The 57,671-nt window shown below is 42.2% G+C and carries 57 protein-coding genes and 1 pseudogene (1 of these 58 running past the window's edge); 34 read left to right on the top strand and 24 right to left on the bottom strand.

Annotated features, from left to right (window positions below):
- From HWQ41_RS16445 to HWQ41_RS16405, 9 genes are all read left to right on the top strand, one after another.
- Window positions 1–969, top strand: the 3' portion of a protein-coding gene (locus HWQ41_RS16445) for a family 10 glycosylhydrolase (protein WP_292764748.1). The gene continues 1,116 nt to the left of window position 1, outside the view; the window shows 969 of its 2,085 coding nt (coding positions 1,117–2,085); its start codon lies beyond the left edge, outside the window; it ends in the stop codon at window positions 967–969.
- Window positions 970–1,053: 84 nt separating this feature from the next.
- Window positions 1,054–2,328, top strand: a complete 1,275-nt coding sequence (locus HWQ41_RS16440; protein WP_292764746.1) for a hypothetical protein — start codon at window positions 1,054–1,056, stop codon at window positions 2,326–2,328.
- Window positions 2,329–2,341: 13 nt separating this feature from the next.
- Window positions 2,342–3,421 (top strand): DNA (cytosine-5-)-methyltransferase, encoded by a 1,080-nt coding sequence (gene dcm, locus HWQ41_RS16435; RefSeq protein ID WP_292764743.1) that lies wholly within the window; start codon window positions 2,342–2,344, stop codon window positions 3,419–3,421.
- Between the two features lie 498 nt (window positions 3,422–3,919).
- Window positions 3,920–5,230: an efflux RND transporter periplasmic adaptor subunit gene (locus HWQ41_RS16430; RefSeq protein WP_292764740.1), complete on the top strand. Its 1,311-nt coding sequence runs from the start codon at window positions 3,920–3,922 to the stop codon at window positions 5,228–5,230.
- 662 nt (window positions 5,231–5,892) lie between these two features.
- Entirely contained in the window at window positions 5,893–6,360 is a 468-nt protein-coding gene (locus tag HWQ41_RS16425) for a hypothetical protein (RefSeq protein ID WP_292764737.1), read from the top strand.
- Window positions 6,361–6,439: 79 nt separating this feature from the next.
- Window positions 6,440–7,180 (top strand): SDR family oxidoreductase, encoded by a 741-nt coding sequence (locus tag HWQ41_RS16420; RefSeq protein WP_292764734.1) that lies wholly within the window; start codon window positions 6,440–6,442, stop codon window positions 7,178–7,180.
- A gap of 700 nt (window positions 7,181–7,880) precedes the next feature.
- Complete coding sequence (locus tag HWQ41_RS16415) at window positions 7,881–8,108, top strand: DUF1003 domain-containing protein (protein WP_292764731.1); 228 nt, start codon at window positions 7,881–7,883, stop codon at window positions 8,106–8,108.
- A 26-nt stretch (window positions 8,109–8,134) separates the two neighbouring features.
- Window positions 8,135–8,392: a hypothetical protein gene (locus tag HWQ41_RS16410; protein WP_292764728.1), complete on the top strand. Its 258-nt coding sequence runs from the start codon at window positions 8,135–8,137 to the stop codon at window positions 8,390–8,392.
- 54 nt (window positions 8,393–8,446) lie between these two features.
- Window positions 8,447–8,761, top strand: coding sequence for a hypothetical protein (locus HWQ41_RS16405; RefSeq protein WP_292764726.1), 315 nt, complete (start codon window positions 8,447–8,449; stop codon window positions 8,759–8,761).
- 29 nt (window positions 8,762–8,790) lie between these two features.
- On the opposite strand, the gene HWQ41_RS16400 is transcribed toward HWQ41_RS16405, so the two are convergent.
- Together HWQ41_RS16400 and HWQ41_RS16395 are read right to left on the bottom strand one after the other, a co-directional pair.
- Window positions 8,791–9,717, bottom strand: a complete 927-nt coding sequence (locus HWQ41_RS16400; RefSeq protein ID WP_292764723.1) for a phosphodiester glycosidase family protein — start codon at window positions 9,715–9,717, stop codon at window positions 8,791–8,793.
- Between the two features lie 85 nt (window positions 9,718–9,802).
- Window positions 9,803–11,065, bottom strand: a complete 1,263-nt coding sequence (locus HWQ41_RS16395; protein ID WP_292764720.1) for a DUF4912 domain-containing protein — start codon at window positions 11,063–11,065, stop codon at window positions 9,803–9,805.
- 547 nt (window positions 11,066–11,612) lie between these two features.
- Between HWQ41_RS16395 and HWQ41_RS16390 the strand changes: the two genes are divergently transcribed.
- Complete coding sequence (locus tag HWQ41_RS16390) at window positions 11,613–11,996, top strand: nuclear transport factor 2 family protein (protein ID WP_292764717.1); 384 nt, start codon at window positions 11,613–11,615, stop codon at window positions 11,994–11,996.
- 143 nt (window positions 11,997–12,139) lie between these two features.
- Here HWQ41_RS16390 and HWQ41_RS16385 read toward each other — a convergent pair whose 3' ends face one another.
- The 6 genes from HWQ41_RS16385 to HWQ41_RS16360 form a co-directional block, all read right to left on the bottom strand.
- Window positions 12,140–13,213 carry a tetratricopeptide repeat protein gene (locus tag HWQ41_RS16385; RefSeq protein ID WP_292764714.1) on the bottom strand — a complete coding sequence of 358 codons (1,074 nt, stop codon included), beginning with the start codon at window positions 13,211–13,213 and terminating at the stop codon, window positions 12,140–12,142.
- Between the two features lie 103 nt (window positions 13,214–13,316).
- On the bottom strand, window positions 13,317–13,502 hold the full coding sequence (locus HWQ41_RS16380) for a hypothetical protein (protein ID WP_292764712.1): 186 nt from the start codon (window positions 13,500–13,502) through the stop codon (window positions 13,317–13,319).
- Window positions 13,503–13,576: 74 nt separating this feature from the next.
- The gene (pyrR, locus tag HWQ41_RS16375; protein WP_292764709.1) at window positions 13,577–14,113 is read right to left on the bottom strand and encodes a bifunctional pyr operon transcriptional regulator/uracil phosphoribosyltransferase PyrR; all 537 of its coding nucleotides are present in this window, start codon (window positions 14,111–14,113) and stop codon (window positions 13,577–13,579) included.
- 104 nt (window positions 14,114–14,217) lie between these two features.
- On the bottom strand, window positions 14,218–15,189 hold the full coding sequence (cbiB, locus tag HWQ41_RS16370; protein ID WP_292764706.1) for an adenosylcobinamide-phosphate synthase CbiB: 972 nt from the start codon (window positions 15,187–15,189) through the stop codon (window positions 14,218–14,220).
- A 185-nt stretch (window positions 15,190–15,374) separates the two neighbouring features.
- Window positions 15,375–15,695 carry a hypothetical protein gene (locus HWQ41_RS16365; RefSeq protein WP_292764703.1) on the bottom strand — a complete coding sequence of 107 codons (321 nt, stop codon included), beginning with the start codon at window positions 15,693–15,695 and terminating at the stop codon, window positions 15,375–15,377.
- 99 nt (window positions 15,696–15,794) lie between these two features.
- Window positions 15,795–16,235, bottom strand: coding sequence for an Rrf2 family transcriptional regulator (locus tag HWQ41_RS16360; protein WP_292764701.1), 441 nt, complete (start codon window positions 16,233–16,235; stop codon window positions 15,795–15,797).
- Between the two features lie 389 nt (window positions 16,236–16,624).
- Here HWQ41_RS16360 and HWQ41_RS16355 point away from each other — a divergent pair, with 389 nt between their 5' ends.
- On the top strand, window positions 16,625–17,038 hold the full coding sequence (locus HWQ41_RS16355) for an AbrB family transcriptional regulator (RefSeq protein ID WP_292764699.1): 414 nt from the start codon (window positions 16,625–16,627) through the stop codon (window positions 17,036–17,038).
- Window positions 17,039–17,367: 329 nt separating this feature from the next.
- Here HWQ41_RS16355 and HWQ41_RS16350 read toward each other — a convergent pair whose 3' ends face one another.
- The gene (locus HWQ41_RS16350; protein ID WP_292764696.1) at window positions 17,368–19,272 is read right to left on the bottom strand and encodes a chloride channel protein; all 1,905 of its coding nucleotides are present in this window, start codon (window positions 19,270–19,272) and stop codon (window positions 17,368–17,370) included.
- A 473-nt stretch (window positions 19,273–19,745) separates the two neighbouring features.
- On the opposite strand from HWQ41_RS16350, the gene HWQ41_RS16345 reads away from it, so the two are divergent.
- The 4 genes from HWQ41_RS16345 (at window position 19,746) to HWQ41_RS16330 (ending at window position 24,356) form a co-directional block, all read left to right on the top strand.
- Complete coding sequence (locus HWQ41_RS16345) at window positions 19,746–20,129, top strand: hypothetical protein (protein WP_292764694.1); 384 nt, start codon at window positions 19,746–19,748, stop codon at window positions 20,127–20,129.
- A gap of 571 nt (window positions 20,130–20,700) precedes the next feature.
- Window positions 20,701–21,861, top strand: a complete 1,161-nt coding sequence (gene ldpA, locus HWQ41_RS16340) for a circadian clock protein LdpA (protein WP_292764691.1) — start codon at window positions 20,701–20,703, stop codon at window positions 21,859–21,861.
- Between the two features lie 84 nt (window positions 21,862–21,945).
- Window positions 21,946–23,688, top strand: coding sequence for a R3H domain-containing nucleic acid-binding protein (locus HWQ41_RS16335; protein ID WP_292764688.1), 1,743 nt, complete (start codon window positions 21,946–21,948; stop codon window positions 23,686–23,688).
- A gap of 59 nt (window positions 23,689–23,747) precedes the next feature.
- The gene (locus tag HWQ41_RS16330; RefSeq protein ID WP_292764685.1) at window positions 23,748–24,356 is read left to right on the top strand and encodes a hypothetical protein; all 609 of its coding nucleotides are present in this window, start codon (window positions 23,748–23,750) and stop codon (window positions 24,354–24,356) included.
- Window positions 24,357–24,598: 242 nt separating this feature from the next.
- Here the strand turns inward: HWQ41_RS16330 and HWQ41_RS16325 are convergent, their stop codons facing one another.
- Window positions 24,599–24,973 carry a DUF5615 family PIN-like protein gene (locus HWQ41_RS16325; RefSeq protein ID WP_292764683.1) on the bottom strand — a complete coding sequence of 125 codons (375 nt, stop codon included), beginning with the start codon at window positions 24,971–24,973 and terminating at the stop codon, window positions 24,599–24,601.
- Window positions 24,974–24,982: 9 nt separating this feature from the next.
- The gene (locus HWQ41_RS16320) at window positions 24,983–25,213 is read right to left on the bottom strand and encodes a DUF433 domain-containing protein (RefSeq protein WP_229501250.1); all 231 of its coding nucleotides are present in this window, start codon (window positions 25,211–25,213) and stop codon (window positions 24,983–24,985) included.
- Window positions 25,214–25,429: 216 nt separating this feature from the next.
- Here HWQ41_RS16320 and HWQ41_RS16315 point away from each other — a divergent pair, with 216 nt between their 5' ends.
- Complete coding sequence (locus HWQ41_RS16315; RefSeq protein ID WP_292764678.1) at window positions 25,430–27,388, top strand: ABC transporter ATP-binding protein; 1,959 nt, start codon at window positions 25,430–25,432, stop codon at window positions 27,386–27,388.
- Window positions 27,389–27,653: 265 nt separating this feature from the next.
- Entirely contained in the window at window positions 27,654–28,022 is a 369-nt protein-coding gene (locus HWQ41_RS16310) for a hypothetical protein (protein ID WP_292764676.1), read from the top strand.
- A gap of 135 nt (window positions 28,023–28,157) precedes the next feature.
- Here HWQ41_RS16310 and HWQ41_RS16305 read toward each other — a convergent pair whose 3' ends face one another.
- Window positions 28,158–29,357, bottom strand: a complete 1,200-nt coding sequence (locus HWQ41_RS16305) for a Coenzyme F420 hydrogenase/dehydrogenase, beta subunit C-terminal domain (protein WP_292764674.1) — start codon at window positions 29,355–29,357, stop codon at window positions 28,158–28,160.
- A 55-nt stretch (window positions 29,358–29,412) separates the two neighbouring features.
- Between HWQ41_RS16305 and HWQ41_RS16300 the strand changes: the two genes are divergently transcribed.
- The 8 genes from HWQ41_RS16300 to HWQ41_RS16265 all read left to right on the top strand — a co-directional run bounded on the left by HWQ41_RS16300 (window position 29,413) and on the right by HWQ41_RS16265 (window position 37,422).
- Complete coding sequence (locus HWQ41_RS16300) at window positions 29,413–29,619, top strand: type II toxin-antitoxin system HicB family antitoxin (protein WP_292764672.1); 207 nt, start codon at window positions 29,413–29,415, stop codon at window positions 29,617–29,619.
- Window positions 29,616–29,828, top strand: a complete 213-nt coding sequence (locus tag HWQ41_RS16295) for a type II toxin-antitoxin system HicA family toxin (protein WP_190911600.1) — start codon at window positions 29,616–29,618, stop codon at window positions 29,826–29,828. Before HWQ41_RS16300 ends, HWQ41_RS16295 begins: the two co-directional genes overlap by 4 nt.
- Window positions 29,829–29,865: 37 nt before the next feature.
- Window positions 29,866–30,108 (top strand): hypothetical protein, encoded by a 243-nt coding sequence (locus HWQ41_RS16290; protein ID WP_292764667.1) that lies wholly within the window; start codon window positions 29,866–29,868, stop codon window positions 30,106–30,108.
- Between the two features lie 526 nt (window positions 30,109–30,634).
- The gene (locus HWQ41_RS16285) at window positions 30,635–31,498 is read left to right on the top strand and encodes an alpha/beta fold hydrolase (RefSeq protein ID WP_292764665.1); all 864 of its coding nucleotides are present in this window, start codon (window positions 30,635–30,637) and stop codon (window positions 31,496–31,498) included.
- A gap of 177 nt (window positions 31,499–31,675) precedes the next feature.
- On the top strand, window positions 31,676–33,460 hold the full coding sequence (locus HWQ41_RS16280; protein WP_292764663.1) for a DnaJ domain-containing protein: 1,785 nt from the start codon (window positions 31,676–31,678) through the stop codon (window positions 33,458–33,460).
- A 583-nt stretch (window positions 33,461–34,043) separates the two neighbouring features.
- Window positions 34,044–35,498, top strand: a complete 1,455-nt coding sequence (locus HWQ41_RS16275) for a glycoside hydrolase 100 family protein (RefSeq protein WP_292764762.1) — start codon at window positions 34,044–34,046, stop codon at window positions 35,496–35,498.
- Window positions 35,499–35,586: 88 nt separating this feature from the next.
- Entirely contained in the window at window positions 35,587–36,942 is a 1,356-nt protein-coding gene (locus HWQ41_RS16270) for a 16S rRNA (cytosine(967)-C(5))-methyltransferase (protein WP_292764661.1), read from the top strand.
- A 57-nt stretch (window positions 36,943–36,999) separates the two neighbouring features.
- Entirely contained in the window at window positions 37,000–37,422 is a 423-nt protein-coding gene (locus tag HWQ41_RS16265; protein WP_292764659.1) for a TerB family tellurite resistance protein, read from the top strand.
- Between the two features lie 90 nt (window positions 37,423–37,512).
- Here the strand turns inward: HWQ41_RS16265 and HWQ41_RS16260 are convergent, their stop codons facing one another.
- Complete coding sequence (locus tag HWQ41_RS16260) at window positions 37,513–37,743, bottom strand: hypothetical protein (protein ID WP_292764657.1); 231 nt, start codon at window positions 37,741–37,743, stop codon at window positions 37,513–37,515.
- 267 nt (window positions 37,744–38,010) lie between these two features.
- On the opposite strand from HWQ41_RS16260, the gene HWQ41_RS16255 reads away from it, so the two are divergent.
- Together HWQ41_RS16255 and HWQ41_RS16245 are read left to right on the top strand one after the other, a co-directional pair.
- Window positions 38,011–38,196 carry a ribbon-helix-helix protein, CopG family gene (locus HWQ41_RS16255; RefSeq protein WP_292764655.1) on the top strand — a complete coding sequence of 62 codons (186 nt, stop codon included), beginning with the start codon at window positions 38,011–38,013 and terminating at the stop codon, window positions 38,194–38,196.
- 178 nt (window positions 38,197–38,374) lie between these two features.
- A complete protein-coding gene (locus HWQ41_RS16245) occupies window positions 38,375–38,572 on the top strand; it encodes a hypothetical protein (RefSeq protein ID WP_292764651.1) in 198 nt (65 codons plus the stop codon).
- Window positions 38,573–38,911: 339 nt separating this feature from the next.
- On the opposite strand, the gene HWQ41_RS16240 is transcribed toward HWQ41_RS16245, so the two are convergent.
- Window positions 38,912–41,287, bottom strand: coding sequence for a transglycosylase domain-containing protein (locus tag HWQ41_RS16240; RefSeq protein ID WP_292764649.1), 2,376 nt, complete (start codon window positions 41,285–41,287; stop codon window positions 38,912–38,914).
- Window positions 41,288–41,558: 271 nt separating this feature from the next.
- Here HWQ41_RS16240 and folK point away from each other — a divergent pair, with 271 nt between their 5' ends.
- From folK to HWQ41_RS16215, 5 genes are all read left to right on the top strand, one after another.
- Window positions 41,559–42,074: a 2-amino-4-hydroxy-6-hydroxymethyldihydropteridine diphosphokinase gene (gene folK / locus HWQ41_RS16235; RefSeq protein WP_292764760.1), complete on the top strand. Its 516-nt coding sequence runs from the start codon at window positions 41,559–41,561 to the stop codon at window positions 42,072–42,074.
- 68 nt (window positions 42,075–42,142) lie between these two features.
- On the top strand, window positions 42,143–42,691 hold the full coding sequence (locus HWQ41_RS16230) for an NUDIX hydrolase (RefSeq protein ID WP_292764647.1): 549 nt from the start codon (window positions 42,143–42,145) through the stop codon (window positions 42,689–42,691).
- Between the two features lie 464 nt (window positions 42,692–43,155).
- Window positions 43,156–43,830: a hypothetical protein gene (locus tag HWQ41_RS16225; protein WP_292764645.1), complete on the top strand. Its 675-nt coding sequence runs from the start codon at window positions 43,156–43,158 to the stop codon at window positions 43,828–43,830.
- Between the two features lie 86 nt (window positions 43,831–43,916).
- Complete coding sequence (locus HWQ41_RS16220; RefSeq protein ID WP_292764644.1) at window positions 43,917–44,927, top strand: TauD/TfdA family dioxygenase; 1,011 nt, start codon at window positions 43,917–43,919, stop codon at window positions 44,925–44,927.
- 181 nt (window positions 44,928–45,108) lie between these two features.
- On the top strand, window positions 45,109–45,918 hold the full coding sequence (locus HWQ41_RS16215; protein ID WP_292764642.1) for a prohibitin family protein: 810 nt from the start codon (window positions 45,109–45,111) through the stop codon (window positions 45,916–45,918).
- Window positions 45,919–46,215: 297 nt separating this feature from the next.
- Here the strand turns inward: HWQ41_RS16215 and HWQ41_RS16210 are convergent, their stop codons facing one another.
- The gene (locus tag HWQ41_RS16210) at window positions 46,216–46,677 is read right to left on the bottom strand and encodes a hypothetical protein (protein ID WP_292764640.1); all 462 of its coding nucleotides are present in this window, start codon (window positions 46,675–46,677) and stop codon (window positions 46,216–46,218) included.
- Between the two features lie 500 nt (window positions 46,678–47,177).
- Between HWQ41_RS16210 and HWQ41_RS16205 the strand changes: the two genes are divergently transcribed.
- Window positions 47,178–47,450 (top strand): hypothetical protein, encoded by a 273-nt coding sequence (locus HWQ41_RS16205; RefSeq protein WP_292764638.1) that lies wholly within the window; start codon window positions 47,178–47,180, stop codon window positions 47,448–47,450.
- Between the two features lie 280 nt (window positions 47,451–47,730).
- Here HWQ41_RS16205 and HWQ41_RS16200 read toward each other — a convergent pair whose 3' ends face one another.
- The 7 genes from HWQ41_RS16200 to HWQ41_RS16170 form a co-directional block, all read right to left on the bottom strand.
- Window positions 47,731–48,225: a DUF6174 domain-containing protein gene (locus HWQ41_RS16200; protein WP_292764636.1), complete on the bottom strand. Its 495-nt coding sequence runs from the start codon at window positions 48,223–48,225 to the stop codon at window positions 47,731–47,733.
- A gap of 276 nt (window positions 48,226–48,501) precedes the next feature.
- Window positions 48,502–49,269 carry a phosphatase PAP2 family protein gene (locus HWQ41_RS16195; protein ID WP_292764633.1) on the bottom strand — a complete coding sequence of 256 codons (768 nt, stop codon included), beginning with the start codon at window positions 49,267–49,269 and terminating at the stop codon, window positions 48,502–48,504.
- A 36-nt stretch (window positions 49,270–49,305) separates the two neighbouring features.
- Window positions 49,306–50,547, bottom strand: coding sequence for a hypothetical protein (locus HWQ41_RS16190; protein ID WP_292764631.1), 1,242 nt, complete (start codon window positions 50,545–50,547; stop codon window positions 49,306–49,308).
- Window positions 50,548–50,780: 233 nt separating this feature from the next.
- Window positions 50,781–51,515, bottom strand: a complete 735-nt coding sequence (locus tag HWQ41_RS16185) for a glutathione peroxidase (protein ID WP_292764628.1) — start codon at window positions 51,513–51,515, stop codon at window positions 50,781–50,783.
- 77 nt (window positions 51,516–51,592) lie between these two features.
- A complete protein-coding gene (locus tag HWQ41_RS16180; RefSeq protein ID WP_292764626.1) occupies window positions 51,593–52,522 on the bottom strand; it encodes an alpha/beta hydrolase in 930 nt (309 codons plus the stop codon).
- Window positions 52,523–52,544: 22 nt separating this feature from the next.
- The gene (locus HWQ41_RS16175; RefSeq protein WP_292764624.1) at window positions 52,545–53,369 is read right to left on the bottom strand and encodes an SDR family oxidoreductase; all 825 of its coding nucleotides are present in this window, start codon (window positions 53,367–53,369) and stop codon (window positions 52,545–52,547) included.
- A 132-nt stretch (window positions 53,370–53,501) separates the two neighbouring features.
- Complete coding sequence (locus HWQ41_RS16170) at window positions 53,502–53,987, bottom strand: glutathione peroxidase (protein ID WP_292764621.1); 486 nt, start codon at window positions 53,985–53,987, stop codon at window positions 53,502–53,504.
- A gap of 576 nt (window positions 53,988–54,563) precedes the next feature.
- Here HWQ41_RS16170 and HWQ41_RS16165 point away from each other — a divergent pair.
- The gene (locus HWQ41_RS16165) at window positions 54,564–55,019 is read left to right on the top strand and encodes a DUF2141 domain-containing protein (protein ID WP_292764619.1); all 456 of its coding nucleotides are present in this window, start codon (window positions 54,564–54,566) and stop codon (window positions 55,017–55,019) included.
- 2 nt (window positions 55,020–55,021) lie between these two features.
- Here HWQ41_RS16165 and HWQ41_RS16160 read toward each other — a convergent pair whose 3' ends face one another.
- A complete protein-coding gene (locus HWQ41_RS16160) occupies window positions 55,022–56,191 on the bottom strand; it encodes a peptidoglycan-binding protein (protein WP_292764616.1) in 1,170 nt (389 codons plus the stop codon).
- A gap of 99 nt (window positions 56,192–56,290) precedes the next feature.
- A pseudogene (locus HWQ41_RS16155) lies at window positions 56,291–57,359 on the bottom strand (EamA family transporter).
- Window positions 57,360–57,671 lie beyond the last annotated feature (312 nt).

The following is a 57,671-nucleotide window of genomic DNA, read 5'->3' as shown; positions in this document are numbered from 1 at the left end:
ACTCAACGCTGGATGGACCCAGGACTAAAAATAGTTCAGGACAGAGCTTACAACGTAATTATTGACGTAGTGAAGCGCTACGATGTTGATGGCATTCACTTAGATGATTATTTCTATCCATATCCCATCGAGGGGCAGTCTTTCCCCGATGACAAAACCTACGCTGCATATAAGTCAGCCGGTGGTACACTCAGCCTTGGCGACTGGCGACGCGACAATGTTAACAAAATGGTACAGCGTCTCTACCAGGGAATTAAAGCAACCAAACCCGACGTTAAATTTGGTATTAGTCCCTTTGGGATTTATCGCCCCGGACAACCTGCTGGGATTACTGGGTTGGATGCTTACAACGTGCTGTATGCTGACTCGAAGAAATGGTTAGAACAAGGCTGGATTGATTATATCGCTCCTCAACTTTACTGGCGCACAGATCAACCACAACAAAGTTATCCGGCGTTGCTAAAGTGGTGGACAGAGGTAAATACGAAGCAAAGACACGTTTATGCTGGTAACAATCTGACAGAACCAAGCAACAAGAGTCGGGAGAGTGATGAAATTGAAAAGCAGGTGAAAATTAGTCGTAGCCAAGCTGGACAGTTATCACTGGGGAATATCTTCTTTAATCTCAGTGTTTTGACGGAAAATAGTCAGGGCATTGCTGATAAATTCCAAAGTCTGCTTTATAACAAACCCGCGCTACCGCCAACTTTGCCTTGGGAGGATACAACACCACCCCCTCCACCCATTGGACTACAAGTTAATAACCGCAAACTGAGTTGGCAGCCCGGAGATAATCAGCCAGTTCGTTCTTGGACACTTTATCGGCAAAGTGGCGATACTTGGACGATTCAGCGAATTTTGTCTGCTGGCACAACCTTCGCTACTGTCCAACTAGCGGGAACCTATGCCGTGTGTGCGGTGGATAGATTGGCTAATGAGAGTGTGGGAACAGTTATTACAGTTAGTTGAAGCAGAGTGCTGTTTATGAGTGCGTAGGCGCGATCGCTGTTATACTGTTGTGTAATATGAGTGCAATTGCATCTTTGAATACTTGTGCAAAGTAATCAACCTGAAGCAGTTAAGTCCGATTGGATAGTCAGCCTTTTAGGAAGAGTGAAAGCTCTGGAAGTAAATCCTCATGAAGAAGCATTAACTTCGATTCTGGTTGAGCAAGCTTTGGAAAATGCCAAACGCACTGCTACCAATCCTGGTATATCACTGGCAGCAGCTTTTGACCTGATTGTAGCTGCTGAGTATTATACAAAACTAACCAATAAAGGATGGCTTTATTGTCCAGTAAATAATATTCCTCTATTAATTTACCCATACACTAATACTTGCCCAAGATGTGTTTTACAAGGTAATTTTTACTATCATCAGGCAAACAAATTACCATCTGGAACTATTGGCAAAACTACAAGTCATTTGCTCTGTGTATTCCTCAATCATTTATTTAAAATTAATTCCAGGAATTTAAAAATTTATCATGGTGCTGAACCCGTTGACGTAATAATTCATGATGAAAAGGAGAGTGTAGTCTTACTTGCAGAAGTAAAAGCCGCACCATTGACAACACTTGCTCTAGCAGCGAAGGTTGAGGTACAAACCGAGATGGGAGAAGATGGAGAACCAATACCTTGTTTGCACTCTCCTACAGACAATTCATTTCTGGCATCATCTAACTTGCATATAATTCTGCCCAAGTTAGAAGAAGATGACTGGAACTATGAACTTGTGGATTTAGGAGTAAAAGCAAGCCATAGTTCTCCGACATGGGCATACGAAGAAATTGGCAGAAGTTTTGGCCGGGATAATCAACTATTTTATCGATATTTTCAGTTTTGGAATATTGCCTATTCTGCGTATAATAAAGCAGCACGGGGTAGGGGATCTATACCTGAAGCTGTTTATTGGTTGACAAATGCTTGTGGACAACCTACTCCTAGACCTTTGACTTGGCCAGTGAGAAAGAGTGGTGATGGGTACGAATCCGTCTCTGATGGTAAATCTAGCGTAGGAATGGACAGAACTGATGATATTAAAAAAGGAATTTATCAAGTCTTAAAAATTGCTGCTACAGGAAAGCCAAAACATAGTCAAATGGCAGTAAAAACTGCTTTGCTGTCTAACATTCATGCTGTGCGTCACTATAATGATTATCTGCTCGAACTTCAGGATGTTATATGGACGCTAGATGAAACAGGAAAAGCGAAAAAAGTTGCAGACTTGCCACCTGAGAAAGAGATGTACAATCTTTTCGATGGTATAATTACCTTCACCCAAAGCCATGTGAGAGATGACTGGATTTCCGAAAATTTCCAATTTTAATAGTCCGTGCAAATTGGTTGCAAATCACATTGCTAGACGGGTTGGTTCCGATGTCCAAAAGCGTATCGATGCCTTAAAAATTGGGCAAAAAATGCAGGACTTGCCTGAAGAACTTTGGCACGATAGCTTTAAATTTTATCTCAAGCACGATCCAAATCGTCAAGGTGGGCCAAATTTAAGAATAATTCGTCTTGATCCAGATAAACCCTCATTAACAGTGACGGGTTACATTTTCAATAAATTCGTCCATCCCGATGAAAACCGATTTATTACTGTGCGAGAGGCAGCTCGTTTACAAGGGTTCCCTGATGATATGAAGTTTGAGGGAACGCTAACAAGTACTCAGCTTCAGGTAGGTAATGCTGTACCTGTACCCCTTGCAGAAGCTGTGTTTAAATCTTTAGTTCAGCAAGCAAAGTCGCTAGGATTTGAAAATCGTTCTCTCAAAGCTTTCAGCCTATTTAGCGGCGCAGGAGGCATGGACATTGGTGCTGATCTTACAGGTAGTATAGAAACTAAGGTAGCTCTCGATAATTGGTCAGATGCTTGTGCAACACTGCGCGGTTTTTTTGGTAGCCATATTTGTGTTTTGGAAAATGATATCTCCACTGTAGAAAACCCGTTAAGTCTATGGCAAAAGTTTTCCGGTGAGGTTGAGAAACCAGATATTGTCTTTGGAGGGCCACCCTGCCAAGCCTTCAGTCAGGCAGGTAAACAAAAAGGCTTTCAGGATGATCGAGGTGGTATGATTTATGAATTTTTACGTTTTGTTGAGGACTTGTACCCGCCCTTTTTTGTTATGGAAAACGTATCTAATCTCAAAGGGATTGCAGGTGGCACATTCTACCAGCAAATTTGTGACAAGATGGCGAATTTGGGTTACAACATCTCAGTCGGTGTACTTTTAGCTGCTGATTTCGGTACTCCCCAGTTAAGGCGACGATTATTTTTTCTTGGTTGCCGAAAGGATATTGGTAGTATTCGCTTACCTTTATCTACTCATAGTCCTGAACTTGAATTATTTGGGCTACTACCCTACGCAACTGTTGGTAAGGCTTTTGTTGACTTGCCAGAAGCAGAGTTCAGCCGTTAATTCTCCAATCGTCAGCCTGACAAGAAAGACTCGAAAGATATTGAGCTAAGTAAGTAGGTGAGAATAAATCAAAGTAGATTAAGTAATGTAAAAGATCTTGAGATGAGTTCGTAGTGTTCGCGTAGCGTCTCGTAGATAGGATTTCAGCCCTCAAATTAGGACTTTAGTCCTTACTACAAACCTCTTCATTATTCACGCCGCTCTACTTACGGTCAACTAGCCGGATGATTAATTTACATATTGACTCAGGAATATCACCGACTTTGTCCGGTGGAATTATGGGTATGCCGGAATCACCAAACCTTGTCTCTAATAACAGGATGGGAAATTAGGGATTCACCTTTCGGTAGATTTAGACAGAATCATCAAAACTGTATATTTGGAGGGGGTAACACATAATTTGCCCCAAAACCTCGTGCCAAATCAGTAATTTCAATATCTACAGATAAAATTTTAATAGAATTCTAGTTAATTTGTTCCTTAAGTTCCTCATCAGCCATGACATCCCCTGAGCCTCAAACTGATTTTGGAGACAAACCTCCACAAACCTCATTTGAGCCACCTTCTAGAAAACGGCGGTGGCTTTGGCTGTTTTTACCTGCACTACTATTATTAGGGGGCGCAGCAGCTGTAGTTTGGCGTTTACTAACTCCCCAAAATTCAGCACCTTCAACTGCTAACGCTCAACCTTTAGGGGTAAGAGTCAAAATATCGACAGTACAAAGCGGCATAATTGAGGAAAGTTCAGATTTTATTGCTAGCCTAAAGTCCCAGCGCTCAGTCACGCTCCAGCCGAGGATTCAAGGCCAAGTTACCCAGATACTTGTAAAATCGGGAGATTCAGTCTCAGCAGGAGCGGCAATTCTCCAAGTAGATTCTACGCCACAAGCTGCGATCGCTCTTAACAATCCTGTGCCTCAAGCATTTTTAATGCAACTGGCAAATGCCCGCGCTACACTCAAATCTCTAGAAGCAGAACGACCATCCTACCTTGCAAATGTGCAATTGTACCAGCAGAACTACGAAAAGTTTGTCACCCTAGCTGAGGAAGGAGCCGTGTCTCGACAGACTAGCAATCAGTCTGCTGATCGGCTCGCTACTGCTAAGACTAGTCTTGATGCAATTGATTCCAGGATTCAAGCACAACGAGCTACGATATTGCAAGCTGAAAAAACCTTGCAGCAAGATAATGTAAATACTCAAAAACAACAGATTCAGTACGACAAAATTACCGCTCCCTTTAGTGGCACAGTTGGCAACATCGCGGTGAAAGTCGGTGATTTAGTTAATACTTCCACACAATTAGTTAATCTCACCCAAAATCGACCTTTAGAAGTCAATATCTCTGTGCCACTACAGCAAGGGCCCCAATTGCGTAAGGGAATGCCTGTGGAGGTGATGAACACACAAGGTCAGAAGCTTGGTAGAAGTAGGGTATTTTTCATTGCACCTAATGCCAGTAATGAAACACAAGGGATACTGATCAAAGCACTTTTTAACAACCCTAATGGTCAGCTACGTGCAAATCAATTGGTAAGGGCTAGAGTCTTCTGGAATCAGCGCCCCGGAGTTTTAATCCCCACAACAGCAATGACTCGTATAGCTGGGGACACTTTTGTTTATGTAGTTGAAACCGAAAAATCTCCCCAAGGTGTATCCCAACAAGTAGCTCGGCAAAGGCGAGTGAGGCTAGGCGAGATCAAAGGTAATAATTACCAAGTTATTGATGGATTACAGCCAGAAGATAAAGTTATTATCTCAGGGTTGCTCAATCTCAGGGATGGTGTTGCGATCGTTCCAGAATCTTAATTAAGGGGAGCAGTCTTCAATCTTGTCTCCTACCAATGCCCACCTCAGAGCGTTAACTATAGCGAAGCGATCGTTTATATGCAATACACTCTGACCTCTCTGTTATAGCAGGGAACTCTTAATAGGGAACAGGCTTGAAAGTCTCTTAGTGTCAGTGTTTTATGATTAGCTCATGGCAACTGCTATAAAAGGAGAGCATTCGTGACAGCTTAAGCTATAACCCATATTCCGCACTGTAAGATATAATACATCGAGCTTCAAGAATATTCCTAATAAAAGTTAATCATTAAGTATTAATACTGATAATTAGTGGTGGTTTGTGATTACTATCTAACCACCATTAGCCAGATATTGGAAATCTTCGTATATTACAAAATGAAGTGCAGAAGTGGGGTATAATTCGTTTTGTCAGTAGTGATTACGCTGTAAATTATCCAGGCTATCGAGGATCTATCTAATTAAGCTTTGTACTAAGCTGATTTTCAAGATGATGCTTCGGCGTAGCCCAACCTAAGCATCGCAGGTTGAAAATTTGTGTTTCCGACCTCGATTTGACTAAAATTTAAGTATAATTACTTATTGATAAATGGATAATGACCTTAACCTGTCACCAACGGGTAAAGGTAAGGAATTACTTGATTACATAAGTGAAATAAAAAATTATGTCAGTGCAAATCATCCAATCTAAATATGGTTTAATTTTAACTTGTTTACTTGGACAGATAATGTTGTTTGCTGCGCCAGTACAAGCTGGAGTGCAGGGCAAAAGCTACAATGTCAATGTTAATTCGAGTCTGGGAGATAATTTTACTGCTTGTTTTGAATTTGACCCCAACGGTATCCTACAGTTTCTTGGACAAAACGCTACTTATAACGTTAGTAGCGATCAGACAAGTTGGCAAGCAGTCACAAAACCAGTTTCACCATTAGTAAGTATTTCACTTCAGGGTGTAGTACAAGGAGACTTTGTTCCAGATCGGACGATAAGTGGTACTGCTCTTAATTCTAACGGCACTACTTTTACATTTAATGGAACACTGTTATCTCAGTCAACATGTCCGACTCAATTGCCGATAAGTCCATCAGACCTTCAATTCGGGAGAAGTCCAGAAAATCCCTTCTTAAAATAATTTAATCTACGCAGATATGATAAACCAGATGAGCTTTTGGTTAAGGAAGACAGACAACTTACAAAAACCAGATTAATTTATGGCATCAATAGCCGGAAAAGTTGCAATTATCACAGGTGCATCGCGGGGAATTGGACGAGCGATCGCACTCAAATTAGCAGGTAACGGCGCATCTATTGTCGTTAACTATGCGGGTAATGCAGGCAAAGCACAGGAAGTTGTTGCGGAAATTGAAAAGTTGGGAGTACAAGCGATCGCCCTCCAAGCTGATATTAGCAAAGTACACGACATCCAACGGTTATTTGAGCAAACACTTGAACGCTTCGGTAAAGTCGATATTTTGGTCAACAATGCCGGAATCGCCTTCTATAAACCAATTACTCAGGTGACAGAAGAAGAGTTTGACAAGATTTATGCCATTAATGTCAAAGGCACCTATTTTGCTTGCCAACAAGCCGCGCAACACATGGCAGATGGGGGACGGATTATCAACTTTTCCTCATCAACTACGGTGATGATGCTGCCAACTTATAGTGCCTATGTAGCAACCAAGGGTGCTGTTGAACAAATCACGCGGGTACTAGCTAAAGAATTGGGTGCAAAGGCGATCGCAGTTAATGTTGTTTCTCCTGGCCCCACCGATACAGAACTATTCCGAGAAGGCAAAACACAAGAACAGATAGACCATTTAGCCCAAATGGCTGCTTTTGGTAAACTGGGAGAGGTGCAAGAAATCGCCGACGTAGTAGCGTTTCTCGCTAGCGACGAAGCCAGGTGGATCACTGGGCAAAACATCCGTGTAAACGGTGGAATCGCGTGAGATGATCAAAGCTCCCTTATACAGCAGTTTGCAAGTAAGTGAGGTACACAATGCAGGACAGAAAATCAGATACAAAGAGTTTCTGCCTGCTGCCTCCTGCCTCAAAACCCATAGCTTTGTACTTCAGGGACTGACAAGAAATAAATTATCCATCTTGTGGGGTGGGCCGGAAAGCCCGCCCTGAATATGGGACGGGTGTTCGCGTAGCGGCACGTAGTGCGGACACCCATCCCACAAGAAAATTTGGGATGTTTTTTTATTAAGAAGTCCCTCATGCAAAAGAAAACTGCTGTATCTCGCCACTGATTCTGAATACAGAATGAGCGTGGGACACTTACGGCGTGATAGTTAAGAGCCGTTAATAAATCGGTGATCTCAAGTTAGAGCATCACAAATTTTATCATAATTCTAATTTATCGTTTTAACAAACAAGAATATTTGATTTTATTCTGCAAGTCGCTTTATCCTGAAATCAGTAGAGATTTGAACTTTGAACAAATACAAACTTGGCTTGCGATTAATACAGCTAAAAGCTGAGTAATTAATTCCCCAAATCTCTAGTGCTATCAAATTTTAGGTGAAAAAGAGGTGCAACATGAATCCGGCAAAATTATCAACCAGCAACGTCAACACCCAAAAACAACTGTTAGAAAAAGCTGAAGCCAACAAATCACCACTTGGTCAGTGAGTAGCTGATGCGATGGCAGCAAAAATGGGATCTTGGTCATTTTTAATTGGGCAGAGTACTGTTTTAGCAGCGTGGGTAGGATTGAACCTCACACCTGGGGTGCCTCACTGGGATCAATCTCCCTTCATTTTGCTCAACTTGGTGTTTTCCTTTGCCTCGGCTTACACTGCACCCATTGTTTTGATGAGTCAAAATCGTCAGTCTGATATAGAGCGAGAAAAGAATATGACCACCTGGTAAATTGTCAAGCTACACAAAATATTGAATTGCTACATGAAAAACTTGACACATTACAAGCTCAAAAAATACAAGAACTGACTCAAATTGTCAAACAGCAGCAGCAAGCGCTCAATGAGATTAAAGCAAGTGTTTTGCCGACAATGAAAGAGCAACAGCAATTTATGAGTGAGATAAAAGTAGGTGTCTTGCCAGGATTCAAAGAGCAAACTAATGAGAAATTGCCCAAAGAAGTTTTAGTATACCTACCTTTCAACTTTGAGAAAGCAAAGAAGGACAATAGCTAAATGCTAGAACAGCAGATTGATTGCCCCGCCAGACCCAAGACAAGTGCAATGATCATGAAACTTTTCCAAATCACTTTAGTGGTCTTAGTACTTTTGATCAACTTAGCAATTGCTTTCCCCTCTTGGGCAGAAAGTGCGCCTTCTTTAACTAGCAATCCTAACTACTTTGAAGTAGGGCAAAAAGTCATTTGGCTTTACAAGCCTCGCGCCGATTCTAGCGATGTTCAAAGAATTGCCGCCGAAGTTGTCAAGTTAAGTTCCAAGCAAGTGCAAATCAAGGTGTACAAACATAACAAGGAATTCGTTAATCGTTGGGTGAATCCAAACAAGCTTGAGAATTCGCAAAAAGTTAAAGAGTCAGTACTCTAAAATTTAGCCAGATGGAAGTAAATCTAGTTTTATTTTTTGTAAATCAAAAAAACTGAACCAATCGGCCCAAGGTTTTCTACATAAGTTTTCTGGTTATAATACAATCCTGGAGACATACCTCCATCAAATAATATTCCTTCTTGAATCTTACCTAAACAGTTATTGCTAGCAATGCCTTCCAGGACATTATCAAACATATTTGGCAGTAACTCTTGATTAAGTTGAGATAATTCAATATTTGAATTAGCTTTCAAGTCATTAACTAATAGTATTACATAGCCTTGATTAGTGATAGCTGCCAGAGAGCGATTAGTCGCATTTTTACAGGCAAATTCTCCCAAATCTTGACAAATATCTTTAAACTTACCCTGACGATAGAATCTGCCATTACCGCCCACTAAATTGTAATTGAGAATATCGCTTTTTCTTCTGCCAGCTTGGATAGTAGCCTGTCGCTGGTTGGGTGTACCTCCTGATATCCCAAAGGAAGAACGTTTATTTTTAAATGCTCCTGAATACTCTACGCCACGAGAAACATTTAAGCCTTGTGGTTTATCATCAGTACCTATATAGTCAGCATTAATTGCGGCAATGGGTAGCTGTCCGTTTAATTTGGCATTCTCATCGCCGATGAGTTCATGAAACTTTTTTGCTACATATTCTTTACGCAGTTTCCCCCTAGCATCTTTGGCGTAGAGTTTATGAGATAGACCAACATTAACTTTGAAATCTAATTCTGCTGATTTGGGATTAAAAATAATCACATTGTTAATACCTCTTTGATTTCTTTTACCTTGATTATTGGTTTTAAAAAAATCAATACTGAACTTGGCATCTTTACCAGGGCAAGTTTTAGATGCTTTTGCGACTGAATTTGCTTCAATCTTTTGACAACCTGATAATAAGCTCGCTGCAATTATCAAGCTAAATAACAAAAATAATTTTTTTGTATACATACTAATGCAAAAAAAACCGCTACAGAATTACTATAGCGGGGAATAATTTAAAATTTCAGTCTGGAGTTAATCTCAGAGCCAAAACTTAAGGGAACCATTCTAAAACAGCTTCTTCTTTGGTGTTAGTATTTCGGGATGGTGTCTCACGATTAAATTTCATCTGAATTGACCGGGTTTGCTCACCATTAGCAGCTACAGCCAAAATCGGATAGTCAATTAAACCATCCTGGAAGGACATCTGGAAGCGGAATGTTCCATCTGGATTTAGCTTAATTGGACGGCCGCCAATGGTTACGGTAGCATCGGGTTCGGTTGCACCGTAGACTATCAACTCAGCATCGGCAATTAACCAGAACTGGCGTGGACGCACTGGTACGGCGGAAGCCGAGAAGCCAACACCTGACATTCCGACACCGGAAGCGGTTAAGCCAGACGCGGTGGGAACTGCCCACATACCCACACCAGATGGGAAAATGTAAGAGCTGATGGCTTGTTCAGGACGCGCTGAAACTTGCTGCGAGCCGAAGATAGAACCAGCAACCCGTAGTACTTCGGCAGATTCTGCTAAACCAAATATTTGGTCGTAGATGGGGTTGCCATTCACAGCATTACCAGCATTACCAGCATTACCATTGGCGGTAACTGCAATCTTCTTGGCAGGGGGAACCAGTTCGTACTGAGTCTGTCCACGCAAATCTTCTTCAAAGTTGACAGTGATGAAGACATCCTCTATCCAGTCAGAAGGATAGACGGGAGGAATGTGTACTTTAGTAGAACGAGCTAGTACTAACCAGCGACCATCAGCAGCACGATAGCCGATATCGATCACATAATCGCGATCGCTAACTGGAACTGGTATATACCATTCTCTGGCTAGTTCATCAGCAGGATATTCTTGAATGCTGTGGGGGCTTTGGTATTCAATATTGATGTCGGTGACATCATAAATCCGTAGTGCCAGTTGTTGTCCCCCTTGTCGGCGCAGTTCCTCTTTGTGTTCATTCGGAACATCCCAGTAAGTGTAAGCCCACTGAGGATCGCGTGGTAAGAGTACAATCCGGCTGTCACCATAGCCAGAGGGCAAATCTGCGAGTCCTTCATCAACATCAGCCAAAGATCCACCTGTACGATCTTCCTGACCTAATTCAAACTTTGCAGCTTCCACGGTTTCCTGTGCCTCCAATGAACGAGATGGACTGAGTAAAGTTTTGCTGCGCTGGACTTCTTGTATTGATGCCAGAAGTTGTGATTTACGCATTCGGCTATAGCGAGAGATGCTATATTCGCTAGCAACTTTGCGTAGTTGGCGTAAGGTCATCTCCTCTAGTGGCGGGCGTTCTTTTACCATTAATTTGGCCTCCAGTAGTTTAAGCGGTAAATGATTTCCCCTGGTTAAAGAATGCTATGTAAAATCTCATCCACTCCAGATGAATTTCTTATCCTGACTCCTGGTTTTGCCCAGTTTTTAAGTTTTTTAGTCTGTTTTTAAATTGAGGCCACTTCCTTTCAATTCCTGGTTATGCCAAAATCAGCATTTCTTTGGGATCGGCGGAGTTCTAGTTTCTTAAGTCAATATTAACCACTAAGCATATCTAGGGATCAAGTGGTTTAAATAGGTTTTTTGCCTGTTTCACGAATTTATCAGCCTTTCTGGGATCATATTGTCATGCTTTCATAACATTAGCAACTAGTTCGATGTTGAGCGATCGCCACAATGTCAAATTTTCATGACATCATGCTATGGATTAGCCACAAACCGCAATCCACTCAAAGGGATTTGGGCATTGGGCATTGGGCATGGGTAATTACTAATTTGTCAAACTTGAGAGTTATAATTTATTAACTCCTAACTAACTCGTAACTCCTAACTCCTAACTTTTAATATTTGATTACCCATGACGAAGGATGAAGTCTTAGCAGCTAATGCAGCTTTTTATCGAGCTTTTGAAAGAAAAGATATTGAGACAATGAGTGCAGTTTGGTCACAAGGAACTGGTAGTTTTTGTATTCATCCTGGAAGTAATATACTGCGAGGCTGGAAAGAGATTCGCACTTCTTGGGAACAGATATTTACAAATACCGCTTATATTGAAATTAACACAGATATAATTGCTACAGAAGTAAGTGATAATATCGCCTACGTTGTGTTGAGAGAAAATGTGTTTCAAGTGGTAGGTGGGAGAAGACTAGAAGCACAATCAACAGCTACAAATGTATTTCAGTTTCTCGGTGGTAAGTGGTATTTAGTTCATCATCATGGTAGCCCAATTTTGCGGTAGATTATAGTGGTTCTCGGCCCTTGTGAGGTACAAGAACCCCACCCCCAACCCCCTCCCCGCAAGCGAGGAGGGGGCTAAGATATACCTCATGTGATTAGGAAACGCTATAACTACTAACCAAACTACTAACCAATGCCCAATGACTAACGACTAATCAAATCTTGAAACCTCTGATCTTCTTGAATATTATCAAAATCAGTATCAGTTTTTGCCATCTCTCGCCATTCAAGATTTAGGTTGATAGCTTGTTGCAAATTCTCTATTGCCAAATTGACATTCCCTAGCAAACCATAACAGCAAGCTTTGTTATACCAAGCTTGGTCTTTGTCGGGTTTGATTTTGGTGGCTTGGTCAAAAGAGGCGATCGCTTCTTCAAATCTTCCCAAATTTCCTAGCGCAACGCCCTGGCTGTACCAAGCTTCGTGTTTGTCGGGTTTGATTTTGAGGGCTTGGTCATAAGAGGCGATCGCTTCTTCTAATCTTCCCAAATTAAATAGCGCATAGCCCCGGTTGTAGCAAGCATCGTGGTAGTCGGATTTGATTTTGAGGGCTTGGTCATAAGAGGCGATCGCTTCTTCTAATCTTCCCAAATTAAATAGCGCATAGCCCCGGTTGTAGCAAGCATCGTGGTCGTCGGGTTTGATTTTGATGGCTTGCTCGTAAGAGGCGATCGCTTCTTCTAATCTTCCCAAATTAAATAGCGCAAAGCCCCGGTTGTTCCAAGCTTCCTCGTAGTCGGGTTTAATTTTGAGAGCTTGGTCATAAGAGACGATCGCTTCTTCTAATCTTCCCAGATTTCGCAGTGCAATACCCCGGTTGTACCAAGCTTGGTGGTCGTCGGGTTTGATTTTGAGGGCTTGGTCATAAGAGACGATCGCTTCTTCTAATCTTCCCAAATTTCCTAACACATAGCCCCGGTTGTTCCAAGCTTCGTGATAGTCGGGTTTAATTTTGAGGGCTTGATCATAAGAGGTGATCGCTTCTTCTAATTTTCCCAAATTAACTAGCGCATTGCCCTGGTTGTTCCAAGCTTCGTAGTCGTCGGGTTTAATTTTGAGGGCTTGGTAACTTTTCTCTGGAATGCGTCGCTGGCGGTGTCGCCAGATGAACCACCATAAAACACCGACGATCGCAGGGAACGCACCTGAGAGCAGGTTATTAATAAACTCTTTGTTGTTGGTGTAGAATTCTACAATTGGCTGAAGAAGGTTAAACACGCAGTTTATTTTGAGCGATCGCTACCTAATTGCTCCTTAATCACAGTGTAGTTCTTCTTAGCATTTGGTATTAAGCCCTTAGCTTGTAAAAATAACTGCTGATTCAGCCGTATTTTCGTATTAGTGTAGCGATCGTAGCTAAGTTTTTGAGCAGAGAACTCGGAACTTGGTGTTCAGAACTCGGAACTTGGTGTTCAGAACTCGGAACTTGGTGTTCAGAACTCGGAACCTTGTGTTCAGAACTCGAAACCTCGTGTTCAGAACTCGGAACTTCGTGTTCATAACTCAAAACTTCGTGTTCATAACTCGAAACCCAAACCAGAAGCGCTATAGTTCTGCCTCCCAACTCCAAAGGACTAATGACTAATGACTAATCAACTCCACTGCATCTCGTCCATCGCAATTTTGTAAGTAAACTTTGACAATTTCTTCTTTAGCAGTAGGCAACTGCTTGCCAATAAAATCTGGGTGAATTGGTAATTCCCGATGACCTCTGTCTACTAACACAGCTAAACGAATCACTTCCGGTCTACCGTACTCGTTTACGGCATTCAAAGCAGCGCGAATCGTCCGTCCTTTGAAAATCACATCATCCACGAGTACAACCGTTTTCCCCGTCAGGTCAAAAGGAATGTTGGTTTTCGCCGGAGTCCGCAAGCCAATTTTGTCGAGGTCATCTCGATAAAATGTAATGTCCAAAGCGCCGACTGACACGGCTACACCTTCCAGCGTCTCAATCTGACGTGCCAACAATTCGGCTAATAACGCACCCCTGGTATAAATACCAAGAAGCACCAGTTGGGACAAATCACGCGTCCTTTCCACAATTTGAGAGGCAAGGCGAGTCAAGGTACGACGGATTTCTTCGGATGAGAGAATTTCAACTACTTTTGCAGACATAGCGAGTGATAAGTTAGGAGTGATGAGTTAAGAGTTAGGAGTTTTTATTCTTAACTCCTGTACAGACGCGATTAATCGCGTCTCTCCTAAATTTATATTTATGATTACCTATTTGGAAGTATTAAGAATATAGCGATCGCTATTCCTAACCATAGCAAAAAACAATATCGAGTCAGCTGCAAAGCATTCTGTATAGAAGTTGCAGTAATGGGATAAATAGCATCTCCTAGCAGTGGTTTGTACTTAGCTACCCCGCGATACCAATTTGTACCCCCCATCTGCACATCCAAAAAAGCAGCATAGGCGCACTCACTCCAGCCAGAATTGGGACTAGGATCGTTAATTGCATCCCGACGGCAAATTCGCCAAACATGCATCGGTTTACCCGATAACAGCGCCAGAGTCACGACTGTTAACCGACAAGGTAGCCAAGTCAAACAATCTTCCAACCGCGCACAAAACCATCCCAAATAAGTATAGGGTGCTTCTCGGTAGCCCACCATTGAATCAAGGGTACTGCTGGCTTTATATGCTAAAGCCAAGGGAGTTGGCCCCACAACTGGCACAAACACACCAACAATTGCATAAAAAAGCGGAGCCATTACCCCATCGGTGGCATTTTCTGCAACCGTTTCTAAAACGGCTCGCAAAATTTCTGCTTGTGAGAGGTTTTGTGTATCTCGACCAACGTAATTACTTAAAATCTTCCGAGCCTTCTCCAAATCTCCCGCTATTAAAGGTTGTAAAACAGCCACTGCTGCTGCTCGCAAACTTCTGCCAGCAAAACAACTAGCCAAAATAATGCTTTCTATTGCAATTCCCAACAACGGATGAACCCATCTGGCACTTTGAATAATCAAAAAGCCAACAAGACCGCTACCAATTATTAGGATAATGCCTAATACTATTCCAGCTAGGCGTTGTGTTAGAGAATTTTGACACAATTGGAGAGAAAATTTGGTCAGACGAGAAATTACCCACCCCATAACTTGCACTGGATGAGGCCAATCCCAAGGATCGCCAATTAAGTAATCTAAAAATGCAGCAATTATTAAGATATAGATATTATTAGTCATAAATTCTACCATTTATTTGTGAGGCTGCGCCAAACCTTCTAACTTCTTATTACTTTGTGTCCTTCTCTACGAGACGCTACGCGAATGCGTCCTTCTCTAACGAGACGCTACGCGAATGCGCTTCGTTTTTGTTTCTTGTACTTAAGTCCTGATATAATTTGGCGCATCTTCATACAGAATTGGTATTACGAGTCAAGGGTCAAGAGGTTGTTTGAAAAGCCTTGGCAACTGGAAGTCGCGGCTACACGAGACTTTACCCACCTTTCCTTGCGGAACGCTACGCCCAAAGCATGAAAAATCAAGGGTTTTTCATGCTTTGGGCGTAGGCGGACGAAAGTTTGTGTAGTAGCGAATTCTATTCGCCCAATACTTTTCAAATATCCTCTAACCTCGACTTTATCCATTTTTTTCGCAATGCGATCGCTATCGCTGAAACCTTTCTGGGACGGTAGTTTTACTTTTTTAACTTCATCGATAATCTGTGACGTGGAAAAAGTATTTGCCAAAAAGCCAGGGTTTTTGCCGGATAAAGAAAACCGAGTTCTTAATTTTGGATAAAGTCGAGCTAACAGTCAAGGGTCAATATTTGGACTATTGACTATTGACTAAACCACAAAACTAGCTTCTTCCCCAAGGGAAGCTTGCCAGCTACGAGCATCATAATAAAGGTCTGCCAGAGTAATACCGTACAAAGCTTCTTTGAGCTTTTGGTTGAGTCTCTGCCAGAGGCTAAATGTTACCCAATCTTCAGCTTGTGCAGGTGCTGGGGTGTGATGGGGTAAATGGCTAGTCTCGCCAACTGCTTCTAAAATTTGTCCTATAGATATTTGTGCAGGCTCTTTTGCCAATTGGTATCCGCCGATGCTACCACGAATTGATTTCACTAACCCAGCACGACGCATTTCTATTAGTAGTTTTTCGAGGTAAGGAGCTGGGATATCTTGGCGTTTGGCGATCGCTCTCACAGATACAGGGCCATATCTTGGCTGTAAACTTAAATCTAGCAACGCCTTTACACTATAGTGTCCTCTGGTAGTTAGTTTCATTTTGGCAAGTTTTGTTGTTTGTCCTTTGTCTTTTGTAAATAACCAATGACTAATGACCAATGACTAAGGATCAGTTTTGCTTATCATTCGGTGACTCAGTTATCATCCTCAGCAACGAGACAACCTTTTGAGCGTTAGTTTAGAAAACTTAAAACTTGTTATAGTCTAGCAGTGATTCACAAACTATATATATAGTTATCAGCATTGCCAGCATTCTCTAAAATAGATTGTCTTGGAAATATTGTTAATCACATAACAATTGTGCCGATGAGTGTAATATACTTGGCTAGGTTGAGATAAAAACTAAAGGATTATGTTCCTATTAGCTCAACGTCAGCTAAAATAAAATCGATTCCAACACTTCAAACATTCGTTTTCGACCTAAGTTGATGCCTAAACTGAAAAAAATTGAACCCCTACTCGGTGATGAACTGCTCAAAAAAGTTAAAGAGCTAGAGAGTGAGAGCAAGGAAGACAAAGCCAAAAAATGCGGCTACTATACCATTACCAAAAATGGTATAGAGCGCGTCAATATGATGAAGTTCTTAAATGCCCTAATTGATGCCGAAGGCATTCAGTTGGACAGTACACCCAGTGCTAATGGGCGTGGTGGACGTAGTGCTAGCTATAGAATTAGTGTGCAATCGAATGGTAACTTACTTATAGGTTCAGCTTACACAAAACAGATGAATCTTAAACCTGGAGATGAGTTTCTGATCACTTTAGGCAAAAAGCACATTCGTCTGAGACAGGTAGATCCAGAAGATCGGGAAGGTGATGAAGCCATAGAAGCCACCGCTTAATAAATGGTCATTAGTCAATTGTCCTTTGTCATTCGTGAAAACCAATGACTATAGATAGTCATTGGTCAATTGTCATTTGTCCTTTGTGAAAACCAATGACTATAAATGGTCATTAGTCAATTGTCATTTGTCCTTTGTGAAAACCAATGACTAATGACCAATACTTCTCTACGAGAGGCTGCGCCAACGGCAACCCTACTTTGACCCTTCTTTACGAGACGCTGCGCGAACGGCGCAGGCTCAGGGCAACGCGTCGCTCAGTACAAGTCAGTACAAGTGACCAATGACCAATGACCAATGACCAATGACCAATGACCAATGACCAATGACTAATGACTAATAACTATATCTGTGGTGGGTAAGACTGGTAAATAGTGGCGAAGTGCCTTCCGCGTAACTGCTAAATTGCAGGTGAATGCAATTTGCTCCCTTTCTAGTAAACCCAAAATGCGATCGGGTTTGTCTCGTGCTACCACTGGTAATTGATGCAAACCTCGAAGATTCATGCGGTCTAAAGCCTCAGATAATAGTTCATCCTGCCATGCGTAGAGGATTTCAGTAGTACAAATATCTATCAGGGTTTGACTGGATAAATCATCTGGAATTTCAGTTAGCGAATTTGGGTAAGTTTGCCAAAGAGCAAGGGCACGGTTAATATCTTCCAGAGAAAGTATACCAACTAATTGCTCTACTTCATCAATTACTAAAGCACTGCGGGCGCGATCGCGTGTCATTTCCACAGCTGCATCTAACACCCCAAGGGTTGCAGGTAACTTTTTTGGACAGGGGTACATGGCATCTTCTACCAAAATTTGCTGCACAATTTCCGCTTGTTCATCTTTCAATTCCGAAAGACCAATTTGTTGTAGGTTAGAGTTAGAGTTAAAAGTTGGTTTAATCATTTCTACTAGCCAAACACTCAAACCCACAGCTGCCATTAACGGTAAAACAATCCGATAGTCGCGGGTTAATTCAAACAGCATTAAAATAGCCGTTAACGGCGCTCTGACACTAGCAGCTAGTACTGCTGCCATTCCTACCATTGCGTAAGCTGGGGGAGCCGCCATTTGATCGCAAATAGCCGGGAATGCCACAGCCAAAATTTTGGCGTAAGCTGAACCAAAAGAAGCACCTAAAAACATTGCTGGTGCAAACAAACCGCCGATGAAACCACTACCTGCACTAATTGCAGTTATCAGTAGCTTCACCACCAACAGCACCACCAACAGGTAGAGGGGAAACTCCACATCCTGAAGCATCGCTTCAACAGTTTCATAACCCACGCCCAGAATTTGCGGGAAGTGCAAAGCAACTGCACCAATTATTACACCGCCAATAATTGGATGAATCGGCTGAGGAATTCGTCCCAAAAAGTCAAAACCTGGAACCTTCCCAGCAAAGCAAGCTTTTGCTAAACGAATTGATTGAGTATAAGCCAGAGAAACTAGGCTGGCCCCTAAACCTAAGCCAAGGTAAAGGGGTAATTCCAAAGGACTACGGACTTGGTAAGCAGGTAAATCAAAAGCAGGTTGTGTCCCCAAACCAATTTGGGCAATTAATGCTGCTACCACCGCCGCTAGCAGCACCACACTCACAGCAGAGGTAGCGAAAGATGTCGCTCCCATCACCACCTCTAGGGCAAAAAACACTCCAGCGATGGGAGCATTAAATCCAGCCGCAAGTCCAGCCGCCGCGCCAGCACCCAACAGCAAACGTTGTCGTTCTTGAGATACATTTAAGATCACAGAAAACAACATCCCAAAATTTGCACCAATTTCCACACTCGGCCCCTCTGGCCCCAAAGAAGCACCGCTCCCCAAAGAAACAGATGCGGCCAGCATCTTCGTAACTGGTCGTAGTGGTCGCCTAATCTCTGTTCCCTGAGAGGCGGCGATTAAAGATGAAAGTCCCGGGCCAAAGTCTTGAGTGCGCCAGCGCATCAAGCCAACGATTAATCCGCCAAGGGTGGGAACGCAGGCTAAAGTCCAAGCACCCCAGACGCCGATTTGACCCATTAAATTTTCCAGCATTAGCTGGTGAATCAACTGGATTAAATAGTGAAAGGTGACTACACCCATACCAGTACCACCGCCAATGAGCATGGCTAAAAACAGCACGACGGTTTCTGGGGATGGTTGAAAACGATTAATTAGGTGAGCTAAAGGAGCGGAAGGTGTAGGAAAGGCAGGTTGTTCCGTTACCTTCCTCAGTTGAGTGGGAGGCAAGAGAGTCATTGAGAGGCGGGGTAAATGTAAGAAAAAATTTAAATTTTTATCTGTTACTTCTCATTGTGAGCCATTATTTAGCAACCAGACAAGTAGACTTTATTTGCTTGATTTATAAAGCTTTAGTAAAAAATGTCATTGTGCAAAATTTTTGTGAGGAGAATGGTTAAATAGGAGACAATTATTATTTAAGGGTCAACGAGCGCTAGTGGGGTGCGAGTGGGCGCCAACGCTATTCTTTCTAGAGACAACAGAGTTTTTGTGGGCTGGGTGGACGCACCCGCAAACATTAACTAGGAGTCATCTTTGCCTAAATCTAGCTATACTCGTGTTGCGACCATTGAGCCATCCTTGGTAGTAATACAATGTATGTATGATTTATGGCTGATGTCAGACCATACTTGGAAGTCTGCTAAGTATTGATCCCAATTCAATATAGCTATTGTTATAGAGCGAGTAAATGGACTAGGCGGACGAGGTAAATGAATATACACACCTTTGATAATCATTATGTTACTTGCCCAATTTGCCAAAGAAATGCTACGCCCAAACCTGTTAAAACGCGCATGGGGTTGTTTTGCTGTCCCTATTGCCAGGAACGGCTAGTAGTTTGCCAAAGCGGTCATTATGTCCGCGATCCGTTTACTTGGAGACAATTGATGATTTCTTCGGCGCTACGTCGTCAAAGCCGACCTTTAGCGAGGATTATCAGAGATTTTGTCCTGCTGAAGCGCCCGATGATCGCCCTGGCTGTAGGAAGTGCCATTTTCTTTAGTGCGATCGCTCTGACTCAGGAAAAGACAAACTACGATCGCCAAATCTTTCCCACAACAGAGAAAGTTAATCAACCAGGAAAATCTCAGTAAATGGATTACTTTGGTATAAATCAAATTTTACTTTGATTTTTGTAATATTATAAGTAAATACTCCTGTAAAACCGTGTCTTATTCGCCCCAAATAGGACACGGTTTTACATTATGTCCGCTTAAAGGTAGCGATGATTTCTTCGTATTTTGGCAGCCAATTCACATCTGTTGCGTGGAGCAACTAATTTGAGTTATCGGGTGAACTGCAAGCCCTATTTATTGACCATCTTTTAGCTTTAATGCTCTTTTGGGAAAAGTAATCAAATTTAACCCAGGTTTGTGGTCAGGGATTTTCAACAAATAAATTATCCAATCTTGTGATATAGAGAGAAGTCCCTTGCGCTGCGCCGTACCCCTGCAAGCTTACGCATAAAGTCATCAGAACTTCTTCTATGGTCGCCGCGCAAGGGACGGAGCGTCTCGCCCGTCCGATAAACTGGCTCGGCTTCTAGCCCAACCCACAAAAAATAGTTGGATATTTTTTTTACTTGCAAGTCCCTTAATTAGGAAATCCGGATTTTTTCTTGATTACAGACTACTATTTTTAGTCGCATAAACGCATAATAGAAATGTGACTGATCTGTTCGCCCCTTTACAATCTCTCAAACAAGGTGACTGGTTCAAGCTGATCTGCGGAGCCAGCTTCCAGCATTTGCCGGCAGTCAGAAGTTTAACGTTGGCCTATACTTTGGCGGGCGCTGACTGCATAGATGTCGCAGCTGATCCAGCGGTGATTGCAGCGGCGCAAGCAGCGCTACAAGTAGCCAGAACTCTTGCTAAGGATGCCCAAAAGCGAGGATTTGGCTACAAAGGCAACTCACCCTTTTTGATGGTCAGCCTGAACGATGGAGAAGATCCCCATTTTCGGAAAGCAGAATTTAATCCTACTGAGTGTCCTACAGACTGCCCTAGACCCTGTGAACGGATTTGTCCGGCACAAGCAATCGTGTTTAACAGTATAAAAGAAGACTTTTCGGGAGTTTTATCACAAAAGTGCTATGGCTGCGGTCGTTGTATACCAGTTTGTCCATATGGTATAATTTATACAAGTTCATATATGTCAACGCCGGGAGCGATCGCGCCATTGGTAATGTCAACGGGAGTAGATGCCGTAGAAATCCATACAAAAGTGGGGCGGTTGGCAGAATTTGAGCAATTATGGCAAGCAATTTCACCGTGGGCCGATCAACTAAAGTTACTAGCCATCAGTTGTCCGGATGGCGAGGGGATGACTGACTACCTAAGAGCAGTGTATGACCTGATTGCCCCGCTCAAGAGTGCTTTAATTTGGCAAACCGACGGTCGTCCGATGAGTGGTGATATTGGCGATGGTACTACAATAGCTGCGGTGAAATTAGGGCAAAAAGTTTTGGCAGCTAAGTTACCGGGATATGTGCAGTTAGCAGGCGGCACTAATAGCTATACCGTTGCTAAGTTAAAGGCAATGGGACTACTCAAAGAGGCAGAGGGGCAGGAGGCTGGGGGCAGAGGAGAAGGATTTTTCCCCCTGCTGCCTGCTGCCTGCCCCCCCTCCTCCATTGCCGGGGTCGCCTACGGTAGCTACGCCCGTGTACTGCTGTCACCAATTCTCGAAGAGTTAGAGAATAAGGAGGTAAGTAACACCAATGTGAAGGCGAATGTTCGCCTAGAAGAAGATGACGTATTACTTTGGCAAGCTGTAGAACTTGCCCATTCTCTCGTTTCCCAGATCAAGTCACAGCAGGAGCGTTAATCGCTCGTTACGGAAAATTACCCACGGCGAGTTCTCCTGCACGCAAATGTCCTCGCTATCTCTAAAAACGTCACCATAGAAAGCATGACGATTACAGACGATCTCCAAAAGTTATTAGACATTTTGCCCGAAGACCTGCGACAAGCACTAGAGAGCCATCCCAAACGAGATAGTTTAGTAGAAGTGGTTTTAGATTTGGGTCGTCGCCCAGAGGCTCGCTTTCCCAATCAAGCTGAGTATTTGAGCGAAGTACCCGTTACTCAAGAACAGATAGATGATTGCATTCAACGAGTCGGAATCTTTGGCGGAGATAATCGGGCAGGAATTGAGCAAACTTTGCATCGGATCAGCGCCATCCGCAACCGCACGGGTAAGATTATTGGCTTGACCTGTCGCGTTGGTCGGGCGGTATTCGGAACCATTGGCATGATCCGCGATTTGGTAGAAACTGGTAAATCGATTCTCATGCTGGGGCGTCCAGGCGTGGGCAAAACTACTGCCTTACGGGAAATTGCCCGTGTTTTGGCGGATGATCTGCATAAGCGAGTGGTGATTATTGACACCTCCAACGAAATCGCTGGGGATGGTGATGTTGCCCACCCCGCCATTGGTCGCGCTCGGCGGATGCAAGTGGCTCATCCAAATCAACAGCATCAGGTGATGATTGAGGCAGTGGAAAACCATATGCCAGAAGTTATCGTCATTGATGAAATTGGCACGGAACTGGAAGCTTTAGCGGCTCGTACCATTGCGGAACGGGGTGTACAGTTGGTAGGTACTGCCCACGGGAATCAGATCGAAAATCTGATTAAAAACCCTACTCTTGCTGATTTAGTTGGGGGTATCCAAGCTGTGACACTGGGAGACGATGAAGCTAGACGGCGAGGCTCTCAAAAGACTGTTTTGGAGCGTAAAGCCCCTCCTACCTTTGAAATTGCGGTGGAAATGTTGGAACGCCAACGCTGGACAGTACACGAAAGTGTTGCTGATACAGTAGATAATCTGTTGCGGGGGCGTCAGCCTACCCCACAAACGAGAACCGTTGATGACCACGGGAAAATCGGTGTTACACGCCAGTTAGCTGTTGTCAATGGTCGTGGTGGACAGCTAGGGACGGTGGAAGAATCTTTCCCACCGGCGCGACCGTCTAATGGCTCTAATGGCTGGCGTTCATCTGGACAAATGGTAGCACTACCGCAATTGCCAGTAGAGCGGGTGACTGGACGCAGTGAGTTTGATCGTTTGCTGGATGAATCCTTCAATTATTCTGAGAGCATTGATTTGGGTGCTGCTACCAGACAGCCAGGGCCGAATGGTGAAGATTTGCCATTGCACGTTTACCCCTATGGCGTTAGCCGCCACCAACTGGAACAGGTAATTAGTGTACTAACTTTACCCGTGGTATTGACAAAAGATATAGATAGTGCTGATGCAATTTTAGCACTGCGATCGCACGTCAAAAACCACGCCAAATTACGCCAAATGGCCAAAGCCCGTCATGTACCGATCCACATGATTAAGTCCAGCACCATTCCCCAAATTACCCGTGGTTTGCGGCGGTTGCTGAACATCGACGACCCGGAGATGGCCGATGACCGAGAACTGCAACTGTTTTTGCACAATGGTAGCGATGATGAGATGGACGCCTTGGAAGAAGCTAGACTTGCTGTTGAGCAAATTGTGATTCCTAAAGGACAGCCAGTCGAGTTATTGCCGCGTTCTCCCCAAGTCCGCAAAATGCAACATGAGTTGATAGAACATTATCGCCTCAAGTCGCATAGTTTTGGCGAAGAACCAAATAGAAGATTGCGGATTTATCCAGCGTAACCTCACCCCAACCCCTCTCCGAATTGGAGAGGGGATGTCACTAAAAGACACTTAACTTAATGTCCTATAGAGAGTTTTCTTTAAGAAAAGTAAAACAAGACTTTAATCTCACCTTGGTAGAAGGTGGGCGATTTTTACCTCCTATAGAACCAATTTCACCTAGTCCCCTACTGGCTGATTTTTTAGCAGAAAGTATCCAGCTAGCAATTGCAATGGGTTCTGAGAAAGCTAGATCAGAATTGATTATCAGCCCAATATTGTTTGAAGTCAGAAAAATTCTCAACAGACAAATCAGTTTCTTTTCTGGAGAAGAATTTAATGTTGAACCAGAAGTTGGACTGGCGGGATTTTGCGACTTTCTGATTAGCCTTTCACCAGAACAGTTATTTATTGAAGCCCCAGCAGTGGTGATAGTGGAAGCCAAAAAGGAAAATCTTAAAGGTGGTTTGGGACAATGTATCGCAGAAATGATCGCCGCCCAAAGGTTTAATGCCAAATACGAAAAACCTATTGCTACTATCTACGGTAGTGTTACTAGTGGTAATTTATGGACTTTCCTCAAGTTGGAGGACAGCACTGTAACTATTGATTTAACTGAATATTTAATCCCGCCAGTAGAGCAAGTCTTAGGTATTTTGGTGTGGATGATTCAGTCACAATCAACTTAAGTTTAGGTTTCGTTGACTCACATCTTGCACCTAGCCCTAGCGATTAGAAATCGCGGCTATACAAACGAAGTCCGCCTACGCGGACTAACGCAAATCAAGGCTTTTCAACCTGCGGAGGCAGGTAAAGTCTCGTGTAGCCGCGACTTCTAGTCGCCTGGTGCAAGATATGAGTTGAGATCTGCTGTCACAGCTATCCATACCAGACTTGTCCTAACCAGGATGTCCGCTGCTGTAACTACAAATTACCTCATCGGCAATCTACGGGTACGTACAGCAGTATCTTCTATAGTCACAGCACCACCTTCCCTAAGTATTTGTTCTACTTGAGGAATTGTGTTCATGAGCCTTTTAGTAATGATATCTGTGTCAGTTAATGATAATCTCAAGGTGACTAAGCTTGGTTGATTGTAACCTCCCAAGGCTAGCAGCATAGAAAAGTCTAAATCTTGAGTTACAACAACTCTATTTTCCTGGCGGGCAAATTCTAAGATTTCCAAATCGGATGTAGTTGCAGGCAAAACATCAGAGACTCGAATAATATCCCATCCTTCCCCTTGCAACACAGCTACAGTCTGAGGTGAAATGTTCATGTCTGCTAGTAGCCTGATATCAGTCACAGGTGTTCCTCAAGCAGTTGGGACTATCTGAATTTGATCGGAAACAACCCAAGCGGCGTATTTGAGTGCCTGTTGAATATCTTCAGCTTCTAGTTCTGGATAGGCTTGTAATACCTCTGCCACGGACTTACTATTTGCTAGCATCTTGAGGATGACACTAACAGTGATTCGCATACCCCGAATTGTCGGTTGCCCCAAGCAAATATTAGGATTAAGCGTGATGCGATCAAGTTTTTCCATGTTTCTCTGCGTGCAGCTGCCTTGCAGTTCAATTATAGTGCGTACACGCGCTAATTTATCTAGTTTAACCTGACCCCTTACCCCTGTTTGAAGTGATGAAGAGGAGAATTATATCGCAATCCTAAATCACACGATCTGAGTCGAAAACCGCTACAAAATATAAATTGAGATCACAACGTCTGAGTGAGAATTTTGCTATATTTGCTACTTTGAAACATGATGCAAATAATTGAAATTTCTCCATTCCAAGCATTTCGCCGCAGTGTGGCAACAGTGATGCAGGTAGTTCCAAAGGAGCTACGCTATGTGACAATTCTGGCATTAGTGGGTGGTGCAGGCCCAGCGATCGCCATTTGGCTCAACAAGGTGATCATTGATGAAATTACCCGCTTATTGAGCATCGGGACAACGGAGAATGCGATCGCCCTGATACTTTCCCAACCACTGCTACTCTCCAGTATTGCAGGTTCCCTGCTAGTGAATTTGGTAAGTGATGCGATCGCAAACATCAATCCCTTTGTATATACTTCTCTGCGTGATCGCATTTCCGGTTTTGTCCAAGGACAGGTGATTGAAAAGATTGCCACTTTTGAAGATATTGCTCTGTTTGAAACACCCGATTTGCTCAATTTGGTGCAGTTGACCGAAAAGGGAGTGCAACGACTACCAGAGCTTTGTATGAGGCTTGTGACGATGTTAGAGGGAGTTTTTATCTTCATTCCAGCCATACTGCTTTTGGTGTCTCTTGCTTGGTGGGTACCCCTAATTTTGTTTAGCTGCATTACCCCTGTGATGTATGTGCAGATCAAATACCGTAAGCAAGTTTGGGGAGTAGAAAGAACCCAAGCGAGTGTTCTTCGTGAAATGAATTTATACAAAACGGTTTTAACCGGGGAGACATACGCCAAAGAAATACGCTTGTTTAGCTTGCAAACCTTACTATTAGAACGCTGGCACGGACTTTACCGGACTATTTTTCGGGCAATGGAACAAATCCGCCGTCGGGGGACAACAGCCGTTATTGGCTGGTCTTTATTGAGTGGTTTAGGTTTGGCGTTACCATATATATACGTAGTCCAGGGAGTGATCGGTGGAACCCATACTTTGGGGGATTTGGCGCTTTACACCGGGGTAATTTTGCAAGTGCATCGGAGTTTGGAGAATCTGATGTCTGGCGGGTCAGAGTTGTATAATATTGCACTGGCAACGACACCTATTTTCCAGCTTTTGGAGTTAGAGCCGCAGTTATCCCGTTCTCATCTAGAGTTGCAATCAAAGTCAGTAACAAAGGTATCGGGAGGAGTTAGGGAATCGGCTGTTAATAATCGGAACTTTGAAAAAAATGGGAATCATCAGCAAGTTTTATCAGGTCTAAATGCAACTGATTATGAAGCATCGCAGACAGGTATTTACATCGAAAATCTGTCGTTTAGCTATCCCAACAGCGATGTCTACGGCGGTAAACCACGCTCAATCCTGAAAAACATCAACCTGACGATTCACCCCAACGAGATGATTGTATTAGTGGGTGAGAATGGTGCTGGTAAGACTACATTAGCAAAGTTATTGTGTCGCCTCTATGATCCTAACCAAGGTGCGATTATTTGGAATGGGCAGGATTTGCGATCGCTCCCATTAGAAGATTTGCGATCGCGGATTGATGTAGTTATGCAAGATTACGCTCGCTTTCCAACTACCGTGCGGGAGAATGTTGCTTTTGGGGATTTAGCGAAAATGCAGGATGACGAGGCGATCGCTTCGGTGATCGGCGAGGCTGGTTTGGTTGGAGTAATTGAGAAGCTAGATCACGGTTTAGAAACCCTTTTAGGCAAACAGCTAGAAGGTGGTATTGATTTATCAGGGGGACAATGGCAAAGATTAGCGATCGCTCGTGCTTTGTTGCGACTGTCTCCAGCCGAACTAGTCATACTTGACGAGCCAACAGCGAACCTTGATCCGAAAACAGAACATGAGATTTACAACATTTTGCACAGCTTGGCGAAGGGGAGAATAGCCGTTGTAGTCAGCCATCGCCTCGCCTTGGCAAAACTAGCAGACCGAGTAGTAGTATTAGAACACGGTCAAATTATCGAGGTAGGCACTCATGACGAACTCATGGCACTAGGCGGACAGTATCACTTGATGTTTACTCGTCAAGCTAGTAGTTACAACTGAGTAGAGAATCGGGGGAGAGGTTAGCGATCGCAGAGGCGGCGATCAAAGCTGTGGGAGAGGCTTAAGAAGATTTTGCCCTATAGCTTCCTTCGTTCAACATTACATCTTATACTTTTCAGACTTCCTCCTCAGTAATTTCACTTTCTATATTACAAAAACTTGTAAATAAAAACCGTGTTGACTCTGAAGCCAAGAATGATGTTTCTGTTGAATTATTGAGGTATGCAAGCTAGCTATTTGCCTGTTAAAAGTATTAACAAAAAAAATGACAACTGACTTTAATCAAAATCAAACCCCAAATTCTCCTTGGAATCCTTTCCTCCCCACTAAAAGAGATATAAGCAGAACTGAAGAACTAGCACAAAAAAGCCCTATCGTTGCTGGTGTGTTAACATTTTTTCTTCCCCTTGCTTGCATGATTTATCTCAACAGAGGAGTAAATAATCTAAAAATTTTTGGATATATATTTGTCACTGCTTTTATAGTAGGTATAGTTTCATACGAAGGTAAAGCTAGTGGAAAAACGCAAGGAATAGGTAATCTAGTTGGATTATGTGGTCAAGTAGCTATAATTACCGAGAATGTCAAAGCAGTTACTCTAGCCCGTAAGCGATTAGCTTCTCAGCAGTCTTAATAATTACTAAATATTAAGTCCTGTCCCTCAGCAGAAAATTACAAACAAGCTTTTACTATTTAGTATATAAGTCTGCTACTAGACAAAAAAGCCTGCTTTTGCAGGCTCAGATATATTTCACACAAACGCGAAACACTATTCTGGTAATTTATATTGCCCAACAATACGCTTGGCAAACTCTGGAACGTGGGCTTCTAATTTCTCTGGATGATTCCGCTTCACATATAAGTAATTCCGAGTAAAGTGAGAATCAATCGAAAACCGCGCATATTCTAAACCCTTGGGGCCGATTTTTTCGATGACCACACCCATGAGTTTTGCTGCCCACATCGGTAGGGTAACGCCTTTATCGTAAGCGGGAATACTTTGCTGTACAGCTTCTTTACGGTTGCCTTTAGACATCACTGGTTGGGTGTCTAACTGGTCTTTCACCAAATCCAGCATTTCCTTACCAGTGTCATTTCTAACTACAATCCATTGCCAGCCGAAGGGTGCGCCCATGTAGCCAACAACTAAATCGGCTAGGGAGTTGACGTAATCAAAGCAACTCATACAAGATGGGGCAAAGACATCTTTGAGTTTGTTGGTCTTCAAGCCAAAGAAAGGCACAGTTTCAGATGAGCCATCCTCATGTTTGAAGTGAACCCGGAAGTCTTGCATGAATTCGTAATGCACGACTGTCTCAGGCGATCGGCTGGTGGTTTCTAAGAATTTTTGCAGTCCGGCGCGGTTAACATTATCTACGCAGGGCGTACCCAAAACATACAGCTTTTCTAAGCCAAGTTGTTTTTCTACTGCTCGTAATGCCTGAATTTGGCAACCAACACCAATCACTAATAGCCGTTTCATCCCCGATTTTTCCACCTGTTCCAATACGGAAAGGTTCGGGGAAAGTGTTGGTTTATTTACCCGTGCTGCTAGTATTTCTTCTGGAGTCCGGGCGATGATGGGCATGGGTTGAAAGCGGTCTTCTTTGGTGTTTTGCACGCAGACGACACCTTCAACTAAGCCGCGATTGAGCATTTCAATGGCAATGCTGCTAACAATACCCGTCCATTGTGCGCCTTCGATTGGTTGCTGTTTCCGCGCCGCTATCATGTCTTGGTGAACACCAAAATAGAGTTCATCAGGGTTTTCGAGATGGCGCGATCGCGTGTGCGTTTCTGTTTCAAGTTCGCCTATTTGCTGATTAATAAAAGCGCAGGCTTCCTTGACATAGTGAATATAGTATGTATCGCATAGTCCGCACTCGCTACAGAGTTCTTTAGCAGGGCGGCGGCTGGTAGGTTTGATAGCTCTGGCTTTTTTGTGCTTGCTAGAATCAACTGAGGTCATATAAATTTTTTGTTTTATTTCAGGAATCGCTTTTATTACAATACCTTCACTGGCTATGAACTTCACGATAGAAATTGAACAAGAAGAGGATGGACGCTTTTTAGCTGAAGTGATTGGTTTTTCTGGTGTACTGGCTTATGGACAGACACGAGAAGAAGCAGTTGCTAGAGTTCAAGCATTAGCTCTGCGTGTATTAGCAGATAAGCTGGAACATGGAGAAGTAACTCCAGAGCTAGTCAGCGTTTCATTTGCCGCAGCATGAGTGAGTGGTCTAGCACAAAAGCAAAGCGTGTCCTAGCTGCTTTGCTGCGTATTGGTTGGGAGATTAAACGCCAGTCAGGTTCGCATAAAATTCTGACACGCCCTGATTGGGCTGATTTTGTGTTTGCCTTTCACGATGGTCAAGAGATTGGGCCTCGGATGTTAGCAAGAATTGCCAAAGTGACAGGTTTAACACCTGAAGATTTGTGATCACAGTTTGAATTTTATCTAAATAAGCTTGGTTAATTTGAGTAGCGCTCTAACGATTTCACCTGCTCCGGCTCAGGCAGCAACAGGAAATGTGATAATTTTCAACTGTGAGTCAGGCAGTGACTGTGGAAATCTTGCGGCATTTGCTGCGGGAGTGTTTTCGGGCAGCGCGGTAACGCTGATGGCTACGGGACATGCGGCAGTTCTCGCAGGGGCTGGGACTGCGGTTGGTTCAGCCGTAGCAGGGGCAGCGATTGGAACTTTAACTGCGGTTGGATGAGCTGTAGCAGCTCCGGTATTACTTCCATTAGCCGCAACAGCAACAGTTGGCTATGTTGGATACAGCGCATGGAAAACTCTTAACCACAGTGAACCAAACCCTTGAATTTATTTGATTACAAGAGTTGTGCAAGATTAAATTTAAACTTTGCACAAGACCTCTGGGACAAATATTATTTTTAGCCCTTTGGTAAACTTATCGAAGGGCTTTTACTGTTTAAAAACCTGCCGCACCTCTTCTCTCTTCCTCAGTGTTCTCTGCGCCTCTGTGGTTCGTTTCTCCTCAATCTCCACAAATAACCATTAGAGAAACTTAAACGCGTAGGCGCAGCCCGCCTTCGGCATCGCTCTTAAATCCATCCAGAACAGAGGTGCTTGAAAGGTAGATTAGAAGCTGATTTCAGCAGATTGTCTTCCCATGACTATGATATAATTGGACGAGAGTAACTGTTCAAAATTTCAGTTAATAGTTTTTTGTAGCGAGTGAAGAATGAACATTGCTGTAAAGATTTAAGTCTTTTCTCAAAATGAATTCATACACTGAAACAGAATTCTTTGTTGGTGCTATTCCGTACCAAATGTACGTTCAATATTACCGGCCGAGTCAAGACCAAAATTCAGTTCCTATTGTGCTTTTACATGGCGCCTTTCATACAGGTACTTGCTTTGTCAAAACACCTGATAATCGCCAAGGTTGGGCAGCATATCTGGCAGAAAAAGGCTGCCCAACCTATATTGTTGACTGGCCAGGGCATGGTCGGTCGGGCTTTGTGCCAGACTTGGCTGTGATGTCATATCAACGGGTAATCAATGCTACAGTCGCGCTACTCCAACAGATTGGCCCGGCTGTGATTCTTACCCACAGTATGTCTGGTGTCGTTGGTTGGCAGACGGCACAAACTCATCCCAAACTTGTTAAAGCTATTATAGGCATTGCACCAGGGCCACCAGCCAATCTATTACCAGTTATCACAAAAAACTCTTCTTTGGCTTTTCCCGAAGACCGTCCACGTATCCAGTCGCGTGAAGATACTAAAAAGTACTTCACCAACTCAGATACTTTTCCGCAACAGGCATTTGAAAATTACTTTTGCAGTTTGGTCGCTGAGAGTGCGCGGATTAGCAACGAACGCAGAAATGTTGAAGGACGAGGGCTTTATATTTGCGACCCTCAGATACTATTTGATATTCCCATATGTGTGATTACGGGCGACCAAGACCCGCGCCATTCTCGTGAGATAGATGCAGAAACTGCAAAATACTTCCGGGGTGATTTTATTTGGCTTCCTGAAGTTGGACTCCCTGGCCACGGTCATCTGCAAATGCTTGAACACGGGAACTTAGCGATCGCTGACCTGTTTATCAATTGGCTGCATAGCAAAGGTCTATAGTTGAAGGCATGATGCAGAGAATTTTTTCAAATATTAGGACTTACGCAAAACCACACGCTGTAGGGGCAATTCATGAATTGCCCCTACCAGAAAATGACTCTTTTCGGCTATTGTTTGCGTAAGTCCTGAAATAAATAGCCAATTTCCTAGTTTGTTCCTGTTCAAAAACAAAAACCAGTGACACAAAACTCTAAAACAGGCGCAGCATTTATTGCAGGCGGAACAATAGCCGGTGCTGGTGTTTCCGCAACGGTAGGCGGGATGGGACTAGCAGGCGGATTTGGCGCTGTTGGCATTGGTACAATTCCTGTAGTCGGTGCTGGTGCTGTGGTTGGTGCAGCTGCTTATGGCGCTTTTAAAGCGATCGCAGAGGGAGATGCTGCTGCGATCGCTACAATGGGAGTTGGTGCAGTCGGCGGTGCTGGTGTTTATAGCGTCGTCGGTGGTATGGGTTTAGTTGCACCTAAAGTAGGGCTGGCATTTGGTATTGGTGCAGTACCGATGGTAGGAATTGGTTCAGTGGTGGGACTCGCCGCCTATGGTATTGCCAAACTGTTAGATGAATCTGGAATTAGGGAAACTCCAGCACAGCTTTTTGAGCGAATGGAAGAGAAAGTTTTGCTGATGGATGCCTATTCAGAAGCATTGATGGAATTAGATGCATTTTTATCTGGTGAGGATCTCAACCAAAAATTTGCTGTTTTGGAAGTCGAGGATGAGTTACGATCGCTCAAGGCTGAATTCAAGAAAAAATCAGAATTTGTTACCCCTAAACCTTCTACTCGCAATATTGAACCAGAAATAATATCTCTGACAACCCAGCTACCTGAAATCTGGAGATGTGTACGCATACTCAAGGCTCACTTAGCGGCAGTTAATGCGATCGCTATCAGTCCTGATGGTACTACCTTGATTAGTGGCAGTGATGACAGACAAGTTAATTTGTGGAACTTGAAAACAGGTAAATGGCTTTACACGTTCTCTGGACAAGCAGAGGCAGTTTTATCTGTTGCTATCAGCCCTGATGGACAGCAGATTACAAGTGGTAGTGTCGATTGCAAAATCAGCAGTTGGCAGATGGACACAAAAAAGTTTCTCTATACATTCTTTTATTTAAACTCTCCCTACAGTCATAATGGTTTTGTTAACTCAGTTGCCTACAGTCCTGATGGGGCAATTCTTGTTAGTGGTGCTGCTGATAAGACGATTAGAATTTGGGGAGGCAACACGGGAACAGTAAAACGCACCTTAAATGGACACTCAGATGCAGTTTTGTCTGTCACCATCAGTCCCGATGGTAAAATCCTTGCAAGCAGTAGCGCTGATCAAACTATTAGGCTTTGGGATGTCAAAACTTGGCAACAGCGCTATATTCTCACTGAACATTTGGGAGCAGTAAATACAGTTGCCATCAGTATTAACAGTCAAACTCTTATTAGTGGTAGCACAGATGCCACAATAAAGCTGTGGAATCTCCATACTGGAGAATTACTCAGTACTCTAGTTGGACACTCAGCGGCGGTTTTGTCTGTTGCCATCAGCCCCGATGGAAAAATCCTCGCCAGTGCCAGCAGAGACGGTATTATCAAACTTTGGAACCTAGATACTGGGGAACTACTACAAAATCTTTCTGGGCGTAATCCTGTTGCTTTCAGTGCTGATGGCAAAACGCTGGTAAGTGGCGGTAATGGTGGAAACATCAAGGTTTGGAGTCAAATGCAAAGCTTTGATAAATTTACTCTCGACTCTGTATTATCTGGGAAATGGTGGGAAGTCTTGGACGTAAATCAGAGTTATCATCCCAAAGATGTCAAACTTGCCTACCTTCGATTAGCAAGATTGTATCATCCTGATGTAAACACTTCTGCAATCGCAAAAGCCTCAATGCAAGCAATTAATCAAGCTTATAAAGAATTCCAGGAGCAGTTAAACGCTCACAAATATATTAGCTTTGATAAATAAGTTACCAACTAAATTAAACTCATAGCACAATCTCTGATGACAAGCTACTCCCATTAGGGTAAAATATATAACTCTTCAGAAGTATTTATATCTTAAATTTTTCAAGCATTTATCTTGCATATTCTGATAAAAAGTTATAAATTATTAGATTATGGGGGAAATCTGACATCTTAGTGTCAAAAACTAATCCTGCTCAAGTAAATATACTGCAACCAGTTTGAACTTCACGCAAACCCTAAACAGCACTGAAGATATGTTTTTGTTTGGTAAAGCAAAGATTCCAAACATGAAAGGGAATAATAAATAATCTAAAAATATATCTTGTGTGACTGTTTTGAAGAATCATGTTACTGCTTGCGGTGAAGAACAACAAAATTAACCAAAAAAGTAATCGATTCTAAGCAAATTAACTAGCAATAAAGTGCATAAATGTCAGCAGATTTATTTATTGTTAGTTGATTAATCTTTATCGCAATTATATTTGCTATTCAAAGAATCGTTTTTGCTATGCTGAGAATAGCAAAAATAATAAATGAAGACGCATCTACGACAAATTCACAACCCAAATGGAGTTATTCTGGCGATGCACTTAAACGAATTGGAAACTACTGAAAATTTAAAAGAAGTGGAAGACGCTTGGCGAGCGCTAGAAAAATCAATTCTCTACTATCAAGGACGCCCCGTTGGGACGGTAGCCGCTTATGATGCATCTGTAGAGGCGCTCAATTATGATCAGTGCTTTGTCCGGGATTTTGTCTCTTCAGGTCTAATTTTTCTGATCAAAGGTAGAACAGATATTGTTCGCAATTTCTTAGAAGAAACCTTAAAATTACAGCCTAAAGAAAGGGCATTAGATGCCTATAAGCCTGGACGAGGATTAATCCCAGCTAGCTTTAAAGTTGTATCAGAAAATGGGCAAGAATATTTAGAAGCAGACTTTGGTGAACATGCGATCGCTAGAGTTACACCTGTAGATTCTTGCCTATGGTGGATTATTTTGTTGCGTGCTTATGTAGTCGCCACAGATGATTTTTCTCTAGCCTATAAACCTGAATTCCAAAATGGTATCAGGTTAATCATGGAAATCTGCTTGGCGAATCGTTTTGATATGTACCCAACGCTGTTGGTTCCAGATGGTGCTTGTATGATTGACCGTCGTATGGGTATTTATGGGCATCCTCTAGAGCTACAAGTTCTTTTTTACACGGCATTGCGTGCATCTCGTGAACTGCTAATTTGTCAAGGGAATTCCGATATTGTTGAAGCGATTGATAATCGGTTGCCTCTTTTATGCGCTCATATTCGCCAGCATTATTGGATAGATATTAATCGCTTGAATGCAATTTATCGCTTCAAAAGTGAAGAATATGGCAAGACTGCTGTTAATCTGTTCAATATATATGTAGATTCTCTTCCTTATTATGAATTAGATAAGTGGCTGCCCAAAAAAGGTGGTTATCTAGCAGGTAATGTTGGCCCGTCGCAGCTAGATACTCGCTTCTTTTCCCTCGGAAACTTAATGGCAATCATTTCCGACTTAGCCACCGAAGAACAGTCACAAGCGATTATGACTCTGATTGAGGAACGATGGGATGACTTAGTAGGAGATATGCCAATGAAAATTTGTTTCCCAGCTTTGCAAAATGAAGAGTACAGAATTGTAACTGGATGTGACCCCAAAAATATACCTTGGTCGTATCATAATGCTGGTAGTTGGCCAGTTTTAATGTGGATGTTAGCGGCGGCGGCGGTGAAAACTAACAAAACAAGTTTGGCACAAAAGGCGATTGAAATTGCCCAACCACGCCTCATTGATGATGAATGGCCAGAATATTACGATGGTAAGAAAGGGCGACTGATTGGGAAACAAGCTAGGAAATATCAAACTTGGACAATTACTGGTTTCTTATTAGCAAAAGAACTGATGGCAAACCCCACTTATTTACCATTAATCAGCTTTGGAAAATTACCAGCAGAACAAGTTTCTAGAGCATGTGAGTTTGAAATCGCCACTGTAGATCCGTATCTGACTCGATAGGGAAGTTAAGAGAGACGCGATTAATCGCGTCTGTACAGGAGTTGGGAGTTAGAATACAAAAGCCTCCTGACTCCTGAATCATATTTCCATGACAAACCCCCGTCAAATAGCTTTTATCGCCCTGCGAGATGTTCATAAGGGGGCTTATGCTGATGTTGCCCTAGATAGAGTGCTGCAAAAAGTTAATTTGGCTGATTGCGATCGCCGCTTGGTGACAGAATTGGTTTATGGCAGCGTCAGAAGGCAGCGCACTCTTGATACTCTCATTGATCAAATCGCCAAAAAAAAATCTGAACAACAACCCCAAGACCTTCGCACCATCTTACATCTGGGTTTCTACCAACTGCGTTATCAACAGCGTATTCCCGCCTCAGCTGCTGTTAATACCACCGTCCAACTCGCTAAAGAAAACGGTTTTTCTGGACTTACGGGTTTTGTTAACGGTTTATTACGCCAGTACATCCGCCTTGCAGAGAAGATAAAGAAAGATCCGTTACAACTTCCAGAAAACCCAGTGGAACGCTTGGGGATTTTACACAGCTTTCCTGACTGGATGATTCAAGTTTGGTTAGAACAATTGGATTTTACCCAGACAGAACAACTGTGTGAATGGATGAACCAATCACCAACAATCGACTTACGAATCAACCCACTTTGCACTTCCATCGAAGAAGTTGAGGCGGCTTTACAATCTGTTGGTATTTTGGTGAGACGGATTCCTCATTTACCCCAAGCTTTACGATTGATTGGTAGTACTGGGTCAATTCAAAAACTACCTGGTTTCAAAGAGGGTTGGTGGACTGTACAAGATAGTAGCGCTCAATTGGTAAGTCATTTGCTTGACCCCCAACCAGGTGAGGTGGTAATTGATGCCTGTGCTGCACCAGGGGGTAAAACAACCCACATCGCTGAATTAATGGCGGATAAAGGGAAAATTTGGGCTTGCGATCGCACTCCTTCTCGTCTTCGTAAACTCCAAGAAAATTCTCAACGGCTGAATTTACAATCTATTCAAGTTTACACTGGCGACAGTCGTCATTTTACCCAATTTCAAAACACCGCAGATCGTGTATTACTCGATGCTCCGTGTTCTGGTTTGGGAACTATGCACCGTCATGCTGATGCGCGTTGGCGACAGACACCAGAATCTGTCCGAGAACTTTCGGTGCTGCAAAAAGAATTGATTACACATACATCTACTTTTGTCAAGCCTGATGGTGTACTAGTTTATGCCACCTGTACATTGCATCCAGCAGAAAATGAACAAGTGATTTCGGCATTTTTAGCTGAGTCACCTGATTGGCAAATTGAGTCTCCCAGCGGCGTTGAGTTACCTGATTCTGCCCATACTACGCCTCAAGGTTGGTTTAAAGTCTGGCCCCATCGACAGGACATGGATGGCTTTTTTATGGTGCGCTTAAGAAAAACCAATAATTCCGAGTGAATACTGTTTGGGATTGTACGATTTGGTGGAGGCCTGAATCTACCAGAGGAGGCAGCAATGGTTACCCCTGACAATGTGAAAAACTTAGTTAAAATCCTGATTGGAGCAGCCTGGATCGATGGCAGAATCCAACCAGAAGAACGGCAATATCTGCGCGAAATAGCTCAAGCAAAAGGTTTGGCTAACGATCCAGAAATTAAGCCTTGGCTGTATGAATTAGTTCCTGTAGAACCAAAAGAGTGCTATGCCTGGGTGCGGGAGTATTTAGGCGATCGCCCCAGTCTTGAAGATTGTGAAAATCTGATTGAAGCCATCAGTGGCTTAATTTATAGCGATGGTGAAGTTGCCGTCGAAGAAGCCAGACTCCTGACCCAATTGCAGGATATAGCGAAGCCGAATGACTCAAGTCAACCAGCTCACAATCTGCTTCTCAAACAAATTCAAAAGCTTTATCGCCGTTGGGTTGAAGTGCAAAACTAACAGGGAGTTATGAGTTTACAAGACGCGAAGAATCGCGTCTTTAGATGATTTTTAAGTTTGGCAATTAAACTCAGCACTCATCACTCATCACTACTTTGACTTCGGTTCGCCCAGACCCGGAGTTTCTTCTTTATCAACTTTAGGCACAAAATCAGGACGCTCTTTGCTTTCCCAACCTGCGGGGCGTTTCGAGTTGTACCAAGCTATTGAACCAATGGTGACAGCAGCAATAAAACCAACGACATACACAAAGGTGAAAGCGAAGGGAAAATGAGGAGCAGCATCTATGGCTGGTGCTGCTATTTGCATCAATAAATCCATGAGTATATTCTCCAAGGTTATGCAACAGTATTTAATACGCTATAAAATGAGCGTATCACCTAACATCCCCCCGTAGTTTAGTTTAAGCAACTTGATATTGCACAGGAAAGAGCAGAGGGGTAGAGGAGTAGGGGGAGATGAGGGAGATGAGGGAGAATTATTGAACAAGTTTTTTCCCATGCCCAATGCTTAAATCCCCGTCTGAAAATGTCTTTAATTTTCAATTAGCTAGTGTGCTAGCATAACAGCAGATTCACTTTTTTCATCATGGAAACTCGAATTAACAAACGCACCCACAGCGATTACACCCAAAGTGCTGCCTATCTACCCAAGGATTTAGTTAAAAATTTCAAACATCTAGTTCTTGAATTAGAAATAGGTCACAGCGAGGCAATGGAAGAAGCTGTCAGGATGTGGTGTGATGCAGCTATCAAAAAGGTAAGTCAACCTTGATAAGGTATCCTACACCCAAACAAAATCTGATTTGTTTTATCCTCTGCCAAAATCTCACAACATTTCTACTACCTATCTTTATAGTGAGATTAGATGAACGAACAGCAGACGTCTATATCTTGGCTGGAGAAGAAACAGGTATTGTAATTAACCGAAATGGTGAATGGAGATACGACGAATGACCAAGCCTAAGTTTGCAGCAATGAGTAAAATAGAGTTAAAACGTTATTTATTAGAGAATCGTAATGATACAGAAGCTTTTCACGCTCTAATGGATAAAATTAACGCTGAACCTAACCCGAAGTTTTATACCATAGATGAAATTGGTGAACTACAAAAATTAATAGAAGCAAAACGGACACGAGAAAATCTATAAAAATTACCTTCCGTTTCTACAGGCGTTGAACCCTGGTAAATTGCAAAAGGTATTGATTTTGAATTTTGTTAGCGCAGCGTAAAGCCTTCTCTTCTCCCTTCTCTACGAGACGCTCCGCGAAGGCGCTAGCCTCTCCCAATGTGAGAAGGGGAAACGCACTCGCGTCCCTTGAGGCTTGTCTGCGACACGCTCCCGCGTTCGCCAACGGCATAGCTATCTCTACGAGACGCTACGCGTAGCTTGCTTCCCCGTAGGGGTACGCTTAGAGCGAGTCCGCGTACTCTTACAGAGAAGCAAGCTACGCTTTTAGCGTCTCGTAGAGAGTGTCATTTTGAATTGTTATTGCTGAGGAGGTCTAAGTCTATCCCGCCAGGATGGCTGTGGTGATGAAGAACCGGAACTATTTGCGGGAGGTAACTCTCGCCGAGTTCTTTGAGGCGGGGGAGAATCAGATTCTACTCTTCTAGTTCGCCGCCGTGAAGTAGATGATTCTGAAGAAGAGTTACTGGAACTTGATTCTTCGTTGCGATCGCGCCTTCTCCGTCTTGAGGTAGAATCGCCAGATTGCTGTTCTTCTTGAGAATAGCTCCTCCTGCTTCTACGTCTACTGGATGAACTACTATCTTCAGAATTAGAATTTCTAGAACTTTCCTCTTCTGAGTTATCATCAGAGTCAATAGAACGATTCAGCACTTGTTTGGGTTTGATGGACTGGGCTTTGATGGTGCTTTTACGACCTTCTAACTTGGGTCGTTTGGGAAACTTTTCTACGGGCATCCCCTCTGCCGCTTTTGCCATAAACTCGTGCCAGGTGTAAGCTGCACTACCACTACTGCCGTCTGTGGGGTGGTTGTCATCGTTACCTAACCAAACTCCTGTCACCATTTGGGGAATGTAGCCAATAAACCACAAATCGCGGGCTTCGTCGGAGGTGCCGGTCTTGCCAGCAACTGGTCTATTATCTAATTGAGCAGCACCACCAGTCCCCGCTTCTACGACGTTGCGTAGCATCCAAGTCATGATGGCGGCACTGTCAGCGTCAAGGGCCCGTTTTGACTTGAAATTAGCTGACCAGATCACTTTGCCTTGGCGGTTGAGGATGCGGGTAATGCCATGAGGCTCTGTATGCAATCCCAGAGTAGCAAAACTGCCGTAAGCACTGGTCAATTCCAGTAGATTCACTTCATTCGAGCCGAGAGCTAGCGAATAGGTGGGCTTGAGTTCAGATTTTATCCCCATATCATGGGCAAGTTTAATCGTTGGCGTAAATCCGACATCAATCAACACCTTTACCGCAATAATATTAACAGAGCGGGTGAGGGCATCTCGCATGTTCATTGAACCGTGGAACTTTTCACTATAGTTTTTCGGTTCATAGCCGTCTACGACAAAGGGCGCATCTTCGTAGCTATCGTAGGGGCTTTTACCGCTAGCGATCGCAGTGGCATATACAAACCCTTTAAATGTCGATCCTGGCTGCCGTTGTGCCTGAGTAACCCGATTAAACTGGTTTTTACCAAAGTCTTTTCCCCCAACCATTGCCTTAATTTCACCGCTACGCGGGTCAATGGCCACCATTGCTGCTTGCTTAAAGTTTTCCCAGCGTCCTTGATTTCGCAGCGTTTTGGCAACTGCCTCTTCTGCCACCTTCTGCCAAATTGGATTCAGGGTGGTTTCCACCACTAGACCCCCACTTTTTAGCACATTAGGAGAAACGTACTTCGGCAATTCCTTTTGGATGTAGCTGGTAAAGTAGGGTGATTCTACTTGTACTCGCTTAGGTAAACTGCTTTTCAGGGATAGTGGCTCCTGAAGCGCTGCCTGTCTTTGTTCTGGTGTAATAACTCCATCTTCTTGCATCCGTAGTAATACTAAGTCCCGCCGCCGTTTTGCCGCTGTGGGATTTTTGTCTGGGGCGTATAAGCTAGGAGCAGGAGCTAATCCAGCAATCGTTGCCATTTCTGCTAGGGAAAGCTGATCTGGTGATTTACTAAAGTATACCCAGGCTGCATCTGTCACACCATAAGCTCCAGATCCCAAATAAACCAGATTCAGGTAACGCTCTAGAATCTGATCTTTGGTTAATTCATTCTCCATTTTTTGTGCAAGGCGGACTTCCTTGAGTTTGCGCCAGATTGTCTGTTCTTGTTTCAAAAAGAGAATCCGCACTAGCTGTTGGGTAATAGTGCTACCACCTTCGACCACACCTTGCGATCGCAAATTATTTAAACCCGCTCTGACAATTCCTTGAGGATCAACTCCGTTGTGTTGTTTAAATCTTCTATCTTCTGAGGCAATGAAAGCTTTTTTTAAATTATCTGGTATTTGTTCCAGCTTTAGCTGTTCTCTGGTCGCTTCACCTTGTTGTTGTAATATGGTGCCATCAGCAGCTTTGATGGTCAGTGTTTGCTCTCTCAGCACGGCATTCAACTCCGCCTGATCTGGCAAAGTCCGATCTATTAAACTGACGCCGTAGATCAAAGCCACTATTCCACCACCCACACCCAAGCCTGCCCAAAACCAAATGCGACGATAGAGTGGTTTACCGCCAGTTGCTTGATTGGCCCTCTTCATAGATGGGAAAATTTTCATTTTGCTCAGTAACTGCCTCGCCTGCGCCAGATGTGCTGGTGGTAAGCTCTCATTCCTTCCTCCTTGTCTAGAGTCACTCAAATTAGTTGGTCTTCGCTTGAACCAGGAGGTTAGCTTCCCCACGTCAGTACCTCGCTCAAAGTAGTAACTATATAACCACCATCAATCAGCTTTGGGGTTATAGCACCACCTTTGGTGTTAGTATAGTATCCTATAAATAATTAACTAAATTCACCAGAAAATAATGTTTTTTAGATTTAGTTAATTGAGTGTTGTAAAACTACTGCAATTCTCATAATTTTTGGAAATATAAAAACTATTGACATTTTCTGAAAGAGGTGCAGCGAAGTATCCGCAAAGACAGCCCGAAAACAGCTTACTTAAGGAGAGTGCGATGCCTGGGGCTGGCTACGCCGAAGCAAAGCTCAGACGAAGCGCCGTTGCCTTTGGTAGTAATATCGGCGATTCACTGACAATTTTAGAAGCAGCTATAGAGACTTTAGCCCAAACGCCAGGTATTCTCTTAGAAGCCAGATCCAATTGGTACCAAACCAAAGCCGTGGGGCCACCACAGCCAGATTACCTAAATGGCTGCGTCACATTGCAGGTAGAAATCACAGCCCAGCAGTTATTAGAAATTTTGTTAGGAATTGAACAAAAATTTGGGCGTGTGCGTCAGGAACGCTGGGGGCCACGAATCCTGGATTTGGATTTGTTATTATATGATGACTTTATTATCGATACACCAAACCTCCAGATTCCTCATCCACGAATGCGGGATCGGGCCTTTGTGTTAGTACCACTGGCAGAAATTGCCTCAGATTGGATAGAACCAGTTTCTGGGTGTGTTATTAAAGAACTGCTGATAGATGTAGACTGTTCTGGTGTACATTTATTGATGGGCAATTAAAAATACCATCCTTAAACGCAGAAGAACACTGATTTCACCTCTGTATTCACAGATAATCAGATTTTACTATGCCATTAGGTAGAGAATTACCACAACTGCTGAAACAACGCTTGTTTTATAAAGGACGCAAGTTTGATTTTGAAGTAAATCGCTTGCGTTTGCCGAATAAATCGGAAGGAGAATGGGAATGTATTCGTCACCCTGGTGGTGCCCTAGCTGTGCCAGTGACGCCAGAGGGTAAACTTGTACTCGTGCGCCAGTACCGTTTTGCAATTCAGGGACGGATATTAGAATTTCCGGCGGGAACTGTGGAACCAAATGAAGATCCCTTAGAGACAATACAGCGGGAAATTGAAGAAGAAACGGGCTATAGTGCCCAAAAATGGGATAAACTAGGCGAATTTTTCCTAGCTCCCGGCTATTCTGATGAAATTATTTATGCGTTTCTGGCGCGAGATTTGGAAAAGCTGGAGACACCACCACCACAAGATGCAGACGAGGATATCGAAACTGTGTTTTTGACTCCCGAAGAATTAGAGAAAGCTATTCTGGAAGGAGAGCCGGTAGATGCTAAATCAGTTTCTAGCTTTTTTCTGGCGCGTCCGTTTTTAGTTTAGTACCCTTATGCTGCTAGAGTTAGCGATTGCAGATGCCTACGGCGCAGGTTTTGAATATGCTGACGAGATGATCGTTAACAACGATTTGAGTCGATACGTTGAACATCCGCGTTTTCGACTCATTCCTGGCAGCTATACCGACGATACAAAATAGAGCGATAAATCGCTCACTACGAACAAAAGTTTTATCTTAATATTAACTCAGCTAAAATCTTGTTGAGCCTGTTGTTAGGCACACAAGGGACAACCACTAGTGAGAAAAATGTACATAGCAGAAAGATTAGTCCTTGAGACAACTAGATAAACTAGCCTACAAGAGCCACTCCGTTGCGCCGATTCCGAGCCACGAGTTATTAAATATTATCTATGTGGAAGTATACTAAAATACCCAGGTTGTGATATTGATAATTTTGATAGAAATTAAAAGATGAATTAGGTAAGAGCTTTTAGAGGAAGTAGTTTTCATGCAAGATCCTGAGTTGGAAAAAAAGATTGAATATACAAAAATTATGTTAGAAGAGTACAGGACTCTTCGTAGTGAAATTATTAATAAACAGTCTCTAATTAACAATATTGTAAATTTTAGTTTTGCAATAATTGGTGCAAATTTAGTTTCTATAGCTAATGTAGTGGTGAAGCAAAAAACAAATAATGAATGTGAAGAATTTATCGTAATAGCAACTGCACTCTTTATACCCTTTATATGTGGGTTTGCTATTATTCAATATTACCTTGAATTTATTTATACGGCTAGAATTTCTAGATATATTGTTGCTATTGAAGATAATATCAACACGATGTTTGGAAAACAGCTCTTATTCTGGGAAAGTGGTATTCGCGAATGGGAGAGTTATCAGGTTCCTCAAGATATATACGACAAAATAAAACAACTTCGTGAATTTATGTGGATTAAAGACAAATTCGTTAAAAAGCTATTAATACTGCCAACAACTTTTTGCATAATAGCTGCTGGCTCGGGAATATCTAGTATGATTTATAGTATTACCCATTGTCAAAATAATAACCTTTATATTTACCATTTTATATTTATTTTATTTGCTATTGTTCTAGGCTTATTATGGCGTCAGCTTGCTAAAATAGTTAACGAAATGCACTGGTCAACCATGAACAACTCTTAAAAATTTAATAGATGATAGTAGGAAATCTGACAAAGGATAAGTTCTTTGCTAATACATTAAAAAAAATAATAAAATCTTAACAGAACATGGAAATAACAGATATTTATCCATTTCAGGAAATAGATCCTAACTTGTACACAATTTATGTGAAGGAAAGCTGGTATGTGTGTGAAAAGGATACATTTAAAAATATCAAAAGCTTACTAAGCTATTTTCCTTGTGTTATCATTACTTCAAAAAATGAAGACGTCTTTGATATTAGATACATTGATGGAATTTTAGGGGCGTTTTATCCCCAAATGTTTCGCGAGCCTATTGAGTTTAAGTTAAAGGATACTTGGCAATCTGTTATTAACAACTATCAAACGCGTTTTGTAATTTCAACGGTGGGAGAAGAAAGCTATGCAGTAGCTAAACGTGACAAAAATGCTCTTCCGCCTCATACAGACGGTCTTGAATATTGCTACACAGAAAAGTTTTTGTCTATCTTACATCTTCATAGACCTAAAAGTCCTCAAGGTATAAACTATGTGGTTGACATGAGTTATATTGCCCACTTGATGGCAGAGAAATATGAAGAAGAGTTTGATGCTCTCTGTGATCCGAAAAGGACAAAATTCTTAATACAGTTTACTGGTGAAACTCAAAAACATCCGGTTTTCTCATTTAGTGAAAAGGACTTTTTAGAAGTTTACTATCACGATCCTTCGTGGATTAAGATGCCGCCAAACGATCATGTTGTTTCAAGTGGAATGATGAGGATTAAAGAATTAAGCTATCGAGATAATTTAAGAATTCCGATTTCTCTTGAGCCAAACAGTGTTGCGATCATAAAAAATTCGCATTTGCATGGCCGTCAAGCCTTTCCTGTAGGCGAAAGGCTAACAGTATTTACTCAGCATTTAGGTCTCCCTACTGTAAGAGTTTTTAACAAAGAGACTAAACAGCGTGAAGAAGCAGAAGGAATATCTCCTGGCATAATTCCAGTATTAGGTTCAACACTAGAACAAAAGTATCTAAAAAATTCAAAAAAGTCTTGCTCGTTGAGTTTAAATGAAAAAACTATACTGTACTCAACACAGTCTTGTAATCTATAAGTATAAGTTATAATACCAATTCTCTATAAAGTTGCACTTAATAACGAGAAGCGCTATTTGTTACCTTGGCTAGAGTGACATGAAAATTGACTTAGAGCCAAAGTTATAAGAGCATGACAGGAAGAAGCCCACAACTCCTAAATATGTGTCTCTATGCCAGACGCATACATGTTTCACACAAATGACAAAAAATACAACTTTTAACAGTGCCGGTAAACTGACTGCTCTTTTGTTCTTGATAACTCTCTTCCTCACGCCTTGTGTGATTGTAAGTGCAGGAGAACGTGGTGTATTGATGAAATTTGGCGAAGTCCAAAACCAAATATTAGGAGAAGGACTTCACTTAATTATTCCTGTAGTCAATACTGTGAAAAAGTTGAGTATTCGAGTCCAAAAAGAGGAAATTTCGGCTGAGGCTTCATCCAAAGATTTACAAAATGTTTTCACTGATGTAGCTCTCAACTGGCATATTATTCCCCAGGAAGCAAATACCATTTTTCAAGAAATTGGAGATGAACAAGATGTAGTTATTCGGATTATTAACCCAGCAGTTGAAGAAGTGCTAAAAGCAGTAATGGCAAAGTATACTGCTGAAGAAATTATTACTAAACGAGGAGAAGTCAAAGGTGGAGTAGATGATGCATTGTCCACACGACTGGGTAGCTATCACGTTGCAGTTGATGATATTTCTCTAGTTCATGTCCATTTTTCAGAACGATTTGGTGAGGCGGTGGAGGCGAAGCAGATTGCTGAACAAGAAGCAAAACAAGCAGAGTTTATCGCGCTGAAAGCAACAAAAGAGGCTGAGGCAAAAGTTAATTTAGCCAAAGGAGAGGCTGAGGCGCACAGATTATTACGTGATGGTTTAACTCCAGAAATCCTGCAAAGACAAGCAATAGAAAAATGGAATGGTAAGCTGCCATTAATTGTAAGTAAGGAGGCTCCAAAATTGTTTAATTTAAGTGAAATTTTAAAATTTGATAAAAATTGAGATTCTTTTTCACTAAATATCTGCGACATAGTAGGGGCGCACAGATGTCATACGTCTCAACTTAAGCCAAAACCCTTTTCAAACCTCCTTTCCAGCCTCTGGCTGGAAATGCTGCTCATTGCGGCTCTTGCCGCAAGTCTTGAGGCGGAGCCTCAATGAGGGGTATTCCCAGTCTCTGACTGAGAACAAGATAATGTTTCAAGACATTCTCCCTTACTAACTTTCACATTAAGTTGAGCAAATGCACAGATGTGCGCCCCTACAATCGATTCATTTGTAAAAACGTGATCAACTAAATTAACCGTTGGAGAATAAAATGGGAGAATCGAGAATCTTCAACTGGATCAATAGGATAATCAACAGAGTATAAACTGTTGAAGAAATTAGACCCGTGAATAATTCTTTTTTGAGGTTATGCTCTTGAGGTTCTTTTTGAAAAATGTCCTTAGAACCGAATTGCATCAAGAGAATTCCCACAATATTAGAAAGCCAGTATCCGATAATTGAACAAGGTAGAAGTAATTTTGGGGAAAGTAAACTACATGCATACCCAAAACCATAAGCTATTGGCAGATTGAATAGTAGGTCATTCCACCAACATAGTGGTGACAATAAATATCCCAGTACCAGAAAAAATCCACCTCTGAGTTTTTTGAAAATGTCTTTTTTGAACTCTTCGGGAGTAGACTGTTGTAATTGCTCTAGTGCTGTGTCTCCTGTTACATTCAACTCTTGACTAACATTTTGGACGCTTTCCATAAAAACCCACTATTCCTCTCGTCTTAGTGTAGTTTAATATATAAACTAAATCAAAGCTAGTACAAGAGTGATAACATTTTGGTTTTTTGATGCTGAGAGTTTTACCACTGCATAGTTTCAGCAAAATAGTAAAAACCAAAATTGAGGTTTAAATCAGCTGCAACTTAAGAATATCTGATTTCTACCAGAGATGGATGAGTCAGTTCGCTTCTTGCAGAATCTGGGTTTGTCCTTCGGTATCTGAGCGAAATAGAAAGATTTATACACAATTGAGACAATCAACGCTATTTGTCGCTCAATAGGTTTCAAAATTAGAATATATCTTTCTAAATCATAGCACACGATGAGATCCAACACCGATACTGTAATAGCCAGAGCCTCATTAGATTGGGGTGGGTGGATGTGGAGTTGCAAAATTTTTATGTTTTTGCATATAGCTGGGGCAGAAATTTGAACTAATAATAGCTACAATAAAATTACTGAGGCATCTTAATCGGAAAATGACAGATTTAACTCCAAGTAGCACATTTTTAATAGCAGGGATTGTTTTTATAACGATTGCTGTCATCGGGCAATCTAAATTAGGTTTTCTTGAAATTAATCCCGGTTGTTTTGGGAGATTTCTGGCTCTATTTATTGGTATTTCGAGCCTATTATATGCTTTGGGATTACTCAATCTTTCAGCCGAAACCCTTGACTTATTAAGAATTTCTCTGACAGAACAAATTAAACAGAGTATAAGTTCAATTAATGACCTTTTTCAAGGATTGTAGTAATTAAATTTAGGTCGGGCAATTACAACCATAACCCTTGTTTCCAGCCAGGGTTGGGAAATGCTGCTCTGCCGCAAGTAAGGGAGGCGGCAGCCCCAATGAGGGGCATTCCCAGTCTGAGACTGGGAACGAGGTACGAGGTAAATGAGGTAATGTCTCAAAACATTCTTGCTTACTGGCTTTCAGGTTAAGTTGACACCAATGAGCAATGTTCCCTACGAATGCGCTGTATTCTATGCAATTGAGAACCGCTATATATGAATGCTCTCGTTAGCTATATTTACTTGATTTGTTGCAGATTCTTTATTGTGAAGAAGATTTCATCATCAGCTATTCGACTATCATAATCAATGTTAATTTGAGTTGGGTAGCCGATTCTCAGATCATATTGTACAGTCAGATTTGCCGCTTTCCGAATGAGCGCATTTCTAATGATATTAAAGAGTTTAGGAATAGTATTGTATTTTTGAAACAATTGTGCATCTACTGGTTTACCAGTCTCTTTAGAAGTGATAGAAGTTGTGACACCGTTCCGTACTTGAATAATCACTAGTTCTGTGGCTTTGGGTAAACAATTGCAACTTCTAGTGAATTCATAGCTATAATTAGAGATTCTTTGCTGTCTCCATAATCGGTAATTAATCTTAAATTGTTCAAAGGTGGAACTAGTAAATGTTGGTGTTTGCGCTACCTGTATAGGAGGTTGAGGCATAACAGGTGCATTCAAACCCAAAGACACCACTAAAATGGCACTAATTGCGATTGGCAAGCGCATATAAATCCATCCTTAACTCCAATTGCTCACTTTAACGTGCGAAATTATTTGTGACACTCACTTTTTTTGGTAGTACAGATTTCCCATTCGTTTCGCTACCGCCCCTATTATGAAGAGGAGAAATGAAGGTGATCTTGTGTCCATAATCTGTATATGTAAATCTATCTTATTAGTGATGGACACGGCAACAAGCCTTCATATCATTTATCATTAAAATCTCTCCGTGTCTCCGTGTGTGCGTCAGCCTAAATAATAAGTCTTTAAGCGGACATATTATCACTCCTCAGTTATCAACTTTCTTTCTTCAGGGAGTAAGGTAGTTTCATCTTCAGGGCGATCGCCATCTACGGATTTGGCTTTAGTTCTATACGGTTTGATAATTAGACTGACACCAATTGTCCAACCTAATGCAACCATCCAACCCGCGAGAATGTCACTGGGAAAATGAACCCCCAGATAGAGACGACACCAGGCAATAGCTATTACATATAAGCTGCCGAACATGAGAACCAACCAGCGCCAAGAGCTAGCCCAAGTTAAGAATAGCAAAATTGCTACCAGAGTTATACTCGTCATGGCATGTGCGCTGGGAAATGCAAAACTAGACTCAGGCGCAATGGACTGCCACAATTGTGGACGCACTCGATGCATTAATTCCTTTGCTAGGCGGTTGATGATGATGCTTCCGACTGAGGCGGTGAGTAAATAAGCTAGCGATCGCCAGCGTTTTTGAAGTAATAATATAAGTGCGATCGCACCTAAAATCGGTATCGCTGTCCAAGGCAACCCAATTATAGCTAGCGCCACTGCTAAAACATCCAGTTGTGGGTTGACTGTAGAATGGACTCCTAACAGAATAGGCACATCCCACGGTAAGCCAGCTTGATTCTGCCATATCTTCACTGTCAGGATTTCAAACGCCTGCAAAGGTAAATATACTCCGATCAAGAGGAGTAATAGCGATCGCCAACGGGCAATCAACAGGTTTTTGAGAAAAGAAACAGGCGACTGACTCTCTTTATTGGCTGTTTTCACTTTTTCCATATCTAAGTTAAAAAGACTGATCAACGACTTCAGTGATTACAAATTACTGGAATCTTGAGAAGTTCCACAATGTTTACAGTACGACAAATGTTTATAAGTAAGATTATGACAGTTTTGGCATTCAATATATTGATCATAACCACAGTGCGGACAGTAAGTATCAAGATGTTGAATTTTCTTAGCGCAATTGACACAGCGTGATTTTTGAACTCTGCTAGCTGCTTGGACTTTAGCATTAAAGACAAATTTTTGAAAAAACTGGATAATTCCAAAACCAATAATTGGAATCAGTAAGATATAAACATAATTGATCAGAAAAAGTAAACCAACAAAAATGACGCTAATGATATCAAAGATAAATTTAAATATTGCACCTATTTGAAGAAATTCAAATATTTTAATGATTAGCGGGATAAAAAAGATAACTAGCAAATGCCAGCTAATTAGCGAGATTAGTCCATATCCTCTTCTTTGGGCAAATTTGTGAACTGATAAGGCAACAATAATCAGAGGTAGAAGAAAGAGAGCCTGAAAAGCAAGCTGGATACTTGGATACCAAAATGATGCCTGATGATAGCCTTTATCAACTTCTCGGAATTGATTGTTATCTTTAAGAAAGGCTATAAAACTAATGCTTTCCGGTTTGGCAAGTAGTTCATTTTTAAGAGTAGAAATTTCTTGTTTAAAGGTAGAAATTTGGCGATTATTTTGTTGTAATGCCTGTTTAGCTTTTTCAGCACTGACTTGATTAATTGATTGTTCACGACCCTGACCGGCAATTTTTTCTAACAGCGTTGAGTCATATTGGGCTTGAATAGTGCGATTTTCTTGTTCAAAGGTGCTGATTTTCGCTTGTTCCTGATCAATATTTCTGATGAGTTGCTGCTTTTCAGGATTGTTAATTTTATCTTTGTAGTCGGCATATTGCAAACATGTTTTAGAAACCTTACCCAGATGTCCTACTTCGGCTTGTTGATAGTTTCGCTGAAAACTGAGTTGATTGTTCGTGTCAGATGGCAATGAAAGTCTAACAATTTCATAGTCTTTATCTTTAGTGGTTTTTGTCCGGTAATCTTGCCACTCTGAATAACATGGATAAGCCTCGGTCGGACTGATATGCCATCTGCTAATATCATCGAGTCCCGTAAAAACATTAAACAAGATAAAAATATCAATCAAAATAATCACAATCAAACTCACTTTATTCAGTGGTTCGTTGTTGATTGTCCTTGATTTACTAAAAAATTGACTCAAAAGACGGCGAATTCTGGCAAACATATTGTCTTTTAAATAAATGTAAATTCAATCCGAATTAATTTTATATGATCAGTAGTGAGTAGCTGGGCAAAAATACATCTATTCATCTGAAGATTTGTTAACTCCTGACTTTTGAGAAAAAATATCCCCGACTTCTTTGAGAAGTCGGGGATCTGTGGCTTTCAATTCTTACAAATCAGGCTGCGGGAAAAAATAGCATGACTTTGGTGACGGCTGTGTGCGCCAACTGAAAGCTATTTAGCAGCGAAGTAGGCTTCTAATGCCTCAGAACCACCAATTAATTTACCATCGATAAACACTTGGGGAACTGTTGTCGCACCTGTAACTGCTTTTAACGATCGCGTGGTGATATCCTTACCCAAGGTAATTTCTTCATAGTTGATGCCATGTTCTTTGAGCATCGCTTTAGCACGGGCACAGAAGGGACAACCAACTTTCGCAAACAGGGAAACTACTTCGGGCTTCACTGCTTGAGGGTTGATGTATCTGAGCATTGTTTCGGCATCGGATACCTTAAAAGGATCTCCTGGCTCGTCTGGCTCAATAAACATCTGGTTAATTACACCATCTTTCACCAGCATAGAATAGCGCCATGATCGCTTCCCAAACCCCAAGTCTGATTTATCTACCAGCAGACCCATACCTTCAGTAAATTCACCATTACCATCGGGAATTAGTGTGATATTTTCTGCCTCTTGATCCTTTGCCCATTCGTTCATCACGAAGGCATCATTGACAGAAATACAGATAATGTCATCGACACCATTTTCTTTGAAAACCTTAGCCAACTCGTTGTAACCAGGCAGATGAGTTGATGAACAAGTTGGAGTATAAGCACCCGGTAAGGAGAAGACAACCACTGTCTTATCAGCAAACAATTCATCGGTTGTCACATCCACCCAGTCGTTAGTATTGCGAGTATGGAAAGTGACATTGGGTACTCTTTGTCCACGGCGATTGGAAAACATAATTTTGCTTGCCTTTAGTAATCAACTCCAGTCATAACCTATCATGGGAGAACTGGTATAATCTAATTATCAATCAGCTAATAAACTTCATTAATAAAGGTCGCGATCGCTGCAACAAATTCAGCAGTTGATTCATAAGGTAAAACATTACGCCCATTTATTTTTAGACCTCGACCTTGAGGCAAACAGGCAAGATAGTGAGCCAATCGTCCATCTGGTGTTTCTTTTTTACCGTCTTGGCTAATACTCGATGCAGTTTCCCCCATAACCGCTAATGTTGGTTGCTGAATAGAGGCGATAAAACTAGTATAATCCTGTCGCCAAAACCCTGCTAAAAAAGAAAACACTGCATGGCGGCTAGCAGGATTTTCTGCACCTGCAAGCAATGTATTCAACCACTCTGCATCCACAGCATTATCAGAAGCAAAGAGTTGGCGAGTCGAGAAAGAATGTAAAAACTTTGGGGTGCGTGCATAGCGATAAAAAGCACTTCCAAAAGGCGAATCTAATAGATTCCAAATAAATTTTTGCTGCCATTCTGGTGATTTCTTTGTCATCAAAGCCCACGCTGGCGGCCCAGAAAGTACTAGTCCGGCAATTAAATTTGATTCCTTTTGGACTAATGCGATCGCAACTGGTAATAAAGCACCTTGTACAACTACAATAACAGGCTTTTGCACTACTGTTTGTAAAAAGTACTGCAACTGTTCTGCCCAATCACTAGGAGTGTAAGCCACATGAGGCATATCACTTTCGCCACATCCTAGTAAATCAGGGTTGTAAATTGAATTACGCTGACCTGTATTATACCATTCGCGACAAAATCGCTGCCAAAATTGCCGCGACAATCCCACGCCAATAGGATGAATTAACAGTAAAGGAATACCATCAGGTGTTATATTAATTTGTTGATGAATTTCGTAGGCGCAACGATAATTCTGCCAAGTGTAAAACTGGCTAGGAGATGCTGTCAAATTGGATGTGTTAGTTACAGCAGATGGTTGCATAATTCCTAGTTTTTAATACTTGCTAAAAAATTCTCTGTGGATGAATTAACTGGTATCCAGCCTCTTTCAGCTTTTCATTCGACACCCAAGCATTATATGGGCGGGTACTCTTGATAGAAGTATCCCATTTAACTTTCGGTAAATTATGTTTTTCAAATAAGCTATCTAGCAAGTCTCGGCTGGTGAGATGTGCATCATCTACCAGATTGTAAATTCCTTGCAAACGACGGTGACGGGCAAATTCTATCGCACCAACAATATCATCTAGATGAATCCAATTTGTGATATCCTCGCCATTGCCAGGACGGGTTGCACCAGAATATTTGCTAAATATTTTCAACAGTTCCCGGCCAGTCCCATAAATCCCTCCTAAGCGGAAGATACAAACGCGGAGATTTTCGTTAGATGCTGATAGCAACACATCCTCTGTTTTTCGGAGAATTTGTGCATTTAAATTAGCGGGTGCAAGCGGTGTTTCTTCATCTACCCATACACCATTTCTGTCACCATACACTGCATAACTCCCTGTATATATTAATTGTTTCACACTCTGAATCTGCTGCAAGGATGAAACTAAACTTTGGGCAGTTTGTAGATAAGTTTCTTCATAAGCTTCCCCACCTTTTGCACCAACACTCAAAAGTACAACATCTTGATTGTGCAAAACTGATTTTAGACTATCTAGGTCATTCCCGCAGGTAACTACAACTCTTTGGGATACTGATTGTAGTGCAGGGACACGCTCAGGGGAAGTTGTGGTTACACTGACAACAAAACTCATTTTTTGCTGCCAATATTGAGCAACCTTATAACCAACATAACCACAACCAATGATTGCAACGTTCATGACAAATTAGACACAAATAAATTAAACTACTAATTGAGAATATTATCTCAACTAAGGGACTGGACGTAAATAAATTTAACAGTCCAGAGCTAACAGTCAATAGTTAATAGCACAGAAAGTTTTACCTAATGACTATTTTGCTAATTCTTTCTCAATTATGGCAATTATCTCTGGTGAATTGGGCTGGACACTACTATTAAATCTAGCTATCACTTCACCTTGTTTATTAACTAAAAATTTTTCAAAGTTCCAAGCAATAGTTCCTGTTGGCTCAACAGCTTTGGTAAGTCGCTCATAAAGTGGATGCTGCTGTGAGCCTTTAGCATGAACTTTATCGAATAGTTCAAAGGTAACACCATATTTACTCGTGCAGAATTGCACAATTTCTTCATTGCTTCCTGGTTCCTGCGCTCCAAAATCGTTACAGGGGAACCCCAAAATACGTAACCCTGCTTCCCCATACTTCTGGTTCAACTTTTCTAGCTCCTCGTATTGAGAAGTATAACCGCAGTAGGAAGCCACATTCACAATTAAGAGTACCTTTCCGGTGTAGTCGTTTAATTGCTTATCCTCACCCTTGATGGTCTTGACTGCAATCTCCGAAATTGTGTTACTCATCTTAAATCTGATTTATAGGGAATATTGCCAAGTCTCCCATATTACAGGTACTCTAAACCCGGTTTCTTTAAGGAAATTAGGTTTGTTAGCGTTGTTTACCACTACGATTCTATTTAACTCAGGCTATAAGCTTGTATGGGAGTTTCGATAGATGTTTCCCTTTTGCTCAACTGGTACACCTGATCAATTAAGATAGCGATCGCCTGTGAGTTTACACTTATAGCAGGGAACAGGGAATAGGGAACTCTTAACAGGCTTGAAAGTCTCTTGGTGTCAGTGTTTTCTGATTAGCTGATGTCAACCGCTACCTGGCAACTGCTATACAACCAGATTTAACTGAGTGACAACTCTTCTGTGAATAGTTCGACCAGTCCGCTATCTCAGGATAGATATTGGAAATCTGCGTTGTTTTTAATACAATATCTTTTTACAGAGATAAATTATCAATACTGCGTATACAGACAAATCTAGAAACTAAATATGGCAGGATGCTTGCGAGTATTGACCGAATCATGTCACGATGAGTCTGCGTGATCTGAATCACAATGAAAACTTATTTTATCCTGTGAAAATTTTATGGTTAGAGGATTGAGAGTTAGTATACTGCTATTTGCAGTTTTGGGAAATCTGGCATGGTCATTTAGTGCCAAGGCAAATTTTAACAGCAAACTCACCGTGGAAATTGATGGCTTGAAGAATAAACAAGGACAAGTCTGTGCCAGTATATTTGCTAGTAGTGAAGGATTTCCTAGCGATCGCGATCGCGCCTTACAAAAGCAGTGTAGCAAAATTACTCACAATCCCTTCACCATTACCTTTGAAAACTTGAAACCAGGTAGTTATGCCGTTGCTCTCTTCCACGATCAAAATAATGACCGCATTCTCAATACTAATCTTTTTGGTATACCAAAGGAAGGGTTTGGATTTTCCAGAAACCCAGAAATTCGCACAAGAGCGCCCAAATTTAGCGAAGCAGCATTTTTAGTGGCAGGCCCAAATACCAATATCAAAATCCAGTTGAAATATTTTTAGGCTTATTGTGGTGAATCGTTGTGTGAATCTTCTGCTAGACTTTGTTCTTCCGGCAAGCCACGCATTCGATTCATCTGAGTTAAAGCATATCGTGCTGTTGCTTGCACATCGGCATCTGGGTCTTCCAGTGCATGGCGCAACATCTGACTCATTTGACCCATCATATCATAAACGCGCGTCAGGTCACGGATCGCATTTTGCCGCACTTGTGGACTTTCATCTTGGATTGAAATTGCTAAAGCTCGGTTCATCGGTTTGAGTGTGCGGATACCAATTTCTGCCAAAGCTGCCAAAATTAAACTGCTTTCTTGAGAATCAGCATCAATCATCAGGTCAACCATCGGCTGAATTGCCCGTGAATCTCCCTGCTGACCCAAATCCCAAATAGCCTTGCGTCGCTTCGTTGGGTCAGGACTGCGTAAGTCTTGAATTAATTCGTCAACGATATGGACTTTAGCAAGGCGGGAAGTTTTTTCTGGTAGCAGTAATTGTGTGGCGAGTCGTGGGGTAGGTGTTTGTGGACTAGTTACAGTCTCTGGTGAGGGTGGTGTCATCGGGTCTTTGTTAGCTTCACTCAAGCTTTTAGTATTTGATATTTCGGACTTTTGCACTTGTTTGACCTGACGAAACCATCTCAGCAGGTAAACAAGTGCGCCAATACTTCCTAGAATTCCGATGGCAAATATTAACCACCAGACAAAACCTCTCTCAGTTGGCTTGGGTTTTGCAGTTGGTTTGGAAGTTGGTTTGGAAGTTGCAGCAGGAGAGGTGGCAATTCGAGAGGTGGCAATTCGAGAGGTGGCAATCTGATTTTTGGCTGCCAAAGCTGCTTGCAGTCTCGCCCTAGTCGTCAGACCCGTAAGGCCATCTACTTTTAAACCCTTTGCTTTCTGGAATTTAGCTACAGCGATTTCCGTACTGGCGTTATACAGTCCATCTACCACGCCACTGTAGTATCCCAACTGCTTTAATTCGGTTTGTAGTCTCTGCACATCTGATTTTCGACTACCATATCTCAAAACAGCCGGACTAGCAGTAACTGTCGAACTGGCTTGTGCAAGTTCTAAGATTTCAGGTACTAGGTTAGGTGTGGCTGTACTTGCGCGATTTGGGTAAAAACCCACGCAAGAAAAACAGGTAAATATCAAGATTGAGGAAGGGCGTAGCCTCATATTGCAAGTTTCAGCCTGAACGTGCTTTTGAAGTCTTCGATACCACAATAACAATTCAAAATTCAAAATTCAAAATTCAAAATTCAACAGACTTACTGCTTAGGGCAAAATTTCTGGTTCAGATTCTCTGACTGCTAGGGTTATGGGATTCAATTTTTTTAGCAGATGCTTCTAAAACTGGTTGCGGTATATTAGCTATTTCGCCGACAGTAACTGTATCGTTTTGTCGAGCTAAAGTATCACGTTGGTTAATCAGATAGATACTGATTAAAGTGAGGAAAACACCTACCCACTGCAACGGACTGAGGACTTCTGAGAGGAAGAGATTGCCGAATAGTAGGGCAAAAACGGGTGTGAGGAAGGTGAGGGAACTAAGGCTGGTGAGACTGCCACTAGAGGCAAAGTAGAAGAATAACCCGTAGGCGATCGCACTGCCAAATACAGTAGCATAACCCAAAGCCACTAAATCAGATCCTCCCAGATTTTCCCACTGCTGGGATTCGACAACTGATGAAACTCCCCATAGTGGCAATCCACCCAATATCATGTGCCATCCCGTAGCGCTTACTGGGTCAGCATGTCGGCACACAAACCGAATCAACACTGTTCCCACTGCCATTGATAGGGCTGCTAACAGCATCAACCACTCGCCACTAGCAAACAAATCTTGCCAGTTGCCAATTGTGACAGTTGCACCTGAGTCGAGAAGTTGGAAAATCCACTCATCAGGTAAACCAATTAAACTAATGCCTGTGATTCCTAGTCCTAGCCCCAGCCATCCCCAAAAACCAATGTGTTCTTGGAATAGCCACAACGACAGCAAGGCAACAGCCAAGGGTTGCGAGTCAATCATCACAGACCCTAACCCCGCACTGGTTCTGACTAATCCCTCTGCCAAAAAGCCTTGAAACAGCGTCCCATCTATCAAGGCAAATAAGGCAATCCACAGCCATGCAGCCCAACCCTTCGGCTGGGGTTTACCCATGAATGCTGCTGCAATCAGAATTAACATCCCTGCTGGTATCAGACGCACTCCCGCCATGAATAGCGGTGTGGTGTGGGGTATCACTCCTTTCATGGCTACCATTGCCGTCCCCCATAGGAAAAAGGGGGCAATTAACAGCAGGGAGGCGAAGGGAAGTTGAGATGCACTGAGTTTCAGTTGCATGGGTTTGCTGATGCCTTTGTTTAACAAGCGCAAAAATTGCTTTACCCAATTTTACCGAATTATGTAGTTTTGCGATCGCATAGCCTCTCGAAGACAAGGAATTAATACTCAGGTATAGCTAAGGTTACAGGAGGCTGAATATTTTAATGAGATAGGTAGATTTAAGAAGCTTTAGGGATTTTCAATTGTATGCAATAGACTCTGACCTCTCTCCAAAAAGGCTACGGAATTACCCCCCTTAATCCCCCCGATATATTGGGGGGAAACAGGAAATCTAGTTCCCTCCCCTTTATAAGGGGAGGGTTAGGGTGG

Source organism: Nostoc sp. NOS(2021) (assembly GCF_017115025.1).
In the GTDB taxonomy this organism is placed as follows: Bacteria; Cyanobacteriota; Cyanobacteriia; order Cyanobacteriales; family Nostocaceae; genus Nostoc.
This window is presented reverse-complemented; position numbering and strand designations above follow the sequence as displayed.

Bases quoted from the DNA above. Each gene is read 5' to 3' on its own strand.
- HWQ41_RS16430 (WP_292764740.1), top strand. From the start codon at position 3,920: ATGACATCCCCTGAGCCTCAAACTGATTTTGGAGACAAACCTCCACAA.
- HWQ41_RS16425 (WP_292764737.1), top strand. From the start codon at position 5,893: ATGTCAGTGCAAATCATCCAATCTAAATATGGTTTAATTTTAACTTGT.
- HWQ41_RS16420 (WP_292764734.1), top strand. From the start codon at position 6,440: ATGGCATCAATAGCCGGAAAAGTTGCAATTATCACAGGTGCATCGCGG.
- HWQ41_RS16415 (WP_292764731.1), top strand. From the start codon at position 7,881: ATGGCAGCAAAAATGGGATCTTGGTCATTTTTAATTGGGCAGAGTACT.
- HWQ41_RS16405 (WP_292764726.1), top strand. From the start codon at position 8,447: ATGAAACTTTTCCAAATCACTTTAGTGGTCTTAGTACTTTTGATCAAC.
- HWQ41_RS16400 (WP_292764723.1), bottom strand. From the start codon at position 9,717: ATGTATACAAAAAAATTATTTTTGTTATTTAGCTTGATAATTGCAGCG.
- HWQ41_RS16395 (WP_292764720.1), bottom strand. From the start codon at position 11,065: ATGGTAAAAGAACGCCCGCCACTAGAGGAGATGACCTTACGCCAACTA.
- HWQ41_RS16390 (WP_292764717.1), top strand. From the start codon at position 11,613: ATGACGAAGGATGAAGTCTTAGCAGCTAATGCAGCTTTTTATCGAGCT.
- pyrR (WP_292764709.1), bottom strand. From the start codon at position 14,113: ATGTCTGCAAAAGTAGTTGAAATTCTCTCATCCGAAGAAATCCGTCGT.
- cbiB (WP_292764706.1), bottom strand. From the start codon at position 15,189: ATGACTAATAATATCTATATCTTAATAATTGCTGCATTTTTAGATTAC.
- HWQ41_RS16360 (WP_292764701.1), bottom strand. From the start codon at position 16,235: ATGAAACTAACTACCAGAGGACACTATAGTGTAAAGGCGTTGCTAGAT.
- HWQ41_RS16355 (WP_292764699.1), top strand. From the start codon at position 16,625: ATGCCTAAACTGAAAAAAATTGAACCCCTACTCGGTGATGAACTGCTC.
- HWQ41_RS16350 (WP_292764696.1), bottom strand. From the start codon at position 19,272: ATGACTCTCTTGCCTCCCACTCAACTGAGGAAGGTAACGGAACAACCT.
- HWQ41_RS16345 (WP_292764694.1), top strand. From the start codon at position 19,746: ATGAATATACACACCTTTGATAATCATTATGTTACTTGCCCAATTTGC.
- HWQ41_RS16335 (WP_292764688.1), top strand. From the start codon at position 21,946: ATGACGATTACAGACGATCTCCAAAAGTTATTAGACATTTTGCCCGAA.
- HWQ41_RS16330 (WP_292764685.1), top strand. From the start codon at position 23,748: ATGTCCTATAGAGAGTTTTCTTTAAGAAAAGTAAAACAAGACTTTAAT.
- HWQ41_RS16320 (WP_229501250.1), bottom strand. From the start codon at position 25,213: ATGGAAAAACTTGATCGCATCACGCTTAATCCTAATATTTGCTTGGGG.
- HWQ41_RS16315 (WP_292764678.1), top strand. From the start codon at position 25,430: ATGATGCAAATAATTGAAATTTCTCCATTCCAAGCATTTCGCCGCAGT.
- HWQ41_RS16310 (WP_292764676.1), top strand. From the start codon at position 27,654: ATGACAACTGACTTTAATCAAAATCAAACCCCAAATTCTCCTTGGAAT.
- HWQ41_RS16305 (WP_292764674.1), bottom strand. From the start codon at position 29,357: ATGACCTCAGTTGATTCTAGCAAGCACAAAAAAGCCAGAGCTATCAAA.
- HWQ41_RS16300 (WP_292764672.1), top strand. From the start codon at position 29,413: ATGAACTTCACGATAGAAATTGAACAAGAAGAGGATGGACGCTTTTTA.
- HWQ41_RS16295 (WP_190911600.1), top strand. From the start codon at position 29,616: ATGAGTGAGTGGTCTAGCACAAAAGCAAAGCGTGTCCTAGCTGCTTTG.
- HWQ41_RS16285 (WP_292764665.1), top strand. From the start codon at position 30,635: ATGAATTCATACACTGAAACAGAATTCTTTGTTGGTGCTATTCCGTAC.
- HWQ41_RS16275 (WP_292764762.1), top strand. From the start codon at position 34,044: ATGCACTTAAACGAATTGGAAACTACTGAAAATTTAAAAGAAGTGGAA.
- HWQ41_RS16270 (WP_292764661.1), top strand. From the start codon at position 35,587: ATGACAAACCCCCGTCAAATAGCTTTTATCGCCCTGCGAGATGTTCAT.
- HWQ41_RS16265 (WP_292764659.1), top strand. From the start codon at position 37,000: ATGGTTACCCCTGACAATGTGAAAAACTTAGTTAAAATCCTGATTGGA.
- HWQ41_RS16260 (WP_292764657.1), bottom strand. From the start codon at position 37,743: ATGGATTTATTGATGCAAATAGCAGCACCAGCCATAGATGCTGCTCCT.
- HWQ41_RS16255 (WP_292764655.1), top strand. From the start codon at position 38,011: ATGGAAACTCGAATTAACAAACGCACCCACAGCGATTACACCCAAAGT.
- HWQ41_RS16245 (WP_292764651.1), top strand. From the start codon at position 38,375: ATGACCAAGCCTAAGTTTGCAGCAATGAGTAAAATAGAGTTAAAACGT.
- folK (WP_292764760.1), top strand. From the start codon at position 41,559: ATGCCTGGGGCTGGCTACGCCGAAGCAAAGCTCAGACGAAGCGCCGTT.
- HWQ41_RS16230 (WP_292764647.1), top strand. From the start codon at position 42,143: ATGCCATTAGGTAGAGAATTACCACAACTGCTGAAACAACGCTTGTTT.
- HWQ41_RS16225 (WP_292764645.1), top strand. From the start codon at position 43,156: ATGCAAGATCCTGAGTTGGAAAAAAAGATTGAATATACAAAAATTATG.
- HWQ41_RS16220 (WP_292764644.1), top strand. From the start codon at position 43,917: ATGGAAATAACAGATATTTATCCATTTCAGGAAATAGATCCTAACTTG.
- HWQ41_RS16215 (WP_292764642.1), top strand. From the start codon at position 45,109: ATGACAAAAAATACAACTTTTAACAGTGCCGGTAAACTGACTGCTCTT.
- HWQ41_RS16210 (WP_292764640.1), bottom strand. From the start codon at position 46,677: ATGGAAAGCGTCCAAAATGTTAGTCAAGAGTTGAATGTAACAGGAGAC.
- HWQ41_RS16205 (WP_292764638.1), top strand. From the start codon at position 47,178: ATGACAGATTTAACTCCAAGTAGCACATTTTTAATAGCAGGGATTGTT.
- HWQ41_RS16200 (WP_292764636.1), bottom strand. From the start codon at position 48,225: ATGCGCTTGCCAATCGCAATTAGTGCCATTTTAGTGGTGTCTTTGGGT.
- HWQ41_RS16195 (WP_292764633.1), bottom strand. From the start codon at position 49,269: ATGGAAAAAGTGAAAACAGCCAATAAAGAGAGTCAGTCGCCTGTTTCT.
- HWQ41_RS16190 (WP_292764631.1), bottom strand. From the start codon at position 50,547: ATGTTTGCCAGAATTCGCCGTCTTTTGAGTCAATTTTTTAGTAAATCA.
- HWQ41_RS16185 (WP_292764628.1), bottom strand. From the start codon at position 51,515: ATGTTTTCCAATCGCCGTGGACAAAGAGTACCCAATGTCACTTTCCAT.
- HWQ41_RS16180 (WP_292764626.1), bottom strand. From the start codon at position 52,522: ATGCAACCATCTGCTGTAACTAACACATCCAATTTGACAGCATCTCCT.
- HWQ41_RS16175 (WP_292764624.1), bottom strand. From the start codon at position 53,369: ATGAACGTTGCAATCATTGGTTGTGGTTATGTTGGTTATAAGGTTGCT.
- HWQ41_RS16170 (WP_292764621.1), bottom strand. From the start codon at position 53,987: ATGAGTAACACAATTTCGGAGATTGCAGTCAAGACCATCAAGGGTGAG.
- HWQ41_RS16165 (WP_292764619.1), top strand. From the start codon at position 54,564: ATGGTTAGAGGATTGAGAGTTAGTATACTGCTATTTGCAGTTTTGGGA.
- HWQ41_RS16160 (WP_292764616.1), bottom strand. From the start codon at position 56,191: ATGAGGCTACGCCCTTCCTCAATCTTGATATTTACCTGTTTTTCTTGC.